Annotated in this window: 49 protein-coding genes and 1 pseudogene (1 of these 50 cut by a window edge); 31 read left to right on the plus strand and 19 right to left on the minus strand. The window is 66.0% G+C overall.

The features are described from left to right. Positions 1-95 precede the first annotated feature (95 nt). Positions 96-1,346: an IS256 family transposase gene (locus tag ACP159_RS05670; protein ID WP_425098683.1), complete on the plus strand. Its 1,251-nt coding sequence runs from the start codon at positions 96-98 to the stop codon at positions 1,344-1,346. Between the two features lie 33 nt (positions 1,347-1,379). On the opposite strand, the pseudogene ACP159_RS05675 reads toward ACP159_RS05670, so the two are convergent. After that, positions 1,380-1,730 (minus strand): annotated as a pseudogene (locus ACP159_RS05675) (transposase); the annotation flags it as partial. A gap of 606 nt (positions 1,731-2,336) precedes the next feature. Here ACP159_RS05675 and ACP159_RS05680 point away from each other — a divergent pair. The 5 genes from ACP159_RS05680 to ACP159_RS05700 all read left to right on the plus strand — a co-directional run bounded on the left by ACP159_RS05680 (position 2,337) and on the right by ACP159_RS05700 (position 9,416). Beyond that, positions 2,337-6,236, plus strand: coding sequence for a chemotaxis protein CheB (locus tag ACP159_RS05680; protein ID WP_425098684.1), 3,900 nt, complete (start codon positions 2,337-2,339; stop codon positions 6,234-6,236). 33 nt (positions 6,237-6,269) lie between these two features. Then, a complete protein-coding gene (locus ACP159_RS05685) occupies positions 6,270-6,638 on the plus strand; it encodes a response regulator (RefSeq protein ID WP_425098685.1) in 369 nt (122 codons plus the stop codon). 180 nt (positions 6,639-6,818) lie between these two features. Further along, positions 6,819-7,511, plus strand: a complete 693-nt coding sequence (locus ACP159_RS05690) for a nitroreductase family protein (RefSeq protein ID WP_425098686.1) — start codon at positions 6,819-6,821, stop codon at positions 7,509-7,511. A gap of 8 nt (positions 7,512-7,519) precedes the next feature. Next, complete coding sequence (locus ACP159_RS05695) at positions 7,520-8,860, plus strand: glycosyltransferase family 2 protein (protein ID WP_425098687.1); 1,341 nt, start codon at positions 7,520-7,522, stop codon at positions 8,858-8,860. Between the two features lies 1 nt (position 8,861). After that, positions 8,862-9,416 (plus strand): dTDP-4-dehydrorhamnose 3,5-epimerase family protein, encoded by a 555-nt coding sequence (locus ACP159_RS05700; protein WP_425098688.1) that lies wholly within the window; start codon positions 8,862-8,864, stop codon positions 9,414-9,416. A 3-nt stretch (positions 9,417-9,419) separates the two neighbouring features. Here ACP159_RS05700 and ACP159_RS05705 read toward each other — a convergent pair whose 3' ends face one another. Continuing rightward, positions 9,420-10,331 (minus strand): LysR family transcriptional regulator, encoded by a 912-nt coding sequence (locus ACP159_RS05705; RefSeq protein WP_425098689.1) that lies wholly within the window; start codon positions 10,329-10,331, stop codon positions 9,420-9,422. Positions 10,332-10,443: 112 nt separating this feature from the next. On the opposite strand from ACP159_RS05705, the gene ACP159_RS05710 reads away from it, so the two are divergent. The 3 genes from ACP159_RS05710 to ACP159_RS05720 all read left to right on the plus strand — a co-directional run bounded on the left by ACP159_RS05710 (position 10,444) and on the right by ACP159_RS05720 (position 13,237). Next, positions 10,444-11,634 (plus strand): cytochrome P450, encoded by a 1,191-nt coding sequence (locus tag ACP159_RS05710; RefSeq protein ID WP_425098690.1) that lies wholly within the window; start codon positions 10,444-10,446, stop codon positions 11,632-11,634. 34 nt (positions 11,635-11,668) lie between these two features. After that, positions 11,669-12,706 carry a TRAP transporter substrate-binding protein gene (locus ACP159_RS05715; protein ID WP_425098691.1) on the plus strand — a complete coding sequence of 346 codons (1,038 nt, stop codon included), beginning with the start codon at positions 11,669-11,671 and terminating at the stop codon, positions 12,704-12,706. Between the two features lie 66 nt (positions 12,707-12,772). Further along, the gene (locus ACP159_RS05720; RefSeq protein WP_425098692.1) at positions 12,773-13,237 is read left to right on the plus strand and encodes a DUF3237 domain-containing protein; all 465 of its coding nucleotides are present in this window, start codon (positions 12,773-12,775) and stop codon (positions 13,235-13,237) included. A 114-nt stretch (positions 13,238-13,351) separates the two neighbouring features. Here the strand turns inward: ACP159_RS05720 and ACP159_RS05725 are convergent, their stop codons facing one another. The 8 genes from ACP159_RS05725 to ACP159_RS05760 form a co-directional block, all read right to left on the minus strand. After that, entirely contained in the window at positions 13,352-15,643 is a 2,292-nt protein-coding gene (locus ACP159_RS05725) for an Orn/Lys/Arg decarboxylase N-terminal domain-containing protein (protein ID WP_425098693.1), read from the minus strand. A gap of 156 nt (positions 15,644-15,799) precedes the next feature. Next, on the minus strand, positions 15,800-16,513 hold the full coding sequence (locus ACP159_RS05730) for a FadR/GntR family transcriptional regulator (protein ID WP_425098694.1): 714 nt from the start codon (positions 16,511-16,513) through the stop codon (positions 15,800-15,802). A gap of 1 nt (position 16,514) precedes the next feature. Next, positions 16,515-17,555: a DUF475 domain-containing protein gene (locus ACP159_RS05735; RefSeq protein ID WP_425098695.1), complete on the minus strand. Its 1,041-nt coding sequence runs from the start codon at positions 17,553-17,555 to the stop codon at positions 16,515-16,517. Between the two features lie 5 nt (positions 17,556-17,560). Next, complete coding sequence (locus tag ACP159_RS05740; RefSeq protein WP_425098696.1) at positions 17,561-18,520, minus strand: 2-hydroxyacid dehydrogenase; 960 nt, start codon at positions 18,518-18,520, stop codon at positions 17,561-17,563. Continuing rightward, the gene (locus ACP159_RS05745; RefSeq protein ID WP_425098697.1) at positions 18,520-20,145 is read right to left on the minus strand and encodes an ABC transporter ATP-binding protein; all 1,626 of its coding nucleotides are present in this window, start codon (positions 20,143-20,145) and stop codon (positions 18,520-18,522) included. Before ACP159_RS05745 ends, ACP159_RS05740 begins: the two co-directional genes overlap by 1 nt. Then, positions 20,142-21,065, minus strand: a complete 924-nt coding sequence (locus tag ACP159_RS05750; RefSeq protein ID WP_425098698.1) for an ABC transporter permease — start codon at positions 21,063-21,065, stop codon at positions 20,142-20,144. Before ACP159_RS05750 ends, ACP159_RS05745 begins: the two co-directional genes overlap by 4 nt. A gap of 3 nt (positions 21,066-21,068) precedes the next feature. Further along, positions 21,069-21,983 (minus strand): ABC transporter permease, encoded by a 915-nt coding sequence (locus tag ACP159_RS05755; protein WP_425098699.1) that lies wholly within the window; start codon positions 21,981-21,983, stop codon positions 21,069-21,071. 57 nt (positions 21,984-22,040) lie between these two features. Further along, complete coding sequence (locus ACP159_RS05760; RefSeq protein ID WP_425098700.1) at positions 22,041-23,540, minus strand: ABC transporter substrate-binding protein; 1,500 nt, start codon at positions 23,538-23,540, stop codon at positions 22,041-22,043. Between the two features lie 195 nt (positions 23,541-23,735). On the opposite strand from ACP159_RS05760, the gene ACP159_RS05765 reads away from it, so the two are divergent. After that, positions 23,736-24,644, plus strand: a complete 909-nt coding sequence (locus tag ACP159_RS05765) for a LysR family transcriptional regulator (RefSeq protein ID WP_425098701.1) — start codon at positions 23,736-23,738, stop codon at positions 24,642-24,644. An 11-nt stretch (positions 24,645-24,655) separates the two neighbouring features. Here the strand turns inward: ACP159_RS05765 and ACP159_RS05770 are convergent, their stop codons facing one another. Further along, positions 24,656-25,549 (minus strand): DMT family transporter, encoded by an 894-nt coding sequence (locus ACP159_RS05770; RefSeq protein ID WP_425098702.1) that lies wholly within the window; start codon positions 25,547-25,549, stop codon positions 24,656-24,658. Between the two features lie 253 nt (positions 25,550-25,802). Between ACP159_RS05770 and ACP159_RS05775 the strand changes: the two genes are divergently transcribed. From ACP159_RS05775 to ACP159_RS05790, 4 genes are read left to right on the plus strand one after another with little or no spacing between them, the layout of a single operon-like run. After that, the gene (locus ACP159_RS05775; RefSeq protein WP_425098703.1) at positions 25,803-26,951 is read left to right on the plus strand and encodes a sialidase family protein; all 1,149 of its coding nucleotides are present in this window, start codon (positions 25,803-25,805) and stop codon (positions 26,949-26,951) included. Further along, the gene (gene pdxA, locus ACP159_RS05780; RefSeq protein WP_425098704.1) at positions 26,948-27,892 is read left to right on the plus strand and encodes a 4-hydroxythreonine-4-phosphate dehydrogenase PdxA; all 945 of its coding nucleotides are present in this window, start codon (positions 26,948-26,950) and stop codon (positions 27,890-27,892) included. Before ACP159_RS05775 ends, pdxA begins: the two co-directional genes overlap by 4 nt. Beyond that, entirely contained in the window at positions 27,889-28,794 is a 906-nt protein-coding gene (locus tag ACP159_RS05785) for a dihydrodipicolinate synthase family protein (protein ID WP_425098705.1), read from the plus strand. The genes pdxA and ACP159_RS05785 overlap by 4 nt, the downstream gene beginning before the upstream one ends. A 1-nt stretch (position 28,795) precedes the next feature. Continuing rightward, entirely contained in the window at positions 28,796-29,917 is a 1,122-nt protein-coding gene (locus ACP159_RS05790) for an iron-containing alcohol dehydrogenase (protein WP_425098706.1), read from the plus strand. A gap of 4 nt (positions 29,918-29,921) precedes the next feature. On the opposite strand, the gene ACP159_RS05795 is transcribed toward ACP159_RS05790, so the two are convergent. The 4 genes from ACP159_RS05795 to ACP159_RS05810 all read right to left on the minus strand — a co-directional run bounded on the left by ACP159_RS05795 (position 29,922) and on the right by ACP159_RS05810 (position 33,314). After that, entirely contained in the window at positions 29,922-30,641 is a 720-nt protein-coding gene (locus tag ACP159_RS05795; protein ID WP_425098707.1) for a FadR/GntR family transcriptional regulator, read from the minus strand. Further along, on the minus strand, positions 30,638-31,663 hold the full coding sequence (locus ACP159_RS05800) for a four-carbon acid sugar kinase family protein (protein ID WP_425098708.1): 1,026 nt from the start codon (positions 31,661-31,663) through the stop codon (positions 30,638-30,640). The genes ACP159_RS05795 and ACP159_RS05800 overlap by 4 nt, the downstream gene beginning before the upstream one ends. Further along, complete coding sequence (locus ACP159_RS05805; protein ID WP_425098709.1) at positions 31,663-32,406, minus strand: SDR family NAD(P)-dependent oxidoreductase; 744 nt, start codon at positions 32,404-32,406, stop codon at positions 31,663-31,665. The genes ACP159_RS05800 and ACP159_RS05805 overlap by 1 nt, the downstream gene beginning before the upstream one ends. 578 nt (positions 32,407-32,984) lie before the next feature. After that, the gene (locus ACP159_RS05810) at positions 32,985-33,314 is read right to left on the minus strand and encodes a hypothetical protein (protein ID WP_425098710.1); all 330 of its coding nucleotides are present in this window, start codon (positions 33,312-33,314) and stop codon (positions 32,985-32,987) included. Positions 33,315-33,361: 47 nt separating this feature from the next. Here ACP159_RS05810 and ACP159_RS05815 point away from each other — a divergent pair, with 47 nt between their 5' ends. After that, positions 33,362-33,616 carry a hypothetical protein gene (locus ACP159_RS05815; RefSeq protein ID WP_425098711.1) on the plus strand — a complete coding sequence of 85 codons (255 nt, stop codon included), beginning with the start codon at positions 33,362-33,364 and terminating at the stop codon, positions 33,614-33,616. A gap of 29 nt (positions 33,617-33,645) precedes the next feature. Here ACP159_RS05815 and ACP159_RS05820 read toward each other — a convergent pair whose 3' ends face one another. Next, a complete protein-coding gene (locus ACP159_RS05820) occupies positions 33,646-33,816 on the minus strand; it encodes a hypothetical protein (RefSeq protein WP_425098712.1) in 171 nt (56 codons plus the stop codon). Between the two features lie 159 nt (positions 33,817-33,975). Here ACP159_RS05820 and ACP159_RS05825 point away from each other — a divergent pair, with 159 nt between their 5' ends. Next, the gene (locus ACP159_RS05825) at positions 33,976-35,202 is read left to right on the plus strand and encodes a flavin monoamine oxidase family protein (RefSeq protein WP_425098713.1); all 1,227 of its coding nucleotides are present in this window, start codon (positions 33,976-33,978) and stop codon (positions 35,200-35,202) included. Positions 35,203-35,305: 103 nt separating this feature from the next. Here the strand turns inward: ACP159_RS05825 and ACP159_RS05830 are convergent, their stop codons facing one another. Both ACP159_RS05830 and ACP159_RS05835 read right to left on the minus strand, forming a co-directional pair. Continuing rightward, positions 35,306-35,737 (minus strand): glyoxalase superfamily protein, encoded by a 432-nt coding sequence (locus ACP159_RS05830; RefSeq protein WP_425098714.1) that lies wholly within the window; start codon positions 35,735-35,737, stop codon positions 35,306-35,308. Continuing rightward, positions 35,734-37,125 (minus strand): MATE family efflux transporter, encoded by a 1,392-nt coding sequence (locus ACP159_RS05835; protein ID WP_425098715.1) that lies wholly within the window; start codon positions 37,123-37,125, stop codon positions 35,734-35,736. The genes ACP159_RS05830 and ACP159_RS05835 overlap by 4 nt, the downstream gene beginning before the upstream one ends. A gap of 507 nt (positions 37,126-37,632) precedes the next feature. Here ACP159_RS05835 and ACP159_RS05840 point away from each other — a divergent pair. The 15 genes from ACP159_RS05840 to cobA all read left to right on the plus strand — a co-directional run bounded on the left by ACP159_RS05840 (position 37,633) and on the right by cobA (position 56,218). Beyond that, a complete protein-coding gene (locus ACP159_RS05840; RefSeq protein WP_425098716.1) occupies positions 37,633-38,814 on the plus strand; it encodes a 3-hydroxybenzoate 6-monooxygenase in 1,182 nt (393 codons plus the stop codon). Positions 38,815-38,887: 73 nt separating this feature from the next. Then, entirely contained in the window at positions 38,888-39,583 is a 696-nt protein-coding gene (locus ACP159_RS05845; protein ID WP_425098717.1) for a fumarylacetoacetate hydrolase family protein, read from the plus strand. A gap of 22 nt (positions 39,584-39,605) precedes the next feature. Then, entirely contained in the window at positions 39,606-40,676 is a 1,071-nt protein-coding gene (locus ACP159_RS05850; protein ID WP_425098718.1) for a cupin domain-containing protein, read from the plus strand. Continuing rightward, positions 40,673-41,215 carry a maleylpyruvate isomerase N-terminal domain-containing protein gene (locus tag ACP159_RS05855; protein ID WP_425098719.1) on the plus strand — a complete coding sequence of 181 codons (543 nt, stop codon included), beginning with the start codon at positions 40,673-40,675 and terminating at the stop codon, positions 41,213-41,215. The genes ACP159_RS05850 and ACP159_RS05855 overlap by 4 nt, the downstream gene beginning before the upstream one ends. Positions 41,216-41,339: 124 nt before the next feature. Beyond that, positions 41,340-41,924, plus strand: a complete 585-nt coding sequence (locus ACP159_RS05860; RefSeq protein WP_425098720.1) for an ANTAR domain-containing response regulator — start codon at positions 41,340-41,342, stop codon at positions 41,922-41,924. Further along, the gene (locus ACP159_RS05865) at positions 41,921-43,096 is read left to right on the plus strand and encodes a CmpA/NrtA family ABC transporter substrate-binding protein (protein WP_425098721.1); all 1,176 of its coding nucleotides are present in this window, start codon (positions 41,921-41,923) and stop codon (positions 43,094-43,096) included. The genes ACP159_RS05860 and ACP159_RS05865 overlap by 4 nt, the downstream gene beginning before the upstream one ends. Positions 43,097-43,376: 280 nt before the next feature. Beyond that, entirely contained in the window at positions 43,377-44,744 is a 1,368-nt protein-coding gene (locus ACP159_RS05870; protein WP_425098722.1) for a CmpA/NrtA family ABC transporter substrate-binding protein, read from the plus strand. A gap of 334 nt (positions 44,745-45,078) precedes the next feature. After that, a complete protein-coding gene (locus ACP159_RS05875) occupies positions 45,079-46,161 on the plus strand; it encodes an ABC transporter permease (protein WP_425098723.1) in 1,083 nt (360 codons plus the stop codon). Positions 46,162-46,183: 22 nt separating this feature from the next. Continuing rightward, positions 46,184-47,890: an ABC transporter ATP-binding protein gene (locus ACP159_RS05880; RefSeq protein WP_425098724.1), complete on the plus strand. Its 1,707-nt coding sequence runs from the start codon at positions 46,184-46,186 to the stop codon at positions 47,888-47,890. A 57-nt stretch (positions 47,891-47,947) separates the two neighbouring features. Further along, positions 47,948-48,901, plus strand: coding sequence for a GAF domain-containing protein (locus tag ACP159_RS05885; protein ID WP_425098725.1), 954 nt, complete (start codon positions 47,948-47,950; stop codon positions 48,899-48,901). Between the two features lie 22 nt (positions 48,902-48,923). Further along, positions 48,924-51,365, plus strand: coding sequence for a nitrite reductase large subunit NirB (nirB, locus tag ACP159_RS05890; protein ID WP_425098726.1), 2,442 nt, complete (start codon positions 48,924-48,926; stop codon positions 51,363-51,365). A 58-nt stretch (positions 51,366-51,423) separates the two neighbouring features. Beyond that, a complete protein-coding gene (gene nirD / locus ACP159_RS05895; RefSeq protein ID WP_425098727.1) occupies positions 51,424-51,756 on the plus strand; it encodes a nitrite reductase small subunit NirD in 333 nt (110 codons plus the stop codon). Next, positions 51,756-54,371 carry a molybdopterin-dependent oxidoreductase gene (locus ACP159_RS05900; protein ID WP_425098728.1) on the plus strand — a complete coding sequence of 872 codons (2,616 nt, stop codon included), beginning with the start codon at positions 51,756-51,758 and terminating at the stop codon, positions 54,369-54,371. The genes nirD and ACP159_RS05900 overlap by 1 nt, the downstream gene beginning before the upstream one ends. Further along, positions 54,368-55,321 carry a glycosyl transferase family protein gene (locus tag ACP159_RS05905; protein WP_425098729.1) on the plus strand — a complete coding sequence of 318 codons (954 nt, stop codon included), beginning with the start codon at positions 54,368-54,370 and terminating at the stop codon, positions 55,319-55,321. The genes ACP159_RS05900 and ACP159_RS05905 overlap by 4 nt, the downstream gene beginning before the upstream one ends. A gap of 18 nt (positions 55,322-55,339) precedes the next feature. Beyond that, entirely contained in the window at positions 55,340-56,218 is an 879-nt protein-coding gene (cobA, locus tag ACP159_RS05910; RefSeq protein WP_425098730.1) for a uroporphyrinogen-III C-methyltransferase, read from the plus strand. A gap of 9 nt (positions 56,219-56,227) precedes the next feature. Here the strand turns inward: cobA and ACP159_RS05915 are convergent, their stop codons facing one another. Then, positions 56,228-56,635, minus strand: the 3' portion of a protein-coding gene (locus tag ACP159_RS05915) for an ABC transporter ATP-binding protein (protein ID WP_425098731.1). Its footprint extends 639 nt past the window's final position; the window shows 408 of its 1,047 coding nt (coding positions 640-1,047); its start codon lies off the right edge, out of view; its stop codon occupies positions 56,228-56,230.

Below are 56,635 nucleotides of genomic sequence, written 5' to 3' on the forward strand. Positions count from 1 at the left end.
GAGTAACGCGCGAAAGTTGGTGATGCCCTAAGGGGCGGCATATCATGGCGGTGTTCAGACGCCGTCAATTCTCAGCCGAGAAAGGGATATGCCACATGTCAGAGACTACCATCGCCACGCTGCCCGATCCATCGGGCTTTTCGCCGGATCCATTGACGGACCTCATACGCCAAGGCGCGCGCAAGCTGATCGAGCAGGCGGTCGAGGCAGAACTGGCCACGCTTCTCGCCACCTTCGCCGAGGACAGGTTGGCAGACGGCCGTGCCAGGCTGGTCCGGCACGGACATCTGCCGGAGCGCGAGATCCTGACCGGGATCGGGCCGGTCGCTGTGAGGGTGCCGCGTGTCCGTGACCGCAAGCCTGGCGAGGGCAAGGTTACCTTCACGCCCAGCATCCTGCCGCGCTACCTGCGCAAGGCCAAGTCGGTCGAGGAACTGCTGCCCTGGCTCTACCTCAAAGGGGTTTCCACCGGCGATTTCGGTGAGGCGCTGGCCGCTTTGCTTGGGCCGGACGCCAAGGGCCTGTCGGCCAAGACCGTCACTCGCCTGAAAGCCGACTGGTGGTCCGAATACGAGGCTTGGGAAAAGCGCGATCTCGGACCCCGGAGGTTCCTCTACATCTGGGCCGACGGCGTCTACTTCAAACCGCGCATGGCCGAGGAAAAGCAATGCGTCCTGGTCATCGTCGGGGCGGATGAATACGGCCGCAAGGAACTGCTGGCCATGACCGACGGCTTCCGCGAAAGCACCCAGAGCTGGCGCGAGGTGCTGCTCGACCTCAAGCGCCGTGGCCTGAACCAAGACCCGAAGCTCGCGATCGGCGACGGTGCCCTCGGCTTCTGGACGGCCCTGCGCGAAGTCTTCCCCACGACGCAGGAGCAGCGTTGCTGGTTGCACAAGACCATGAACGTGCTGAATGCGTTGCCGAAGTCGGTGCAGCCGAAGGCCAAGGCTCACCTGCACGACATCTGGCAGGCCGAAACCCGGGCCGCCGCGACGGCCGCCTTCGACTTTTTTGTCGATGCCTATGGCGTGAAATGGGACAAGGCGGTGGCCAAGCTGGTCAAGGACCAGGACGCGCTGCTGACCTTCTACGACTACCCGGCCGAGCACTGGAAACATATCCGCACCTCGAACCCAATCGAGAGTACTTTCGCCACCGTCAGACACCGGACGAAACGTACCAAGGGCTGCCTCAGCAGGAAGACCGGATTGGCCATGGCATTCAGGCTGATGATGGCCGCGCAGAAGAAATGGCGGAAGCTCGACGGCCGGAACCGCCTGCCTGAGGTCATCAGCGGGGTTGAGTTCCGCGATGGCATCCGCCACCTTCAAGCCGCCGCCTGATCAAGCGTCACCAACTTTCGCGCATATTTCGTCCATCGCCGTCACGGGGTCATCGGCGGGCCGGGTCGGGATGCCTTGAACATAGACCTCCCTGATGACCGCCGTCAGCGCCTTCTGGGGCCTGCGCCGGGGCTCCGGGACGCCGGAAACGTCGCTGCCCTGCCTGAGCCTGGGGATCCGCGGATCGACCGTCCCGGCTCGCGGTTCCCGATCGCGGTCGCAATGGCCGTTACGCTGCACCCGACGCGCGGAGTCCTTCTCGCCGTGGGCCGCGCCCGTCATGGAGCCCACCTCCAGCTCCATCAGGCGCCCGGCGACCAACCCTGTCATCTCGCGCGGCAGATCGGCATCGGGGGGCTGCTCGACTAAGTCGCGCAGGCTCATTTATTCGTTGGTCATCGGTGGACAATTCGGTCCTGGGTTGGCGCAAGCAAGCAGACCCTGATCGAACACCCTGGTGACCACCTCAGCCAGACCCTGCACCACGCTCAGGGGCAACACCGTCACATCCGGGGAATTGGCTTGCCAATCTGGTCTCGCCCTGTTCACCGCAGTCGTGTCTCCCGCCGCCCCCGACAGCATCATCACAGAGCGGCGGCTTTACCGGGCAGCCTGCGGTGCCTGGACGAGCCTCTGCGTCGGTCCATCCGGCTGGGGCAAATTCCCCGGTTCAGGCAAAACGTCGTCCGGTGATCGGAGCGGGCCCGATACGTCCGGATTTCTCGTGACCCGTTGCGTCACCCACGGTTCGCGCCGCGCATTTGCCTTGACGGGCTGGGCGGCCAATTCACAGGACTGGCTTTCTGGGCGTGCGCGAAAGATGTTTCGACAATTCGGTTGCATGGACAGGAATGACGGTTGATCCGGCAAGGTACATCATGCAGCCTGCAAGGCAGGGTTTGGCTGTCGAACCTGGTCCAGACCTGGACGGCGGGATTGTCAGGGGGCACAGATCGTCCAGCCGTAATGCGTGGAACGGGGCCGCGACCGATGAACACACAGATCATAGGTGTGGGTGCTTCCGCCGGCGGATTGGAAGCCTTGCGGGCGTTGGTTGCGGCCATCCCGAAGACGTCGGGCTTTGCCTATGTCATCGTGCAGCATCTGTCGCCGGATCATCCCTCGCTCATGGACCGCCTGCTTCAGGAAGTGAGCAAGATCCCCGTTGCGGTGCTGAAGGCCGGCGACAGGATCGAGCCTGACAGGATCTACGTCAGCCCGCCGGCGGTCACCGTCGGTATCAGGGACGGCCTCTTTGTGACCGAGCGTTACGAGCGCGATGGCCAGTTGCACATGCCCATCAACGCGTTCTTCAAGTCGCTCGCCGAGTATGCCGGGCCGGATGCCTTCGGTGTCGTGCTGTCCGGGACCGGGACGGATGGCACCACCGGCATTCGCATCATCAAGACCCATGGCGGCATCGTCGCGGCACAGGCCAGCGCCACGGCGCGTTTTGCCGGTATGCCCGACAGCGCGATCGCCACCGGGCTGACGGATTTCGTCCTGCCTCCGGGGCAGATCCCGCAGCAGCTCCAGGACATCGCGGAGTTTCGTCGCAAGACGGGGCAGTCCCGCACTGCCGATGACATCGTCGGCGAAATCGAGAAGCACCTGCCGACGATCGTTGCGTTTCTGGTGGAGCGCGATCTGAACGATTTCTCCGGCTACAAGCCGGGCACCCTGGCGCGGCGCATTCACCGCAGGATGCAGCTGCGCAGGGTCAAGGACATCGGGGCCTACGTCGATATGCTTCACACGGAGGCAGACGAGCCGCGGCTGCTGGTGCAGGACTTCCTGATTGGGGTCACGCATTTCTTTAGGGATCCGGAGGTCTTCAAGTCGATTGGCGAGACGGTGATGCCGGCGATCATTGGCAACGCCGAGACCGCCATTCGGGTCTGGGTACCGGGATGTTCGACCGGCGAGGAGGTCTACACGCTCGCCATGCTCCTGAAGGAGGCTTTGCGGCGGGCCGGAAAATCCCATGTCATCCAGGTGTTCGGCACGGACATCGACATCGACGCCCTCGTCCGGGCCCGGTCGGGACGCTATCCGCGCAGTGCGCTGGAAAACGTCGACCCTTCCCTGATCGAGCGCTACTTCATCCAGAAGAACGACGAGCTTGTCGTCATTCCACAGCTGCGAGAGGCCTGTGTCTTTGCCCCGCACAACCTGATGACCGATCCGCCATATTCGCGGATCGACCTGATTTCCTGCCGCAACTTGTTGATATACCTGACCTCGGAGGCGCAGTCCGCGATCCTGCCGCGGCTGCATTACGCGCTGTCGCCCGGGGGGTTCCTGCTGCTCGGCCCCTCCGAGACAACCGCCTTCGGTGCCAACCACTTCACGACATTCGACCGCCAGCACAGGATCTTCCGCCGCAATGACCGCGTGCCGAGCAGCTTTGCTTCGGCGGGAATCCGCATGGGGGCGTTCAGCGCGGCGCATCTGAGCGCGATGGGGCAGGTGGCGCCTGCCTGGGTCGCGTCGCCCGGCGTGGCTGCCGCGAGCACCGAGGCTCTCGTCGAGCAGGCGTTTCTCGAGAGGTTCGCCGATCCTTTCTTCGCGGTCAGCGGTGATGGCGAGATTGTCTACCTGTCCGATGGCATCGGACGGTTCGTCCGTCCCGCAAAAGGCGCGCTCAATGCCACGATGAACCGGCTGTTGATGCCGGATCTGCGCCTTGCGACGCAAACGCTGATTGGCCAGGTACAGGAAACCGGCGCCACGGCGCAAATCAAGGGTGTGTCCCTGAAGGTCAATGACCAGATCGAATACGTCGACATCCAGGCCGCGCCGGTGGCCGGCGCCGACACAGGGCTTATCCTGGTCGTCCTGAAGCCGGTCCAGGTCAGCGGCGAGGCCACGGCCGTCAGCATCTCGGAGGCGGACTCGCGCGAGATCGAGACGGCGTGGCGGCGCATGCGCGCGCTGGAGGCGAACTATGCCCGGTCCGAACAGGAGTTGAAGAGCGCCAACGAAGAGCTGCTGTCGATGAACGAGGAATTGCAGAGCTCCAACGAGGAACTCGACACGTCGCGCGAGGAACTGCAGTCGATCAACGAGGAACTCGAAACCATCAACGGCGAGTTGGTTCACGCCAACAACTCGCTGTCGCAGTCGCTGAACGACCTGCGCAACCTGTTCGAAAATGCCAATCTCGCGATCCTTTTCCTCGACCGGGCGCACGGCGTGCGCCTGTTCACGCCGGAGACCGAACAGCTGTTCAGCATCAAGGAGCGCGACATCGGCCGGCCCATTTCGGACCTCGTGACGTCGCTCGACTATCCCGGGCTTCTGGACGACATCCGCACCGTCACAACCTCGCTGGAGCCGCTTGTGCGCGAGGCGCGGCAGCCCAGAACGTCGCGGATCTTCGAAGTGCGGATGCGTCCGTACAGATCGCTGGATGACCGCCTCGACGGTTGCGTCATCACCTTCGTGGACATCACCACGACGCGCAAGCTGCTCGCCCAGCAGGAGCGGGCCGGGGAAACCATCAAGAAACAGCTGGCGGAGCTGAGCGCGCTCTACCAGCAATCCCCCGTCGGCCTGTGCCTGTTCGACACGGAGCTTCGCTATACGCGGGTCAACCAGAGTCTCGCGGACCTGAACGGATTGCCGGCGCGGGATCACATCGGCCACCGGATCGAGGAAATCCTGCCGAAGCATATGGCGCGGGAACAATCCGACCTGCTGCACGAGGTCCTGACCACCGGGGTTCGTCTGTCGGTCATGTATGAAGGGCGTGTGCCGGGGCGGGGGGAGGATACCGTGAACCTCCAGATCGACCATTTCCCGGTGAAGGTGGACGGTGTGATCGTCGGCGTCGCCACGGGCGTGCAGGATCACTCCGTTGAGGTACAGCTGCGCAAGGAGAAGGAGCGCGCGCTGGCCGCGATCGAGGACAGCGAAGCGCGGTTCCGCGGACTGGTGGAAGACGCGGATTTCACCGTCGGTATCCATGTTGGCCGCGAAGCCCGCTGTATCTATGCCAACAAGTCGTTTCGGGAATGGCAGGGCGATCTCGACCCCATCGGGCTGACGCTGGCCGAACGGACCTACGGGCTCGATTGCAGCGAGGTTCAATCGCTGTTCAATGCGTGTTGGGAGACCGGGCAGAACCAGCAGGCCCGTTTCCTGCCGGCCCGCACGCCCAACGCCGACGGGTCCGTCAATCTCAGGTATTTTACCGGCCAGGCGCTGCCGTACCGCGATCAGAACGGCAAGATGATCGGCATCATCGCTACCGGGATCGAGGTGACGGAGGAAAAGGTGCTGCGCGACCGGCAGGAAATCATGCTGTCGGAGCTGCGTCACCGAGTGATGAACCTGCTTGCGGTCGTGCAGGCTGTTGCGGTGTTCTGCGCCGAAAGCGCGGTGGACAAGGACGACCTGTTGGACAAGCTGCAGGAGCGGCTCGAAGCCATCGCCCGCGCCAACGAATTTCTCTCCTCCAACACCGGCGGCGGCCGGCACCTGAGCGAGCTTGTCGCGCTCGAACTCGATCAGCTGGAGGCGTCAACCCGTGCCCGGTTCAGCCTGCACGGCGACGATCCGGAGCTGGACAACCGCAGCGCCTCGGCGCTTTCGCTCGCGTTGCACGAGCTGACGAACAATGCGCTGAAATATGGCGCCTTCTCCGGGAAGGCCGGGACGGTCAGCGTCGCGTGCACGCACGACCGGAAGAAGCAGCAGATCACGCTGGTCTGGTCCGAGGACGCGGGCAGGAGCACCCCGCTTGCCAAACCGGAAAAGACGGGTTTCGGAACTGTGTTGCTGATGGAACTGGTTCCACACCAATTTGGAACAAAAGCCGATATGGAGTACCGTAAAGAGGGAATCCGGTATACCCTTGCCATGAGCGTCCTGCTCCATGGAGAGTAAACCGTGGAATCTGTCTCATCTGAAACAAAGGTCATGATCGTCGAGGATGAGTATCTTTACGCCTGCATGCTTGCCCGGGTGGTCGCCAGTGCGGGCTATGACGTCGTGGGCCCGTTCAGCGATTGTGACAGCGCCTGTGCGGCGCTTGCACCCGCGGACCATGGAATCCGGGCCGCGACGCTGGATGTGACGCTGGACGGCGGGGTATCCTGCCATGACGTTGCGGAGGAATTGCGCAGGCAGGACATTCCCTTCCTGTTTCTCACCGGTGGCGGCATAACCGACGCACGCACCCGGGAGCTCGCCGAAACCGTGCCGGTCCTGTCGAAACCGCTCCGGTTGCAACGAATCCTCTCCGAGATCAACGACCTGCTGCAGTCAAAGCCCCAAACCGACCCGTAGGCACCGGGCGCTTTCGGGACATCTGCCGGCATCCCCGACAGAAGGTTCGCGCGGTCCCCGTTGTGACTGTTGCAAGACTCCTTCCGGCCCCAGCACCGCCGCGTGGCGCATTGCATCGCGCCCGGGACCGGGCAAGTATCGGGACCGAAGCACCCGGACACCCATTTAGGAGATCGTGCCATGTACAAGAAAGGCGAGGTTTCCTATGAGCCACTGCCGCTGCCGGACCGCGTGCAGCAGCCGGACGACGCGGCCCTGGCGGCGGTGCAAGCCTTTCGCGACTACATGCGCAAGCGGCATTCGGTGCGCGACTACTCGGATCGCCCGGTGCCGCGCGAGATCATCACGGCCTGCATCGAGGCTGCCGCAACGGCTCCCTCCGGTGCCAACCACCAACCCTGGCATTTCTCGGCGATTGCCGACCCGGACATGAAGGCGCAGATCAGGGCTGCCGCAGAGGAGGAAGAGAAGGACTTCTACGCGGGCGGGGCCGGGGACGAATGGCTGGCGGCGCTGGAGCCGATCGGGACCGGCGTGTCGAAACCGCACCTGACCACGGCCCCCTGGCTGATCGTCGTCTTCGCGCAGCGTTACGGCGTGACCGAGGACGGGGAGCGCTACAAGAATTATTACGTGCCGGAAAGCGTCGGGATCGCGACTGGCATGCTCATCACGGCTATCCATCAGGCCGGTCTGGTCTGCCTCGAACATACGCCGAACCCTATGAAATTCCTGCCCGCTCTCTGCGGGCGGCCGAGCCACGAGAAGGCGGTGATGATCCTGCCCGTGGGCTGGCCTTCGGACAACGCCACGGTCCCGGCGGTGGCGAAGCGCAAGAAGCCGCTGGACGCGGTGATGACGGTCTTCGACTGACGCAGGCCATGCCCCGGTTCCTGATCCTTTGCCCGACGTTCAACCACGCGGACGCCCTGTTCATGTCGACTGCCAGCGTGCGGGCGCAGGAGGAGCAGGATTGGGAGATGGTCATCATCGGCGACGGTGCGCCGCCCCGCACGGACCGGATCGTGGCGGAGATCTGCGCGCAGGACCGCCGCATCACCTACCGCCCGCACCCCAAGGGGCCGCGCTACGGCGAGACCTACCGTGATGCGGTGATCCGGGAGAGCGGAGCGGACATCGTCTGTCACCTTTCGGACGATGATCTCTGGGCACCGAACCACCTGACGGTGATGGGGCGCTTGCTGGAGCAGGCGGACTGGGGCTGTCAGGCGGCGCTGCGGCTGATGGCCGATGGCCGTTTCCTGTGGATGCCGGTCAATCAGGGCCTGCCCGCGATGCGGGCGCAGACGGCGGCGGGCGTGGCGGTCTCGACCGGGATCAATTATGTCGCCTATCGGCGGGCGGCCTACCTCGCGCTGCCGGAGGGCTGGACCGATGCGCCCTGGGAGGCCGGTCCCTCGGATCAGTTCATGTGGGCGAAGTTCATGCGCCGCGACGGCCTGCGCATCGCTTCAACCGCCGGGAGCAGCGCGCTGAAGCTGCCGAGCCACACGCCCGAACGCTTTGCCGCGACGCCGGAGTACCGGGCGACGGAGCTTGGCCCCTGGCTGGCGCGGATCGGGGCGCCAGGCCTGCTCGACGCGCTGCGGCGCGAGTCGCCGGTGCAGGTGCGGCTGGCTCGTCTCATGGCGCTGTGTCACGCGGGCCGGGCAGAGACCTTTGCCGGGGCGCTGGCGGCCTGCGGCATGGTGGAGGCGGAGAGCGTCGACGTGGCGCTGGACGGTGCCCCTATGGCGCTGCCGCTGACGGTGGAACAGAGACAGGAGACGACACGCGCCTGGCTCTGCCTGCGGGTGCTGGTGGAGCAGGCGCTGCCGTTCAGTGCGCTGCTGGAGGGGATGGGGCCGGAAATGGCGGCATGGAACCGCGCGTTGCACCTTCTGGCGCAGGAGCAGCCCGAGGCGGCGCAACAGGGGGCCGAACGTCTGGCGGCGCATCGGCCCGCGCTGGAAGTCAGGGCATTGGCGCTGCGATTGACCCTGTTCGCGCGGGCCGGAGAGGGAGAGGCGGCGGCGGCGCTGCTGGCTTCTCTTCCGGAAGCAAAACGGGAGCACCCGGACATCCGGAGGGCGGCAGCGATGATGACGAAACTGGCAGACGAGCGGGCCGGGGCGCAGCCATGGCTATCTCCACCGCCGGACAGGCTTGCGCGGATGCGAAAGCTCTTCCATAGATTTGGCATGTTTTCAAAGCGGTATTGACGTGTCGGACACAGCTTCCCTCCTCGAACAGACCATTGCCGCCGCCCGCGCCGATCAGCGCACCGTCACCGACGAGGGCGTGCCGTTGCGGACCGTGCCGGAGGGCGTGTCGTTCCGCGAGTCGCGGCGTCACGTCGATGACCGGGGGGCGGTGACGGAGATGTTCGACACGCGCTGGAACTGGCATCCCGATCCGGTCGAGTTCGTCTATGTCTTCACTATCCGCCCCGGCGTCGTGAAGGGCTGGGGGCTGCACCAGCGGCACGAGGACCGGTACTTCCTGCTCCGAGGCGAGGTGGAACTCGTGCTCTACGACGTGCGCCCGGAGAGCGCGACCAGCGGGCAGGTGTCGAAGATCATCCTGAGCGCCGATCAGCCGCGGCTGGTCAACATCCCGCGCAATGTCTGGCATGCGGACCACAACATCGGTGACACCGAGGCCATGGTGGTGAATTTCCCGACCATCCAATATGACCACGCCGCCCCGGACAAGCTGCGCCTGCCACTCGATACCGACCTTATTCCCTACAGTTTCGGCGCGGCGAAAGGCTGGTAGCCTTCACCCGTCCCGGCGCGCCGCGCTGCCCGCCGCCGCCGCGATGGTAGCGCGCAGCCACTGGTGCGGGGCGGAGGTGTGGGTGCGGGCGGTCCAGAACATGTCGATCGGGATCGACGCCGGGAAGGGGCAGGGCACGGTGATCATGGTTTCGCGGAAGGCGTCGGCGATGCGGGTAGGCACGGTCGCGATCATGTCGGTCTGCAGCAGGATGGCATCGAGGTTCGCCGGGCTTGGCACCTCCATGACGGTATTGGGCGCGTAGCCCTCGCTCTCCATCACGGTCAGGAAGCGGGAGCGGAAATTGCCGCCATAGTTCACGATCACCTGTGGCGCATTCACATAGGTCTCGACGCTCATCGGGGCGCGGGCCAGCGGGTTGGCGGGGTCCATGATGCAGACGTATTCCTCGGTGAACAGGGCACGTTTGTAATAGCCCGCGTCCTCGATCTGGATCGGCCCGATCAGGATGTCGCTCTCCGAGCGCGTCAGCTGGCGTTTGCCGAGCACCGTAGAGGAGATGATCTTGACCGTGATCCCCGGCGCCTCGCGGCGCAGCACGCGCATGACCTCCGGGATGATGGTGACGCGCTCGTAGTAATTGCAGCTGATCCGCACATCGAGCGCGGCGGTGCGCGGATCGAAGGCCTGCGGCGCCGCCAGTTCCTCGAAGCGGTCGAGCAGGGCGCCCGCCTGCAGCACGATGTCCGAGCAGCGCGGGGTGGGCACGATGCCCTGGCCCTGCCGCACGAACAGCGGATCGCCGAAGACGCCGCGCAGGCGGGTGAGCGTGTAGCTGACGGTGGACTGCGCCACGCCCATGGCCTCGGCGCTGCGTGAGACGCTGCCGTGGGCATGCACGAGACAGAGCGTGCGCAGGGCGGAGAAGTCGAGGGTCATCAGGTCGGTGGGCATGGGGCCAGCTTATCGGTATTTTCGATGAATGGTATCAAAGCCATCGGATTGCTCAATGTAAAGCCTCTGGCTAGGCTGTTCGCCAGCCTTGGAGGAGGCTTCGGGAGGAAACATGACCAGCACGACCCTGACGGACGTCCCCGTGGACGAGACGATCACGATTGCCCAGCTGACGGACGATCCCTATCGAATCTACCGCCGCCTGCGCGCAGAGACGCCGGTGGTCCGGGTGCCGAGCATCAAGCGCATCATGCTGACGAAGGCGGCGGACACGCGGCGAGTCAAGGAAGATTGGGAGTTGTTCAGCTCCGACGATCCCCGCACCCCGATGACGCGGGCGTTTCAGGCGCATACGCTGATGCGCAAGGACGGCGAGGCGCACAAGCGCGAGCGCAATGCCATGGCGCCGGCGTTTGCCCCGAAGAACATCACTGGCTGCTGGCAGGACATCTACACGAAGGTGGCGGAGGAGTATGTCGCGCGGCTGCCGCGGGGGGAGACGGTGGACCTGTTCACCGGGCTGGCCGCGCCCTACGCGGCGCGGTGCCTGACGCATCTCCTGGGCATTCCGGAGGCGACGGACGAGGAAATGATGCGCTGGTCGCAGATCCTCATCGACGGCGCGGGCAACTTCGGCAACGTGCCGGAACTCTACGAGCGTTCGGACAAGGCCAACGCCGAGATGAACGTGCTCTTTGACCGCTGCGTGGAGCGGGTGAAGGCGGAGCCGGACGCCTCGGCGCTCTCCGCCATGGTCAACGCGGAAGAGCCGATCGAGACCTCGCAGATCTACTCCAACATCAAGATCGCCATCGGCGGCGGCATCAACGAGCCGCGCGACGCCTTCCTGACGATCCTCTATGGCCTGTACACCAACCCCGATCAACTCGAGGCCTGCGTGAAGGACGCGATGTGGGGCGCGGCCTTCGAGGAGGGCGTCCGCTGGGTCGCGCCGATTCAGGCAAGCTCGCGGCTGGTCATGCAGGATACAGAGATTCGCGGCCTGCCGATTGCCAAGGGCGAGGTGGTGATGACCGTGCAGGCCTCCGCCTGCCGCGACGAGGAGCTGTACGAGGACGGGGAGAGCTTCAACATCTTCCGCCCGAAGGCCCCGCATCAGGCCTTCGGCAACGGGCCGCATTTCTGCCAGGGCACGCATATCGCGCGGCGGATGCTGGCGCAGATCCTGCTGCCGATGCTCTTCGACCGTTTCCCGAACATGACCCTGCCGGACCCGTCGGCGGTGGTGTTCAAGGGCTTCGGTTTCCGGGGGCCGCTGAGCCTTCCGATGACACTCAACTGACTTTGATTGCGCGAACTCAAGGGGAGGAGACCTTATGAAAAGACGCAACATGTTGAAGACCGCGGCGGCCGCCGCGCTGCTTCTCGGCTCGACCGCGACCATGGCGTTGGCGCAGGAGGTGACGCTGAAGCTGCACCAGTTCCTGCCGCCGCCCGCCACCGTGCCGGCGCATATCCTCAAGCCCTGGGCGGAGCGGGTGACCGCCGCCACCGGTGGCAAGCTGGAAATCCAGCACTTCGACGCCATGGCGCTGGGCGGCACGCCGCCGGAGCTGATGGACCAGGCCATCGACGGCGTCGCGGACATCATCATGACCGTGGTGGGTTATACACCGGGCCGCTTCCCGAGCACCGAGGTGTTCGAACTGCCGTTCATGATGACCGATCCCATCGCCACCTCGAAAGCTTTCCAGGAGCTGGTGGAGACCGACCTGCAGCAGGGCGAATTCTCGGAGGTCAAGGTTCTGGGCGCCTGGGTGCATGGCCCGGGCCTGATCCACAGCCGGAACGGCGTGCATAACCTCGAAGAGATGAAGGGCCTGAAGGTCCGCGGCCCGACCCGGATCATCTCCGACATGCTCTCCGAACTCGGCGCAGAGCCCATCGGCATGCCGCTTCCGGCGATCCCCGAGGCGCTGTCCAAGGGGGTGGTCGACGCGACCGTGATTCCCTGGGAGGTCACACCCTCCATCCGCCTGTCGGAACTGGTCACCCATCACACCGAGTTCTCCGGCGACGAGTCGCTCTACACCGCGACCATCATCATGGTGATGAACAAGGAGAAGTACGAAAGCCTGCCCGAGGACATCCGCGCCGCCATCGACGCGGAATCCGGCCAGAAGCTTTCGGAATTCGCCGCGCAGGTGATGTACGACTATGACAAGCCAGGCCGCGACATCGCGGAGAAGGCAGGCAACGAGATCGTGCAACTGCCGCCGGAGGAGGTCGCCCGCTTCAAGGAGGCGGCGCAGCCGGTCATTGCGCGCTGGGTTGCCGACATGGACGCCAAGGGTATCGACGGCGCGGCGCTGATCGAGAAGGCCAAGGGCCTGATCAAGAAGCACGGCGGCTGACGGACCGGCGAGACATCGGGCGGCGGGGCCGGGTGGTCCCGCCGTCTGCTTTTCAAGGACTGAACCATGGACATCCCCGTTCCCCGGCTGGAGCACAGCTTTACCCTGCGCGTGGACCTCGGGCCGCCCATCGAAATGGGACAGGGCCGGGCCGGCAAGCGCAGGATCATCCCCATCGTCGGCGGCGCGGCGCTGGGGCCGGACCTGATCGGCGCGGTGCTGAACCTCGGCGCGGACTGGCAGACGATTCTTGCCGACGGCGCGGCGCATCTCGACACGCGCTATGCGCTGCAGACGGAGGACGGCGCGGTGATCGAGATCGTCAACGTCGGCGCGCGCCATGGCCCGCCAGAGGTGATCGCCCGGCTGGCGAAAGGCGAGGACGTCGACCCGTCCAGCTACTACATGCGCACGGCGGCGCGACTGGAGACCGGCGACACCCGGTACGGCTGGGTCAATCACACGATCTTCGTCTGCGCCGGCATCCGCCGCGCCTCGGCGGTGGAAATCGCCTATTACAAGGTTATGTGAGCGCCGGGGCGCTCTGGCGCACGCCCCGTCCAAAGTCCAAGCAGGGTTTCTCCCCCACACAGGGTTTCTCCCCCACCCTGGCCCTCCCCTGAAGGGGAGGGAACGGCGCTCCGTCTATTCCGCCACGCAATCCGCAAAGTGCCGCACCACGCCGTCCTCGCCGATCTCGGTCACGAGGCCATGGATGTCGGTCTCGAACCCCGGGCACTCGCGGGCGAATTCGCGGTTGAATCGCAGGTAGTCGACGATCTTCGAGTTGAAGACCTCGCCCGGGATCAGAAGCGGGATGCCCGGCGGGTATGGCGTCACGAGGCTGGTGGTGATGCGGCCTTCGAGATCGTCGATGGCCACGCGTTCGGTGCGGCGGCGGGCGATCTGCGAAAAAGCCTCTGTGGGTGTCATCGCCGGGTGGTGGTCGGAGAGGTAGATCTCCGTGGTCAGCCGCGCCACGTCGTACTTGGCATAGAGCTTGTGTACGTGCTGGCACAGGTCCTTCAGTCCCATCTTCTCGTAGCGCGGCTGGGCGGCGCAGAACTCGGGCATGACCCGCCAAAGCGGCTGGTTCTTGTCGAAATCGTCCTTGAACTGCTGCAGCGCCGCCAGAAGCGTGTTCCAGCGCCCCTTGGTGATGCCGATGGTGAACATGATGAAGAAGCTGTAAAGCCCCGTCTTTTCCACCACCACGCCATGTTCGCTGAGGTATTTCGAGACGATGGAGGCGGGAATGCCTCTGTCGTCGAAATGCCCGTCGATGTCGAGACCGGGCGTGATGATCGTCGCCTTGATCGGGTCGAGCATGTTGAAATCGCGGGCCATGTCCCCGAAGCCATGCCAGCTGTCCTTGCCGCCGGTTTCGACGCCCTCGCTGTCGGTGCGCTTGAGCTGCCAGTCCTTGGCCCGGCCCATGCCGTCCTCGTTCTCGTCGAAGTCCTCGGGTCCCCAGACACGGAACCACCAGTCATCGCCGAAGTCCTTCTGCACCTTCTTCATGGCGCGGCGGAATTCCAGGCTCTCGACGATGCTTTCCTCGACCAGCGCGGTGCCGCCCGGCGGCTCCATCATTGCCGCCGCCACATCGCAGGAGGCGATGATCGAATACTGCGGCGAGGTCGATGTGTGCATCAGGTAGGCTTCGTTGAACAGGTGCCGGTCGAGCTTGGTCTCCTCGGCGTCCTGTACGAGGACATGGCTGGCCTGCGAGATCCCGGCGAGCAGCTTGTGGACCGACTGGGTGGCATAGGTCACGGATTTCTTCGTCCGCCCCCGCTTCCGTCCCATCGCATGGTACTGGCCATAAAACGAGTGGAAGGCCGCGTGCGGAAGCCAGGCCTCGTCGAAATGCAGGTTCTCCACATAGCCGTCGAGCAGGCTCTTAATGACTTCGGTGTTGTAGAGCACGCCGTCATAGGTGGATTGGGTCAGGGTCAGAACGCGTGGTTTCACCGCCTCCGGATCGTAGCCTTCGAGCAGCGGGTTGGCGGCGATCTTCGCCTTGATCGCCTCCGGCTCGAATTCGCTGCGCTGGATCGGGCCGATGATGCCCCAGTGGTTGCGGGTCGGTTTCAGGAACACCGGGATCGCGCCGCACATGATGATCGAATGCAGGATCGACTTGTGACAATTTCGGTCCACAACGACCACGTCGCCGGGGGCAACCGTATGGTGCCAGACCATCTTGTTTGAGGTCGACGTGCCGTTGGTGACGAAAAAGCAATGGTCGGCGTTGAAGATCCGCGCCGCGTTCTTCTCGCTCTCGCCGATGGCGCCGTTGTGGTCGAGAAGCTGACCCAGTTCCTCCACCGCGTTGCAGACGTCGGCGCGGAGCATGTTTTCACCGTAGAACTGGTGATACATCTGTCCGATGGGCGATTTCAGAAAGGCGACGCCGCCGGAATGGCCCGGACAGTGCCACGAATAGGAGCCGTCCTCGGCATAGTCGAGCAGCGCCTTGAAGAACGGCGGCTGGATGTATTCAAGGTAGGACTTCGCCTCGCGGATGATGTGCTTGGCCACGAACTCGGGCGTGTCCTCGAACATGTGGATGAAGCCGTGCAGCTCGCGCAGGATGTCGTTGGGCAGGTGCCGCGAGGTGCGGGTCTCGCCGTGCAGGAAGATCGGCACATCGGCATTCTTCCAGCGCAGCTCCTCGATGAAGCTTCGCAGGTTCAGCACCGCCGGGTCGAGGTCCGGGCCGGGGCTGAATTCCTCGTCGTCGATCGACAGCACGAAGGCGGAGGCGCGGCTCTGCTGCTGGGCGAACTGGCTCAGGTCACCGTAGCTGGTGACGCCCAGCACCTCGAACCCTTCCTTTTCAATGGCTTCGGCCAGGGCACGGATGCCGAGGCCGGAGGTGTTCTCGGAGCGGAAGTCCTCGTCGATGATGACGATGGGGAAGCGGAATTTCATCGGCCAATCCTGTCGGCGTAGCGGAAGGGAGACCCATGTTGTTCAAGGATCGGAGGCGCCGTCAAGGGGCGGTGGCCGGTCTCCGCCGGGGCGTTCGCCCGTCCTCCGCGCAGGGCCGGTGGCGCCGACGCATCCCTCGTCGGGATGTGCGGGGTGTCACCCCATGCCCCGGATCAGAGCGATGGCCCGGCCGAGGTGCGCCCGCATGGCGTCGCGGGCGGCTGCCGGCTCCTGCGCCGCGATGGCGCGGGTGATGGCGGCGTGTTCGGCGATGGAAGCGGTCAGGTTTCCGTCGCTCTTGAGGTTCCGTCCCGGCAGGGTGATCCGCATCCGCGGGATCAGCAGCGGACCGAGGTATTCGAGCAGTTCGCGGATGTAAGGATTGCCCGAGGCCATGGCGACGGCGCGGTGAAAGACGTAATCGGCCTGCGCGATTCCGTCCTTCTCGGCGGCCGCGGCCTCGAAGGCGGCGGCGGCGGTCCGGATCTCCTCCAGCATGGCCGCGTCCCGCCGCTCGGCGGCGATCCCGGCGGCCAGCACCTCCACCCCCATCCGCAACTCCAGGACCGCGATGATATCCTCGCGGGTGGCGGGCGTATCCGGCAGTTCGAACCGCCCGGCGGGGCCGGGGGTGGCGACGATGAAACCGCCGTCCGGGCTTTCGGCGATGGTGCCGGAGGTGACCAGCGCATCGAGCGCCCGGTCGATCACGGTGATGCTGGTCACATGTTCCCGCGCCAGAGTCTCGACCGGGGGCAGGGCGTCCCCTGGGGACAGCGCTCCGGCGTGGATCTTCTCGGTGACGGCGCGGACCACCTCGTCGGTGAGTTTGTGCATCCAGAGCGCGCGGCGCGAGATCGGTGTCACCATGTCAGCCCCGCGCCTCCCGCCGGTTGTGCCGGATCGACGACCAGAGCGCGAGGCCGATCAGCACCGCGCCGATGAGGCCGGTCAGTACTTCGGGCACATGAAGCAGGGATTGGACATACATGATGAAGGACAGCACGAGGATCGAGTAGAAGGCTCCGTGTTCGAGATAGCGGAACTCCGCCAGCGTGCCCTTTTCCACCAGCATGATGGTCATGGAGCGCACGTAGAAGGCACCGATGCCGAGACCGATCGCGATGAGAAAGAGGTTTTGCGTCAGGGCGAAGGCTCCGATCACCCCGTCGAAGCTGAAGGAGGCGTCCAGCACTTCGAGATAGAGGAACGCGCCGAAGCCGCCGGAGGCTGCGAGGTTGCGGGTGTCTTCCGCCTTGTCCAGCAGTTGCCCCAGCAGCTCCACGCCGACGAAGGTGACGAGACCGCAGACGGCGGCAAAGAGGAAATCGTCGCTCTGGTGATCCGGCAGGGCGGCGGTGAAAACAAGGGCCAGGATCAGCACCGCGGCGATTTCCATGCCCCGCACCGAGCCGCAGGCACGCAGCCGGGTTTCCACCGTGCGGACCCAGTCGATCTCCTTCTCCTGGTCGATGAAATAGCTCAGCGCCACCAGCATCAGGAAGGTCCCGCCAAAGGCGGCAATCGACGTGTGCGCCTCGTGCATGACCTGGGCGTATTGCTCGGGTCGGACGGCGGCCAGTTTGAGCGCCTGCCATGGGCTGATCTCGCCTGCGATGGAGACCACGGCGAGCGGGAAGACGATGCGCATGCCGAAGACGGCGATCAGGATGCCCCAGGTCAGGAAGCGCTGCCGCCAGACCGGGGTCATGTCCTTGAGCTTGTTGGCATTCACGATGGCATTGTCGAAGCTGAGCGAGATTTCCAGCACCGCGAGCACCGCGCCGATTGCAAGGAAGCTCAGCGCCCCGGCAAGGGTGCCGGTGGTGGCATGGCCAAGCCAGAACGACAGGATGAGGCCGAGGACCGTGAAGGTCAGAGGCCAGCGGAAGTAGGCGAGGGTTGTGGTCATGCGGATCAGGTGCCTTCCGGCAGGGTGTAGACCGGCGTCAGCAGCGGCCTGCCCGCGAAATGGGCGGCGAGGTTGTCGACCATCAGTTGGGCCATGGCGTCGCGGGTTTCGATGGTGCCGCTGGCGTGGTGGGGGTAGAGGGTGAGGTTGGGCGCGGCGACAAGCGCCGGGTCGGGGTTCGGCTCGCCCCGGAACACATCGAGCCCGGCGCTGCCGAGGGTGCCGTTTTCCAGCGCGGCGATGAGGGCGGTCTCGTCCACCACGCTGCCCCTTGCGACGTTGATCAAGGTGCCCTGCGGCCCGAGCGCGGCCAGAACGGCGGCGTCGATCAGGCCTTCGGTCTCCGGTCCGCCCGGCACCACCACCACGAGCACGTCGGACCATGCCGCAAGGCTCTCGGCGCTGTCGTGGAAGGTGTAGTGCACGGGTTTGGGCTTGCGGCCGGTGTAGCCGATCTCCATGCCGAGCACTTCGAGACGGTCGGCAATCGCCTGTCCGATGGAGCCGAGGCCGACGATCCCGGCCTTCTTGCCGCGAATGGCGGAGGTGAGGGGATACATGCCCTTGCGCCCCCAGTCGCCGGTCCTGACGTAGGCATGTCCGGCGATCAGGTGGCGGCGGCAGGCCAGCACCAGCATGAGGGCGCAATCCGCCACGTCATCGCGCAGCGCGACGGAGGTATTCGTCAGCGCGATCCCCCGCGCCTTCAGCGCCGCGTCGTCGATGCTCTCGAACCCGGCGGAGGAGCAGGAGACCAGCCCGAGGTTCGGCATATGGGCGAGATGGGCCGCGCCGAGTTCCGCATGGCCATTGGTGGAAATGGCGGTGATCTTCGCGCCGTGTTCGGCGAGAAAGGCCATCTTGTCTTCCGCTTCGTCGTACCGGTGCAAGGTATAGAGCGCCTCGAGCTGGGCCATGGCTTTGGGCCGCGTCGGGTACATAAGCAGGACGTCGGGTTTCGTCATCAGGCGGCTCCCAATAATTCGAGACGGACCCGGCGGCGCTCGGCCTGAATTTCCGGATCGGGGTGCAGCGAGGCTGCCATGAGGTTGCGGGTGTACTCTTCCTGCGGGTCGTCGAAGATCTGCGCCACGGGGCCCTGTTCGACGATGCGACCGCCCTGCATGACCACGACACGGTGCGCGAAGTCGCGGACAAGCGGCAGGTCGTGGGCAATGAAGAGGTAGGAGAGGCCAAGCTCGCGCTGGAGATTGTCCAGAAGGGTGATGACCTGCGCCTGAATCGACACGTCGAGGGCGGAGACCGCCTCGTCGCAGATGATCAGCTTCGGTTCGAGGGCAAGGGCGCGGGCGATGGCGATGCGCTGGCGCTGGCCGCCTGAGAACTGGTGCGGATAGCGGTACATATGTTCAGCGCCAAGGCCGACATGTTCGAGCAGGTCGCGCACGCGGGCCTTCCAGCGGTCCTTCGGCAGGATTTCCGGATGGATGACAAAGGCCTCCGCGATGATGTCATAGACCGACATGCGCGGATTGAGCGATTGCGTCGGGTCCTGAAACACCATCTGGATGTCACGGCGCAGCTTGAACAACTCGCCCGGCGCCATGGTGACGAGGTCGCGCCCGTGATAAAGCGCTTCGCCGCTTGTCGGTTCCTCAAGGCGCAGCAGGCACTTGGCCAGCGTGGACTTGCCCGAGCCGCTCTCGCCGACGATGGCGACGGTCTCGCCGGGCAGGACCGTCAGCGTTGCGTCGTTCAGCGCGGTGAAGGCGCCGTATTCCTTGCGCAGCGCGTTGACTTCGAGGATCGGTTTGATGCCGGTGTCCAAGGGGGCCATCATCTCGCCGGTTCCGGGCACGGCGGCAATGAGTTTCGCCGTGTAGGGATGCTTCGGGCGGCGGTAGACCTCTGCCGCGCTGCCGGTCTCGACGATTTCGCCGGAGTTCATCACCACGACGCGGTCGGCCACTTCGGCCACGACGCCAAGGTCATGGGTGATCAGCAAAAGGCCCATGCCGGTCTCTTGCTGCAACTCTTCGAGCAGGGAGAGCACCTGCGCCTGAACGGTGACGTCGAGCGCCGTTGTCGGCTCGTCGGCGATCAGGATGTCGGGTTTGAGCGCAAGGGCCATGGCGATCATCAGACGCTGGCGCTGGCCGCCTGAAAACTGGTGGGGATAGGCGTCGATCTTGGTCTCGTACTCGGGGATCCCCACGCGCTTGAGCAGGTCCAGCGTCCGGGCGCGGGCCTGATCCTTCGGCGTGCCGTGGGTGGTCATCATCTCGGCGATCTGGAAGCCGACGGTGTAGACCGGGTTGAGATGGCTCAGCGGGTCCTGAAAGATCATCGCGATGCGCTTGCCGTTCAGCTCGCGGCGCTGGTCTGCGCTCAACTTGAGCAGGTCGCGGTTTTCGAACAGGATTTCCCCGGACGTGATCTCCCCCGGCGGCATGTCGATCAGGTTCATGATGGCGGAGGCGGAGACCGACTTGCCCGAACCGGACTCGCCGAGGATGGCGAGGGTTTCGCCCCGGTCCAGATGCCAGCTGACATTTCGGACCGCGTGGACGGTGCCCTGCGCCGTGTGGAAATCGACGGAGAGGTTGCGGACTTCGAGCAGGGGACTCATGGCTTCTTCCTCGCGATTTCCAGCCGCCAGCGCTGCACCGGATCAAGCGCCGTGCGCATCCAGTTGGAGAGCAGGTTCAGGCTGAGCGTGGTCAGGATGATGGCGAGGCCGGGCCAGAACGAGAGCCACCACGCGGTGGTCAGATACGGGCGGCCCTGGGAGACCATCAGGCCCCACGTGATTTCCGGCGGCTGGATGCCGATGCCGAGGAAGGAGAGCGAGCTTTCCGCCAGCATGACGAAGGCGAAGTCGAGCGTGGCGATGGTGATGAGCGTCGGGGCAACCACGGGCAGGATGTGGCGGAAGATGATGCGTCTGGTGGAGGCGCCCATGACCTTTGCCGCCTGCACGAACATGCGTTCGCGGATTTCCAGCACCTCGGCGCGGGCGGTGCGCAGGTAGACCGGGATGCGGGTGATCGCGAGCACGATGATCAGGTTCCCGACGGCGGGTTCCAGCATGTAGAGCACGATCACGGCGAGCAGCAGCGACGGGAAGGACATGATCACGTCGGCCAGACGCATGATGATCAGGCTGGCGGTTTTCGAGGTGTAGCCGGCGATCAGCCCGAGCGTGGTGCCGATGATGAGCGAGGCGGCCACGGCCCCGGCGGCGACCATGATGGTGTTCTGCGCGGCAACGATGATGCGGGCGAGCAGGGGGCGGCCAAGGGCGTCGCCGCCGAGCCAGAACACCCAGCCGCGCGACCAGTCGAACGGTGGCGCGTTGCGGCCGCGCAGATTCTGCTTGGTCGCGATGTCGTCGAGCAGGGTCGGGCCGAAGAGGGCGCAGAACAGCACGATCAGGAGGAAGAGCGCAGCGCAGAGCGCGAGTTTGTCGCGCCACAGCATGCGGGCCATGGAGACCAGCGGGTGCGGCGCGTCGGCCATCACGGGGGCGTCGGTGTCGGTCAGGGCCATGGATCAGTACCGGATGCGCGGGTCGAGCACCGCGTAGAGGATGTCGATGAGGATGTTCATCACGAAAATCGCCAGCGCAGTGACGAAAATCGCGGCGAGGACGACGGTGAAATCCCGTTGCAGGATGGAGTCGATCATCAGCTTCCCGACGCCGGGAAAGCCGAAGATCGTCTCGACGATCACCGCGCCATTGAGCAGCCCCGCCGCCTGGTCGCCGATCACGGTGATGACGGGCAGGAGCGCGTTGCGCAGGGCATGGACGAAGATGATCGGACGGTTTCGGACCCCCTTGGCGCGGGCGGTCTTGATATATGCGGCGCTGAGCGTGGAAATCATCGAGCCGCGCACGACCTGAAGGATCAGGCCGAAGGGGCGGATGAACAGAACCGCGATGGGCAGGATCCAATGCGCCACGGTGCCGGTGCCGGAGGTCGGCACCCAGCCGAGATAGACCGAGAACACGACGATGGCGACGATGGCGATCCAGAAGTCCGGGGCGCTGGCGCCGATCAGCGAGAAGAAGGTGGCGACGCGGTCGAAGATCCCGCCGACATGGAAAGCGGCGAGCGAGCCGACGACAATGGCGCAGACGGTCACAAGTGTCATGGTGATGAAGGCAAGCCACAGCGTCCATTCGAAACCGCGCAGCACCGCGTCGATGGCGGGCTCGGCGCGGCGGATGGACATGCCGAAGTCGAGCTGGACGAGGTCCGTCACGTATTTGCCGAACTGGATCAGGATGTGCTGGTCGAGACCGTGGATGGCTCGGAACTGGTCGCGGGCCTCCTGCGTGGCGTTCTCGGGCAAGTAGAGATCGGTGGGATCGCCGGTCAGCCGCGACAGGAAGAACACCAGGATGATGAGCCCCACGAGAGAGATGGCGCTGGTGACGGCGCGCTTGCCGAGGAAAGACTTCATGGTCGGCCCCTGTCCTGCGTCCCGGGGGCAGCGGCGCCGCCCCCGGGGAGTTTGCGGTTACTTGAACTCGATCTGCGAGAGCTGCAGCTCGGAGTTCGTCTTGATGCTCGGGGTGAAGTCGAGACGGCTGTTCACGCGGCTGAAGCCCACCATGTGGAACAGCAGCACGTCGGCGACCAGCGTGTTGTTGATGTAGTCGAAGGTGGCCGACCACTTTGCCTCGCGCTCCGCGCCGGTGGTGGCGGTCGCATCGGCGATCATGCCGTCAAGCGTCTCGTCGCAGACGCCGGACTGCAGGCCCTCGCAAGCGTACTTGAAGTACATCGAGAAGACCGGGTCGCCGTTGGCGTTGTCATGCTGGGCCATGACGATCTCCGGCGGACGGTTCTCGGCGAAGGGCTTGGAGTAGTGCTCCAGCCATTCGGCAACCTCGACCATCTGCAGCTTCATGTTGAAGCCCGCCTCCTGCCACATCGCCAGCAGCGCCTCGTTGGTTTCCTGCACGTTGGCGAAGTTGTTGATCCGGCCGATCAGCGTGATCTCCGCATCGGTGTCGACGCCGTCCGCCTTGGCGGCTGCGAGCAGTTCCTTGGCCTTGTCGAGGTCGTAGGGGTAGGGCTTGATGTCCTTGTTGTAGCCAAGAGTCGACGGCGGGGTCATGCCGGTCGCCAGCAGCGTGCCATTGGCGAGGATCGTGCCGATGAAGGCCTCGCGGTCCACCGCGTAGTTCAGCGCCTGACGAACCCGGACGTCGCTCAGCGGCGCGGTGGCGTTGTCGAGACGCATGTAGACGGTTTCGGAGTTCGGGTAGCTGAAGTCCATCGCCGGATCGGTGGCATCCTGCAGCGCGATCTGCGGCGCAATGTCCGCCTCGCCCGCCGCAACCATGGCGGCGCGCACGGCGCTGTCGGAGCGGAAGACATAGGTTGCTGCGGTCACTGTCGGCGTCTCGCCCCAGTAGCCATCGCGGGCGGAGAGCTTGATGTGCTGGCCGCGGGCATATTCGTCCCAGGTGTAGGGGCCGGTGCCGACCGGCGTGTCGACATAGGCCTCCATCGAGGTCTCCGCCGGCACCACGGTGACGGTGGACATCAGCAGCGGCAGGATCGGCTGCGCCGGGTCCGCGGTGATGTCGATGGTCGTGTCGTCCACCACGGCGGTGGTCAGGGTGATGCCGCCGAAGTACTTCGCGCCGATCTCGCAGGAGATCTTGTCCGACTTGATGCGCGCCAGCGAATGCGCCACGTCATCGGCGCCGAGCGCGGTGCCGTCGGAGAAGGTCACGCCCTCGCGCAGCGTGAAGCGCCAGGTGCCGCCCCCCATGTCTTCCCAGCTGGTCGCCAGGCGCGGCTGCAGGCCGGTCTCCGGATCGAGCTCCGTGATGGTCTCCGCGATGTTCTGCAGCACCACGCGGCCGACGTTGGAGCGCGAGGCTTCGCAGGGATCGACGATGTCGAGCTCTTCCGAGAGCACGACGGTTACCTCCTCGGCGAGCGCCTGTGATGCAAATGTCGTTACCATGAGGGCCGCGGCAATGCGGCCGAATGTGTAGGTCATTGTGGTTCCTCCCTGGTCCCCGTTTGCGGCAGTCTCCTCGCAGCCTGCCGCGCGATCCGATGCGCACCTCCCGTGCGCACCGCATTACGGTGAAAGTAACGCCTGCGAGACGTCCGTAAATTTCAATCTTGATTTGCTGCGATACAGGATTTGTATGATGCTCGTCCGTGGAGTCCCGCCGGCGCAGGAGTGGACATGCTCAAGACCCCGTTCGAATTGTACCAGCTGCGCTGCTTCATCGCTGTCGCCGAAGACCTGAATTTCACCCGGGCCGCTGCTCGGCTGAACATGACCCAGCCGCCCCTGAGCCGTCAGATCAGGCTGCTTGAGGAGGCGCTCGGCCTGGCGCTTCTGGAGCGCACGAACCGCACGGTGCGGCTGACCGCGGCGGGCGTCAGCCTGCTCGCCAGCGCAACGGACCTGCTGCAACGGGCCGAGCACGCGGTGCTCAAGGCGCAGCAGGCGGCGCGGGGCGAGGCCGGGGCGGTCCGCATGGGGTTCGTGCCATCCGCCGCGCTGGAATTCGTGCCGCGCATGGTGGAGGCGCTGGCCCGGGACCTGCCGGACGTGCACTTCCGACCGACGGAGATGATGAGCTACGAAATCATCGAGGCGCTGCGGGCGGGGGAACTGGACTTCGGGCTGACCCGCTCGCCGGGCCGCAACGGGGCCACGGAGTCCATCCGCCTGATCAGAGAGCCGCTGGTGCTGGCGCTGCCCGCGGACCATCCGCTGGCCAGGGCGGAACAGGTCACGCTGTCCGATCTCGATGGCCGCGCCATGATCGGATACTCGACCGAACGGGGCGGCTTCCTGCGGGCCGTTCATGACGCGTTGTTTTCCGCCATCGGCATAGCGCCGACGGTGGCGCATGAGGTCAGCCAGACCCAGACCATGCTGGCGCTGGTCAATCAGGGGTTGGGAGTGGCGCTGGTGCCGCGCTCGGCGCAGGCCCAGCAGATGGCCAACCTGACCTATCGCGAGATCGACATTCCGTCCCGGTTCGGCTCGGAGCTCTACCTGTGTTTCACCCCGCGGCGCGACTCCGCGATGCACCGCCGGGTGCAGGAGGTCATCCTCGCCGCCTTCGAAGGCCACGGCTGAGCGCAGGTCCGTCATGGCGCGGTCACCGTCCGGGTGCGGGCGCTGCGGGCCATGAGCAGGGTGGCGGCAAAAATGACCACGCCGCCGATCCAGGTCGTGACCGGCACCGCCTGCCCGAACACCAGCCAGGCCGCGCCCGCGACCATCGGCAGGCGCAGGAAGTCGAGCGGGGCGATCAGCGTTGCCTCCGCGAGGCTGAAGGCATGGGTGACGAAGGCCATGCTGAGCGCGCCAAGTGCACCCTGGATGGCGAGCAGGAGCCACTCGAAGGGCGTCGGGGCGGTCCAGAACCAGATCAGCGGGATCGCGGCCAGCGGTACGGTGACGATGAGGTTCCACGCGACCAGCGTTTCGGTGGAATCGCGGGCGGACATGGGCTTGAGGATCAGCTGGATCACCGCAGTCAGCAGTGCACCGAGGATGGCGTAGAGCAGGCCCTCCGGGATGCCGGTCTGCCCGGGCCGCAGGACGATCATCACTCCGGCGAAGCCGACAACAACGGCGATGATCCTGAGCAGCCGGGGCTTTTCCCCGAGCAACAGCCAGGACCCCAGCGTCACGAAGATCGGCGCGGTAAAGGCGATGGCGGTGACATCGGCCAGCGGCGCGAGGGCGAAGGCAAAGAAGTAGGCCACCAGCGCGGCCAGCTTGAGCGCGGCCCGCAGGACATGGCGGAAGCGGTAGCTGGAGGTCAGGATGCCCTTGCGTGTCACCATCCAGGGCAGCACCAGCAGCAGGCCGAAGAGGGCGCGGGCGAAGCCGATGGTGAAAGGGTGAACCTGCGGCGAGAGTTGGCGGACGATGACCGCATCGACCGCCTGGAACAGCGCGACGATCACCATGAGACCCACCGCGAGCGCGGCGCGGCGGTCCTTGTCTGGGGTCTGTCGAGGTATCGCGGTCATCCACGCCTGCTTTCAAGGGTCTGCCGCCCGTTGCGGCCTCCGGGAAAAAAGACAGGCGACGGGTTCAAATGTCAAATTCTATTTTTCACAAGGCGTCTCGGGATGTGGGTTTCATGTTTAATGTGTTATAAAACAGTGATTTATGTTGAGACATTTTGGAGGTATCAAGGGGTATCTTGGAAATTTCAACTTGACAACTTTTGTAAAGACGCGGCTCTTGAGGCGGACTGTGACGCGCTTTGGACGAATGGATATGGCTGGCTTGATGACCCCTGACGAGATTTCCGACCGCATGGACGGGGTGCTCCGGCAAACGGCGCCCGGGCGCAGCGAGGCGCTGCTTCCGGCGCAGACGATCCAGAATCACGCGGCCTTTTTCTCCCGTGGTTCCGATGGCTTGCACTGCCTTTGGTTCGGTGGCTCGCTCGAAGGCAAATCGGATATCTCCATCTGGCGGTCTACGCTCGGTCCCGGCGGCTGGGGTGCCGCGCTGCGGTTGACCGACGATCCGGAGCGGTCGGAACAGAATCCCGTGCAATTCGACGCCCCGAACGGGCAGCGGCTGATTCTCCACACCGCACAGCCCGGCGGCAATCAGGATGACTGCGTCGTCCGGATGCGGACCGAAGGGCAGGCTCCGGTCGATCTGCCCTTGCCGAAGGGGACCTTCATTCGCGGGGCCGTCACCGTCCGCAGTGACGGCGCCTGGCTCTTGCCGCTGTTCCGCTGTGTCTCCCGTCCCGGCGAGCGCTGGACCGGAAGCCATGACACCGCGGCTCTGGCGATCAGCAGCGATCAGGGGAAGACATGGCGCGAGATCGAGGTGCCCGGCTCCATCGGCTGTGTGCACATGACGCTGGTGCCGCTCGGGCCCGACCATTACGCCGCCTTCTTCCGCCGCAGGCAGGCGGATTACGTCTATCGCACGGAAAGCACGGACGGCGGTGAAAGCTGGTCCGTGCCGGAGGCGACGGATGTGCCGAACAACAACTCTTCCATTTGCGTCATTGCCTTGCAGGACGGACGGATCGCGATGATCTGCAACCCGGTCAATGCCGCGATGCATCCCGGCGCGCGGCGCGAAGGCTTGTATGACGAACTGGAGGTAGACGACGACCGACCGCAGGCGCAGGGCGGTTGCAACCCGATCTGGGGCGTGCCGCGGGCTCCCGTCGCGCTCTGCTTTTCGGCGGATGGAGGTAAGACCTTCCCGCGGCGGATCACCGTCGAGGACGGACCCGGCACTTGTCTCACGAACAACAGCATCGACGGCAAGAACTTCGAGATGTCCTATCCGTCGATCAGCGAGGGGGAGGACGGCGCGCTCGACCTCGCCTATACCTACCACCGCCGCGCCATCAAGCATGTGCGGCTGACACGCGACTGGCTGGAGGCCCAATGATCGGCATCACCATCGGCGACCCGGCAGGGGTCGGCCCGGAAATCACGCTCAAGGCGGTCTCCGCCATGGACGCCGCCGAGCGGGCGCAGACGCGCATCTATGGCTGTCTGAAGACGCTTGAGGCGGCGCAGGTGGCGGTCGGCACGGCCTTGAAGCTCGGGGAAGACGTCGCGGTGACGGATATTCCCGTCGAAGGAGGCCCGCTGCCCTTCGGCAAGGAGGACAGCCGCGCCGGCGATGCCGCCTTCCGCAACATGGAGGCCGCCGTTGCAGACGCCATGGCGGGCAGGATCGGCTGCATCGTGACCGCGCCCTTGAACAAGGCGTCCCTCAATGCTGCCGGGCACCACTATGACGGCCACACGGGGATGCTGGCGCATCTCACGGGCACGCCGAAAGCCTGGATGATCCTCGCCTCCGAGCGGCTCAAGGTGATCCACAACTCGACGCATGTCTCGCTCCGCGACGCCATCACCCGGGCGACGCCGGAGTCGCTGCTCAAGACCATCCGCACCGGGAACGATCACCTCAAGCGCCTCGGCTACCCCGCGCCGCGCATTGCCGTGGCCGGGATCAACCCGCATTGCGGAGAGGGTGGCCTCTTTGGAACCGAAGACGACACGCAGGTCGCCCCGGCGATCCGCATGGCGCGGGAGGAGGGCATCGACGTCACCGGCCCGGTGCCCGCCGACACCGTCTTCCACCGCGCCTACAACGGCGCCTTCGATCTCGTCGTCGCGCAGTATCACGATCAGGGACATATCCCGGTCAAGCTCGTCGCCTTCGACACGGCGGTGAATGTCTCGCTCGGCCTGCCGATCGACCGGACCTCCGTCGACCACGGTACCGCCTTCGACATTGCCGGAAAGGGCATCGCCGACGCGGGCAACATGCATCACGCCATCGCCTATGCGCGCAACCTCGTGAAGGGGAAACAATGACCTTTGCCATTCAGGGCGTGCACTGCGCCGCCGCAACGCCCGTGACCGCCGAAGGGCGTCCGAACCTCGCGCTCTTCACCGCCCATTGCAAGGCGCTGCTGGATGAGGGCTGCCACGGCATCGCCATGCTCGGCACCACAGGCGAAGCCAACAGCTTCGGCCTGCATGACCGCAAGGCTTTGCTGGAAGCGGCGGTCGAGGGCGGCGTTCCGGCGAACACGCTGCTGCCCGGCACCTCCGCGCCGTCGGTGGCCGATACCCTTGAGCTGACCAAACATGCGGTTGAGGCCGGGGCCAAGGGCGTCGTGCTGCTGCCGCCCTATTACTACAAGGGTGTGAGCGAGGAAGGGCTGTATCGCTTCTATTCGCGCGTGGTCGAGGGCGTTGCGGACGCGCGGCTGCGCGTCGTTTTCTATCATATCCCGCAGGTCACGCAGATTCCGATCCCGCATGACCTGATCGAACGGCTGATGACCGCCTATCCCGGTACCTTCTGCGCCATCAAGGACAGCTCCGGCGACTTGAGCAACATGAAAGCCATGGTCGAGCGCTTCCCGGATCTCGCGGTCCTTTCGGGGGCCGATCCCCTGATGCTGCCCTTGCTGCGCATGGGTGGGGCAGGCTGCATCACGGCGACGTCGAACCTGCGGTCGGACGCGCTGCGGGTGGTCTGGGACGGCTGGCAGGACGCGGCGAAGGCCGGGGAAGTCGAGGCGGCACAGGACCGGATCAACGACTGGCGCACGCTGACGAACAAGTTCGTGCAACTGCCGACGGTGAAGACCATGCTGGCGCGCTCGCGCGGGGACTTGGGATGGCTGAACCTGATGCCGCCGCTGGTCGAATTGACGCAGGCGGAGCAGCAGGCGGTCTGGTCCGAGATGGAACGGCTGGGAGGCTGAGATGGATATTTCGCGCGCAATCACGCTGCATCTGCCGAAGCGGATCGAGATCGGCACAGGCTCGGCGGCCAAGGTCGGGGAGTGGGTCGGGGAGGGCCAGCGCGTGCTGGTCATCGCCCAGCCCGTCACTGTGCCGATGGTCGAAAGCCTGGGGATTTCCGGTGCGGTGAAGGTCTTCGACGGCGTCGCGCCGGAGCCGAAGGATACGGACCTCGACGCCGCTCTGGAAGCGGCCCGGGAGCACAAGCCGGACGTGGTCATCGGCCTCGGTGGCGGCTCGGTGATGGACATTGCCAAGCTCGTGGCCGTGCTCTGGAACGGCACGCAAAGCCTTGAGGACGTGGCCGGGCCGAACCGGGTGGCCGGGAAGGCGTCAAGGCTGGCACAGATCGCCACCACCGCCGGAACCGGCTCCGAAGGCGGCATCCGCGCACTGGTGACGAATACGAAGACCAATGCCAAGACGGCGGTCGAAAGCCCCTACATGCTGGCGGACCTCGCGGTGCTCGATCCCGAGTTGACCATGAGCGTGCCCTCCGCTGTCACCGCCGCAACCGGCGTCGATGCGCTGGCACATTGCGTCGAGGCATTCACCAACGTGAAGGCGCATCCGCTGATCGACGGTTACGCCCGGATGGGCATGACGCTGGCGGGGCAATACCTGCGCCGCGCGGTCGAGGATGGCGCTGACGCGGAAGCACGGGCCGGGATGCTGCTGGCGTCCTTCTACGGCGGGCTGTGCCTCGGGCCGGTGAACACGGCGGCGGGCCACGCCATCGCCTATCCTCTGGGAACCCATGCCGGCATGCCGCATGGCATCTCCAACGCGCTGATCTTCCCGCATGTGCTGGCCTTCAACGCGCCGGTCGCGGAGGCGAAGACGGCAGAGATCCTGGCCGCGCTGAAGCTCCCGGTTTCTGCCGATCAGGGCAATGTTCTGGACGCCGCGCACGGCTTTTGCGCCAGCCTCGGCATCGCCATGCAGTTGCGCGACCACGGTATTGCGGAGGCGTCCTTGCGCGGCTGGGCCGAGGAGGCGCATGGTATCCGGCGGCTGATGGACAACAACCCGCGCGACATGAGCGTCGACGACGTGGAGGCGATCTACCGGGCTGCGTTCTGACAGGTCAGCTCTCGCTGGGCCTGCGCCCGTCGAACAGCCGGTCCCGCGAGCCGCGCAGATGCGCGTGCATCAGGTCACGGGCTTCGGCGGCGCGGCCATTCCGAATGGCGTCGAAGATGGCGCGGTGCTCGGCGTAGACTTCCGCGAGGCCATCGGTGGAGGTCTTCAAAGCCTGCCCGTGGAACTGCATCCCGACAGCGATGTGGTCCTTGAGCGCCTCCATGGCGGTGGCGAAATACTGGTTCTCGCTGGCCCGCGCCACACCGAGGTGAAAGGCGAAATCCGCGTCCTCGCGGTGTTTCTGCCGCGCTGTCGCATCGCGCATCTGGTTCAGCGCCGCCTCGATGGGCGCGAGGCTGCGTGGCGTGTGGCGCTCGGCGGCGGCGCGGGCAGCCTCCGACTCGAGCGTGATGCGAAACTCGTAGCAGCGCAGCAGATCCGTGATGCTCTCGACCGCGCTGAACCCGAGCGGCTCCTTGAGCCCGGTGTTGCGCACGAAACTCCCCGCGCCGCGCCGTGAATAGACGAGGTCCTGATCGCGGAGCCGTTTCAGCGCCTCGCGGATCACCGGGCGCGAGACCTGGAACTCGGCGGCGAGGTCGTGCTCCGTCGGCAGGCGCTCGCCCTCGGCATAGGCGCCGGACTTGATCGCGCGGAACATGCGGTCGAAGACCGTATCGGCGAGGCTGCGGCGACCGGCGGGGTGGGCGTCCTGATCCATCATGCCCGGGACCTCGGCGCGGCGGCGTTCGTCTGAACCAGTTGCATCAAGCAGTCCCTTTCCCCGAATCCGCCGGATTTCGTCACGATCACCCGACCGTTTGCCGTTGCCACCGGCAGGCCGGGCAGGACTTCGCCCGATAGGGTCAGCAAGGTCAATCCCATGGCGTCGAAAAGCGCCTCCGCCGTTGCGCCGCCGGTGCACAGAACCCCGCGTGCGGGCACGATCCAGGGCAGTGCGCCCTCCGCTAGGTGGCGGGCGACCTCTTGCGCGGGGCGCTCGGGGCCAGGAGTGGACTGGACCAGCGTGAGGCGCGGCGTGTCCTGCGGCGCGGGGACATCGCCGGAGGGGGCCTCGACATGCCGCAGATCGGGGCAGGCAGCCTTCAACGCCGAGACCTGGCCGAGGGTGATGGCATCGGTGGAGCCGACGATCATGACCGCAGGGGCCGGGAGTGTCGCCGCCAGAGCCTGCGGCACGAGACCTATACGACGCGCCAGCGCGGCGGCGAGTCCCCGCGAACCGACAAGCGTGGCGTGCGGATCCGCTTGCGACAGCGCGTGATCCATCTCCTCCGCCGTTTCCACGTCCGGGATCGTCGCGCGGTGCGCCTCGGGTCCGAGGCGGTCCCGGACCGCGATGGGCTTGGCCACGCCGAACCCGTGAACCGCGCCCCCCCGCACCACGCGTCCGAACTCGGGCAGGGCCGGGGCGACCAGAAGCGGGCCGGGCAGAGGTGCCAGTTCGGCGGCGAGGTTGCCCTTGAGCCGGGAATCCACCTTCTTGAACAGCGCGACCCCGGCGGGCAGGGCGGAGAGAACCGCGTGAACCCGGCCCGCCGCCTCCTGTGGCGGGATGTCCCGCGAGCGGGTGGAGACCGAGAGCACGCTTGCCCCGGCCGGGCAGTCGGTCACCGCCTCCGGCTTCGTCGCAACCGCCACGCCGCCCGGAATGCCCGCGAAGGGTGCCGCCGCGTCCAGTGCTCCGGTCAGGTCGTCGGCAATGATGACAATCAGCAGCGGCATCAGTTCATGTACGTCCCGCCGTTGGCGTTGATGGTCTCGCCCGTGATGAAGGCCGACATATCCGACACGAGGAAGAGCACGATGTCGGCGATGTTCCGGGGCGTGCCGAGACGCCCCAGAGGCATGCGGCCGAGGGTGGCCGCGCGATAATCGGCGCTCCACTGCCCGGTCATGTCGCTCTCGACCGGGCCGGGACACACCGCGTTGACACGAATGCCGTGCGGGGCCATCTCCTGCGCGAGGTGCATGGTCAGGTAGTTCACCGCCGCCTTCGACGCGCCATAGGCGGGTGCGGCGTTGCGGTGCGGCGTCTTGGCGGTGGTCGAACTGACATTGACGATGACACCGGCCCGCGCGGCGATCATCCCGGGCAGCATCGCGCGGCAGAAATGCAGGGTGCCGTTCAGGTTCACGTCCATGACCCGGGACCAGTCCGCAAGCGTCATGTCCAGCGTCGAGGACCGCGTGTTCATTCCCGCATTGTTGACGAGAATGTCGGGGTGCCGTCCCAATGCCAGAGCCGCGGCGAGGGCGGCGTCGGCGGTGGCGGGATCGGCCACGTCCCCGGGGACAACTGCCACCTCGCGGCCCATCTTGCGGATATCATCGGCGCAGTCATTTAACATATTTTCATCCCGGCCTTGCAGGATGAGGTTAGCGCCGGATGCCGCCAGAATCGTCGATATTTCCTTTCCTATCCCACGAGTTGCGCCAGTTACGATGGCCCATTTTCCCGTCAGCATCCGTGCCCTCGCGATATTTGTATTTAAGTTGTTATAATCTGTCTGTCACAAGATGCCAGACAAATCGGCTCAATCCCCGGCGATGCCGGGAAGCCGCTATCAGAGAGTGGGATCGCAAGGGAGGGAGGATGCTTTGCCGATCTGCGCGACGACAAGGAATGCAGGCTGCGCGGCGTGTTTCCTGACCGGCCCCGGCCCGCAACCTCCTGCGTCCTCTGACTGGCGACAACCTCGAAATCGCGCGGGCCGAGGCCAGGTTCTCCGGTGTTCCGGTGCGAATGCCATCTGACCAGGTGAACGCCACGGATCGCAGAGTGCCTTGGTCGCAGCTTCGTCTGTGAACTCCGTCAGCGACGCGCCGATGTCGGTGCCGCCGACGTATCCCCCTCCGCCATGAAGCTCAGCCGACCGGCTGCCCGCTGCGTTTCATGGACGCGCAAGGCGGTGGTCACCGGTATCAACCGGGTGTGGCAGAGGTCAACGTCGGCACCGGCCAATCCCTTGACAAAGGCGAAGAAAATGCTCCCCGGTATCCACGTCGATCTCCGTCACGCAGATACAGGCGCCGAAGGGCTCGGTCATGTTCGGCGGGTCATGGTTGTTGACCGACCCAAGTCTCGACGCCCCCCCGGAACAGGCTGATTGCCGGAAGCAAAGACGATTTCCTTCATCGTCATGAACCGCTCCGGCGTGCCTCTGACCACGAAGCGGTCGACCTCCGCGCTTTGCCGCCAACGCACCGGCGTCTGACACGGTTGTCTCTGCACGGATGCCTGCAGCGCCATGGCATCAGCCGCCAACCAGACGTCGAGGGCGACAAGCCGAAGATTGCAGCCGGAAAGGCAAATGCCCCAGTGCACCGTTTGTACGGCGGAGCGTTCAGGCGCTATCCCTTCGGGTTTTTCCATGTCGGCAGGGCCGAGATGTTTACGGGTAGGGCAAAATCCGCCTGTTCGTGGCCATCGACTGCCCCTCCCGGGTCGACTGTGTCGACCTGCATGAAAGGGCGGGCAAGATGGTCGCCGCCCAGATCCTGCACACTCTCATCGCGGCAATGCCTTGCACCATCCACGCGATGCTGACGGATAGCGCTATCCAGTTCTCCAATCGCAAGCGGCACAGAACGGCGTTCGAACACATCTTTGGCCGCGTCTGCCGCGAGACCGAGGGCAATAGAGAAGCTGGGCAATGCGTGCCAGCCCGGCCATGAGCACCGCGATCATCGCCGACGCTGCGTGGTCAGCGAGTCTTGGCAGAACAGCGCAGCGCGGAAACGGCCACCAGCAGCTTGCGCCGGATCACAATCAGACCGGACGCGCCGCGCAGCAGGGACAGGCCGCTGAACCCGGCGAAAAGCGCCACCGCGAAGGCGGCGGTAGCCATGGTTGGATCGCGGAAGAAGTCGAGCATCGCGGTCTTTCCTCGGTCTGCGGGGCGAGCCTTCCACGGAAGGCGGGAGGCGCAATTTCCCGCACAGGCCGATGCGTGCCTGCCTGCGCTCCATGCTGGAATCGTTGTGCTGCAGCCTGCGTCTTGCCATGCTGGCCCTGCAAGCGGGAGGGTGCAAGCATGGCGGATACGGACGTGGTGATCGTCGGGGCCGGGGCGGCGGGGCTGGCGGCGGCCAGGGTGCTGCGGGCGGCGGGGCGCAGCGTGCAGGTTCTGGAGGCAATGGACCGGATCGGCGGGCGGGCCTGGACCCGGAGCACGGATTTCGGCGTGCCGTTCGACATCGGCTGTGCCTGGCTGCATGCGGGCGACCGCAACCCGTTCATGGCGGATGCGGAGCGGCTCGGCTGGACGCTCAAACATCACGACATGGGGCTCGACCACCTCTATTTCGGCAGTCGCAAGGCCAGCGCGGAGGAGCTTGCGGAGGTGTCCGGCGCGGATGTGCAGATGCATGACGCCCTGGCGGCACGGACCCCGGATGACCGGCTTTCTTCTTTGCTGGCGCAGGGCGGCGCGATGCGGGCAAGCGCGACCTACGCCGGACCGATGGACTTCGGCAAGGACGCGGACGAGATATCGGCCGCGGATTTCGCGGCGGCGGCGGATCTCTATCCGGATTACTTCACCCGCGAGGGCTTCGGTGCGCTGATCGCGGCCTGGGGCGGCGATGTGCCTGTTGCGCTGAACACCGCGGTGACGCGGATCGACTGGTCCGGCCCGGGCGTTTCGGTGGAGACGACGCGCGGCACGGTGCGGGGCAGGGCGGCAATCGTCACCGTCTCGACCGGCGTTCTGGCCCTCGAGGACATCCGCTTCACCCCCGCCCTGCCGCCCGCGCATGTCGAAGCGGCGTTTGACCTGCCCATGGGCCTGTTGACCAAGATCCCCGTGGAAATCCAGGGCGACAGGTTCGGCCTTTCCCCCTTCGACGATCTGCTGATCGAGCGCCACGCGCAGCATGATCTCTATTTCCTGTGCTTCCCCTTCGATCTGCCGCTGATGGTCGGCTTTGTCGGCGGGGATTTCGCCTGGGAGATCGAGGCGGCAGGACAGGAAGCGGCGGTGGATTTCGTGACGGACCGGCTCGAGGACATCTTCGGCTCGGACGTGCGCAAGCGGGTCGGACGCAGCCTGATGACCAACTGGGGTGGGGAACGGCGGACGCGCGGGGCCTATGCCTCCGCTCGCCCCGGCCGCTCGGGAGCGCGGGCGACCCTGGCCGAGCCGGTGGGCGAGCGGATCTGGTTCGCGGGCGAGGCGTTGGCGGGATCGCTGATGCAGACAGCCGGTGGCGCGCGCCTGTCCGGCGAGGCCGTGGCGCGCGACGTTCTTGCGATGCTGTGACCTGCAGCGTTTCTGGTTTGACCTGAACCATCGAGCGGCACGCATCTCCCGGAAATACAAAGTATGGTAGGGTATGCGTGCCTCAGGTTTGACCGGAAACGTTTCAGGCCGGCGCTTTCGCCACCGTCAGTTGCGGCTCTCCGTCGGAGGTGCGGCGCTGGCTGCGCCCGTCCGCATTCACCGTGCCCCGGATGCGGCGGCGCAGGTTCGAGAAACTCTCGAAACGGACGGTATCAACCGGTTGATCGAGGGCGATCTCCACCTGCCTGTGACCCGCCGGTCCGGAGAGACCCACGATCTTGCCGCTATAGGCCTGCCCGAGGTAACGCCCGGTGACCCGATCCCCGAGGGCAAGACCGGGTGTATCCGTCTGCCGGTCGAGCCGCGCCGACAACGTGTTCCAGTCCCGCGCACCGTGTTGCCGGGCCACGAGTTCGAGGGCCTGCGCATGGCTGACAGGCGTGCCCGCGGCCTGCAAGGCCTGCCGCAGCGCCTTGGCCTGCGCTTTCGCGGCGTCGATGGTGAGGGTCGTCATGTTGCTTCCTCTGTACGTGTCGCGACTACGGGCGCAATGTCAGCGATCCGGCGCAGCATCGCGAGGGCGATCACCAGCATGATGCCATCCGCCACGGGAAAGGCGAACCAGAGGCCGTCCTTTCCTCCGGTCAGGGTCATCAGCACGAGCAGGACCGGGGTCAGCAGCCAGGGCTTGACCAGCGTCAGGAGTGCGGTGCGAAGGGGGTGGCCCATCGCCTGGAAATAGAGCGCCAGAACGAGGATCGGCCCGGAGAGCCAGTACAGCGCCGTCATCGGGCGCAGGATTGCGGCGACGGCGGTGACGATGGCCGGATCGTCCGAGAACAGCGCACCGAAGGCCGCGCCGGCGAATTGTCCCGCCAACGCCACCAGGATGCACCATCCGAAGGCCGTTCCGATGGCCAGACGCAGCGCGGCCTGCGCCCGGTCCATCCGGTCTGCCCCGGCGTTGATGCCGGTGATGCTCTGGGTCGTCAGGGCAATCGCCATCTGCGGCAGGAAAGCCAGTCCGAGGATACGCGTCACCACACCATAGGCGGCGACAAGGCTGGCCTGCTCCGTTGCGGTGCCGAGGAGCAGCAGAACGGTGCTCGCCACCAGCGCCATGCCGACAAAACTCAGGCACAGCGGCAGGCCGAGGGCGAGCATCTGCGGCCAGCCTTTCAGCCAGCTTGCCTGCCGGAGTGCGCTCAGGGGCAGCAGGTCGCCGTCCCGGGCGCGGACGCCAATCAGCAGCGCGAGGCCGAGTGTTTGCGCCGCGACCGTGCCGAGCGCGGAGCCTGCCACACCGAGGCCGAGCGGCACGATGGCGATGTAATTTGCGCCGATGTTGAGCAGGTTCACGAGGACGGACAGTCCGGCGACAAGACCGGCGCGGCCCTCGCTGCGCAGGGCGTCGGCGTGCAGACCGAGGGCGAACTGCGCCGGCGTGCCGAGGATCAGGACCAGCAGGTATTCCTCCGCCAGCCCGGTCACCGCGTCATTTCCGGCGGACAGGACTGCCAGCACGGCGGGACCGGCGAACAGGGCAGCGACGATCAGCGCAAGGCTGATGGCCAGCGCCAGCCCATGTGCCCCGGCGAAGCTGGCGCCCGCCGCCTGCCGCTGCCCGGCGCCGAGCCTTCGTGCAAGCAGGCTGGCCATGCCGCCACCGACCAGCACGCTGAGCGCGGTCAGAAGCATGACGACGGGAAAGGCGAGACTGACCGCCGCCAGCGCCTCAGCCCCGACGAGCCGACCGACGAAGATGCCGTCGATGGCGGTCATCAGGCCGCCCATGGACAGGACGACGGCCATGGGCAGGACGGTGGAGACGAACAGCGGCCCGATGGGGCGGGTCAGAAAACGAGGGGTGCGGGGTGAGTCCGGGACAGGTCCGACAGACATCGTTCAATCCTCCAAAGAGGCATTTCGGATCGGGAGGGTGCCTGCATTGCCCACCTGCGAAATGCTTCGAGGGTGAGATGTCGTCTGTCATCCGGGCTTCACCGTGACCGAGGTCCGCAGGCGGCAGGTGCCCGGCACCTTGCGCGCTTGCTACGCCGAAAGCGGTTGGAAGGCAACAGCAGAGAAACGGGGCGGGGTGACGCGCCGGGCGGATGCCTTGGGCAACAACGAAAAGACGCGAGCCACTGGCTCCGGAAAATTGATGTGAATACTAATCTTTTCGATTGACGGACCGGGCCAGTCCCGGTTATTGGTACGTATACATATCAAATTGCGACTGAACCGGAACGCTTTGGGAGGAGCTTCGGGGCGCGTGTCGGAACAGCCGGTTGGCGGTCGATACGGGTCCGGGGTGCTCTTGTTTCGCCGAAAACAGCGGCCCCTTTCGCACGGCAAGGTCCGACATCATGCGCCGCCCCTGGCCCGCGCCCTGAACAGGAGACCGTCATGTCCGACCTTCCCGTAATCATCGCCGGTGGCGGTATCGGCGGCCTTGCGGCCGCCTGCGGCCTCGCCCGCAAGGGTTTGAGATCCATCGTCGTCGAGCAGGCGCCGCAGCTGGGCGAGATCGGCGCGGGCATCCAGATCGGGCCGAACGCTTTCCACTGCTTCGACTATCTCGGTGTGGGTGACGAGGCGCGCGCGGTCGCGGTCTACATCGACGCGCTGCGCCTCATGGATGCGCAGACCGCGGAGGACATCACCCATATCCCGCTGGACCAGCCGTTCCGGGACTTCTATGGCAACCCCTATGCGGTGGTGCACCGGGCGGACCTGCATGGCGTGCTGCTCAAATACGCCGAGGCGAGCCCGCTCATCGACATCCGCACCAACCACGTGGTGACGGGCTATGAGCAGGACGGCACCAGCGCGACGCTGCTGCTCAAGGACCGCGAGCCGATCAAGGGGCGGTTCCTGATCGGGGCGGAAGGGCTGCGTTCGCCGATCCGGGCGCAGTTGGTGGGCGACGGCGAGCCGCGCATCTCCGGCCACACCACCTATCGCTCGGTGATCCCGACCGAACAGATGCCCGAGGACCTGCGCTGGAACGCGGCGACGCTCTGGGCCGGGCCGAAGTGCCATATCGTGCACTATCCGCTGAAAGGCGGGAAGGTGTACAACCTTGTGGTGACTTACCACCGCGATGTGCAGGAGGCGATTGCGGGACGGCCCGTCAGCAAGGAAGAGGTCGCGCAGGGCTTCGAACACATCCACCCCAAGGCGCGGCAGATCATCGAGCACGGCGACAACTGGAAGCTCTGGGTGCTCTGCGACCGCGATCCGATCTCGAACTGGGTCGACGGGCGCGTGGCGCTGCTCGGGGATGCGGCGCATCCGATGCTGCAATACTTCGCGCAAGGGGCCTGCATGGCGATGGAGGACGCGGTGGCGCTGGCCCATTGCGCGGACTCTTCCGATGACGACGAAACCCTGCTCCAGCGTTACCAGGACATGCGCCGGGTGCGGACCGCGCGGGTGCAGATGAACTCGCGCCTGATCGGCGAGTACATCTATCACCCGGACGACGCGAAGGCGGCGGTGCGCAACAGCGTGATGAAGGGCATGAGCCCGCAGGATTGGTACACCCAGCTGAACTGGCTCTACGGATCGAACGGGATCGAAGGCTGACCCGTCGATTTGGGGTATTTGAACCAAGAAGAAACAGCAGGTCGCGCGCCTGCCGGACGTAAGGACGACTGAAATGGCCCTTGTCTTTGACGCACAGCCGATGCCGACCGTGGCGGTGGCGGACAGTGAAGACCGCATTCCGGTGCGGCGGATTTTCTGCATCGGGCGCAACTATGCCGCCCATGCGCGGGAAATGGGCAAGGACCCGGACCGCGATCCGCCGTTCTTCTTCCTGAAGCCCGCTGATGCGGTGGTGATGGATGGCGCAACGATCCCCTATCCGCCGCAGACGGAAAATTTCCACTACGAGGCGGAACTGGTGGCGGTGATCGGCACGGGTGGCGTGAACATCCCTGAGGAACAAGCGCTTGATCATGTCTGGGGTTATGCGGTCGGCAATGACCTGACGCGGCGTGACCTGCAATTGAAGGCGCGCGAGCAGGGGCGGCCCTGGGACCTTGGCAAAGGCTTCGACCGCTCCGCGCCGATTGCGCCCGTGCATCCGGTCTCGAAGGTGGGACACCCGTCGACAGGCGCGATCACGTTGACGGTGAACGGGGAGGTGAAGCAGGATGCGGACCTGAGCGAGCTGATCTGGTCCGTGCCCGAGATGATCTCCATCCTGTCGCACTCGATGGAGTTGAAGGCGGGCGACCTCATCATGACCGGCACGCCGGCGGGCGTCGGGCCGTTGCAGCCGGGCGATGTCTGCGTCGTCAGCATCGAAGGGCTGGGCACCTGCACCACAACCATCGGGCCGAAAGCCTGAACCGCAATCCGGGGAGGATGACATGGACAACGCGATGCAACCCGAGGACACGCCGGAGCTGCGGGCGCTCTACAAGGGGTTCGAGGACAATCACCTGAACCCGCTCTGGACGCAGACCGGCGACCTGATGCCGGTGCATCCGAAGCCGAAGGCCGTTCCCTATGTCTGGAAATGGGCGGACCTGCTGCCGCTCGCGGAGCGCTCAGGCGATCTGGTGCCGGTGGGGCGCGGCGGGGAGCGGCGGGCGATCGGTCTGGCCAACCCCGGCCTTGGCGGGCGGGCGTACATCACGCCGACGCTGTGGTGCGCGATCCAGTACCTTTGCCCCGGCGAGAACGCCCCGGAGCACCGCCATTCGCAGAACGCCTTCCGTTTCGTTGTCGAGGGAGAGGGGGTCTGGACCGTGGTGAACGGCGATCCGGTGCGCATGTCGCGGGGCGATCTTCTGCTGACGCCGGGCTGGAACTTCCACGGCCACCACAATGTGGCGACGGAGCCGATGGCCTGGATCGACGGTCTGGACATTCCCTTCTCGCAGCAGATGGACGTTGGCTTCTTCGAGTTCGGGGCGGAGCGGGTGACCGACAACGCCACGCCGAATTATTCCCAGGGTGAGCGGCTCTGGTGTCATCCCGGTTTGCGGCCTCTGAGCCAGTTGCAGGACACCGTGTCCTCGCCCATCGGCGCCTATCGCTGGGAGCATACGGACAACGCGCTGACGCAGCAGCTTCTGCTTGAGGACGAGGGAAACCCCGCGACGGTGGCGCTCGGCCACGCCGCCATCCGTTACACCAACCCGACCACTGGCGGCGACGTCATGCCGACGATCCGCTGCGAGTTCCACCGTCTGCGGGCCGGGACCGAGACGGCGGCGCGGCAGGAAGTCGGCTCCTCGGTGTTCCAGGTCTTCGAAGGCACGGGCGCGGTGGTGCTCGGCGGCGAGACGCGCAAGCTGGACAAGGGCGACATCTTCGTGGTGCCCAGCTGGGTGTCGTGGTCGCTGCAGGCCGAAACGCAGTTCGACCTGTTCCGGTTCTCCGACGCGCCGATCATGGAGCGGCTGAACTTCATGCGCACGCAGGTTGCGGGATGAGCGAGGACGCCGCCCGTGCGGCGCTCCGGGCGCGGCAGGGCGCGGGGGCGCGGTACGACGCGGACACCGCCCCGCATGACGACCTGCTGCTCGCCAGGCGCGGTACGGCGTATTTCGCGCGGCGTCTGACCATGCTGAGCGACGCGGCGCTTGACGAGGCGTCGCTCTTGCCGGGGATCGGCCGCCGCCACCTGATTGCCCAGATCAGCTATCAGGCGCGGGAACTGGCTTTGGCGCTGAAGGCCCTGCGCGCACCACTGGTGCCGGAAGAGGCCGAGTGGCGGCCGGACGTCGCGCTGGCCGCCACGCTTCCCGCGCGGGCGCTGAGGCACCTGTTCGACCATGCGGTGAAGCATCTCGATGTCGAATGGCGCGACTTGCCCGGGGCGGCCTGGGATCGGGACGTGCGGCTGCTGAGCGGCGAAAGCCTCTCTGCCCGGGAGACGGCCCGGCGCCGTGCGCAGACCGTCTGGCAGGCGGCCATCGACCTTGGAAACGGCGGGCGGGTCGCGGATATGCCCGACGCCCTGCGCGGCTGATCCGGGGGCACCCGGTGCGCGTGCGTTCCCGGAGTGCCCGAAAAAGAGGCGAAGTGGCGCAGCTTGCCTCGATCCGGATCGTTTCCGATTGCCTTGATGCTGCAAGTGCAGCATCCCTTGGGCTGTGAGCGACAGTCTTTCCATAATCGTGGTCGAAGCGGACCCGGACCGTGCGACCCAGATCGTCGACAGCCTCAAGGCCGCCGGCGATTTCGAGATCCGCATCATTGCCGAACCCACGGCGTTGGCCCGTCGCATCCGCGAGGTTCAGCCGGATGTTGTCCTGATCGACATAGAGAACCCCTCGCGGGACATGCTCGAAGGGCTGGCGCTGGCCTCCGGGCCGATGGAACGGCCCGTGGCGATGTTCGTGGACCGCTCGGACGTGGGCCTCTCGACCGCCGCCATCGAGGCCGGTGTGTCGGCCTATGTCGTGGACGGGTTGCGCCCGGATCGAGTCAAGCCGATCCTCGATGCTGCCATCGCCCGCTTTCGGATGTTCCAGCGCATGCGCAAGGAACTCGACGAGACCAAGCGGGCGCTGGAGGAGCGCAAGGTCATCGACCGTGCCAAGGGCATGATCATGAAGGCGCGGGGTGTCGGTGAGGACGAGGCCTATGCCATCCTGCGCAAGGCGGCGATGGACCAGGGCAAACGCGTCGCCGAGGTGGCGCAGGCGCTGGTGACGGCGGCGGGGTTGCTGGGATGAAGGAAACCCTGCTTTCTGTCGGCTTCATGCCCCTGACGGATGCCGCGCCGCTGATCGTGGCGCAGGAGATGGGCTTTGCTGAGGAAGAGGGCATCGCGCTCGACCTGCGCCGGGCTCCGAGCTGGTCAAGCCTGCGCGACATGTTGAGTTTCGGGCAGGTCGACGCGGCCCACATGCTTTCGCCTGTTCCCATCGCGACAGCGCTCGGTTTTGGCGGCGCAGGGGCACCGTTGTCGGCGGTGTCGGTGCTGTCGGTCAACGGCAACGTCATTGGCGTCAGCCGGGCGCTGGAGGAGAAACTCCGTGCGGCCGGGCATGACTTCGACTTCGCCGACGCCGAAAAGGCAGGGCGCGCGCTGATCGGCGTGGCGCAGGGCAAGCTGCGGATCGGCGTGCCGTTCCCCTTCTCCATGCACGCGGAATTGGTGTTCTACTGGCTTGCCGCGCTGGGCTACGCGGTGCCGGATGGCGTCGCGGTGCGCACCGTGCCGCCGCCCCTGATGGCCGAGGCCATTGCGGAAGGCGAGATCGACGCCTTTTGCGTCGGTGAACCCTGGGGGACGAAGACGGTAGAGAACAACGTCGGGGCGCTGCTGCTGCCCGGCAATGCAATCTGGAACTTCGCGCCGGAGAAGGTGCTTGCGGTGCGGGCCGACTGGGCGCAGACCGAGACCTCGCTCACGGACCGGCTGATCCGCGCGGTCTGGCGGGCCGGGCGCTGGCTCGCCGACCCGGCATCGCGGATGCTTGCCACGGAGATGCTGGCCCGCAAACACTACCTCGACCTGGCACCGGACCTGCTGGAACGATCGCTCTCCGGCCGGCTGGTGATTTCGGCGCGGGGCGAAGATCGGGAGGTGCCGGGCTTCGTCGACTTCCACGCCGGGGCGGCGGGCTTTCCGTGGCGCAGCCAGGCGGAGTGGATCGGGCGGCAGCTGGCGACGCGGATCGGCAAGGACCCGGACGCGGCGGCCCGGCTGGCGCGCGGTGTGTACCGCAGCGATGTCTATCGCCGGGCGCTCGAGGAGACCGCCGCCGACCTGCCCGGTGCGTCGTCGAAGGTCGAAGGCTCCCTGTCCGCGCCGACGCCGGTTTCCTCGTCGGGCGGCGGTCTGATTCTCCAGAAGGACTCGTTCTTCGACGGGCGCATTTTTGAGCCGCAGGGCGATTGACGCCTCATTAATATGCAGTCGCAGCAGGGATCATGCTGCATTGCCGCAAAAAATCTGCATCTGGGAAGAATTATTTTGCCGCCGCCCGCCCGGGCAGGGCATAACGATTGCATCGGACGCAACGACGCGACCCGATCCGAATTCTCCCTAAGACAGGGATCCCAGAGCAAAGCCGCTCGACCCGCCGTCCTTCTCCTCCCGGACGGTGCGTGTCGGCGGCTTTTTTGTTTTTCCACTCCGGCTCACCCGGACCAATCGACCCACGAAAGGGACTTCCCTCATGAAGCGACTTCTCCTGAGCCTTGCCGCGACTACGGCGCTTGTCAGCCCGGCGCTGGCCGAGATGCTGGAGCTTGAAAAAGACGAGTTGAAATTCGGCTTCATCAAGCTGACCGACATGGCGCCGCTGGCCGTGGCCTACGAGCAGGGATACTTCCTCGACGAAGGTCTCTTCGTGACGCTGGAGGCGCAGGCGAACTGGAAGGTCCTCCTTGACGGCGTCATCGGCGGCCAGCTCGACGGGGCCCACATGCTCGCAGGCCAGCCGCTCGCGGCGACCATCGGCTTCGGCACCGAAGCGCATATCATCACCCCCTTCTCGATGGACCTGAACGGCAACGGCATCACCGTGTCGAACGAGGTCTGGGAGGCGATGCTGCCGAACATCCCGAAGATGGACGATGGCCGCCCGCAGCACCCGATCAGCGCAGAAGCGCTGGCGCCGGTGGTGGCGCAGTACAAGGCCGAGGGCAAGCCGTTCAACATGGGCATGGTCTTCCCGGTCTCGACCCACAACTACGAGTTGCGCTACTGGCTGGCCGCCGGTGGCCTGCACCCGGGCTACTACTCGCCGGACAACGTGACGGGCCAGATCGGCGCGGATGTCTTCCTCTCCGTGACCCCGCCGCCGCAGATGCCGGCGACGCTGGAAGCCGGGACCATCTATGGCTACTGCGTGGGTGAGCCGTGGAACCAGCAGGCGGTGTTCAAGGGCATCGGCGTGCCGGTCATCACCGACTACGAGCTTTGGAAGAACAACCCCGAGAAGGTCTTCGGCATCACGGCGGAATTCGCCGAGCAGTATCCGAACACCACCAAGGCGGTTGTGAAGGCGCTGATCCGCGCCGCCATCTGGCTCGACGAGAACGACAACGCCAACCGCATGGAAGCGGTGAACATTCTCTCCAAGCCCGAGTATGTCGGCGCCGACGCGGAAGTCATCGCCAACTCCATGACCGGAACCTTCGAATACGAGAAGGGCGACACGCGCGAGGTTCCCGACTTCAACGTCTTCTTCCGCTACAACGCGACCTATCCCTATTACTCCGACGCGGTCTGGTACCTGACCCAGATGCGCCGCTGGGGGCAGATCGCCGAGGCCAAAGATGATGCATGGTACGACGAAACTGCCAAAAAAGTGTACCGTCCGGACATTTACCTCGAAGCGGCCCGCCTTCTGGTGGACGAGGGCCTTGCCAATGAGGCGGACTTCCCCTGGGATAGCGATGGTTACAAGGAAGCAACCCCGGCGAGCGATATCATCGACGGGATCCCCTACGACGGCAAGGCCCCCAACGCCTACCTCGAAAGCCTGCCGATCGGCCTGAAAGGCGCGCAGATCGTCGAAGGTACGGAGGTTAAGGGGTGAGGACCGGTTCGTCCGCAGGACGATGGACCTTCCAGTGGAAGGTCCAAGGTCCGAACGGGCGGAGCCCCGGCCAGCACCGCACCGCCTGAAAGGCGGTGGACCTTCCGGTGGAAGGTCCGGGTGCCGAACGGGCGGAGCCCCGGGGTCTGAGGACCCCGCCTACCACAGGGGCGCCTCAGCCCCACCCAAACCCTCCCCTCCCGGGGAGGGCTTTCCCCGCGGGCCTCGAACGCCGCACCCCGCAAGACCGTAAAGCCAAGGCCTGTCCGACCGTGCTCCCTCCCCCGTGGGGAGGGCCGGGGTGGGGCCGCGTTGCACGAAGGACCCGAGCCAGATGACCACCGTCGATCCGAACTTCACCGCCGATGCCGACCGGGAAGCCCGGCGCGCCCGGCTCTTCACCCGCATCAACGCCGCCGACAAATGGTTCGGCGTGCTGGGCCTCGCCTGGGTCACGCCGATCCTGAGGGCCGCCGCCGGGGACAACCCTCGCGCGCAGATGAAGGAAATCTGGCGGCTGCTGATCGTGCCGGTCCTCGCGATCCTGGCCTTCCTGATGCTCTGGGGCACCATGGCGCCCAGGGTGCAGACCTCGCTAGGCGCGGTGCCCGGCCCGGCGCAGGTCTGGGAAGAGACGGTGAACCTGCACAACGACGCTCTGGCGAAGGCCACCAAGCAGGCGAAGTTCGAGCAGATGGTCGAGGCCCGCAACCAGAAGCTCATCGACGCGGGCCGCGCCGATGAGGTGAAGGTCGTCGCCTACACCGGCGCGCCGTCCTACTACCAGCAGATCTGGACTTCGATCAAAACCGTCTTCTTCGGCTTCCTGATCGCCACCGCCGTCGCCGTGCCGCTCGGCATCGCCGCCGGTCTCTCGCCCGCGGCCAACGCCGCCATCAACCCGCTGGTGCAGATATTCAAGCCGGTCTCGCCGCTGGCCTGGCTGCCGATCGTGACGATGATCGTCTCGGCGGTCTACGCCACCAACGACGGCTTCTTCTCCAAGTCCTTCCTGATCTCGGCCATCACCGTCACGCTCTGCTCGCTCTGGCCGACGCTCATCAACACCGCCCTTGGCGTCGCTTCCATCGACAAGGATCTGGTGAACGTCTCCAAGGTGCTCAAGATGAACACCTGGACGAAGATCACCAAACTTGTCCTGCCCTCCGCCCTGCCGCTGATCTTCACCGGCCTGCGTCTGTCGCTCGGTGTGGGCTGGATGGTGCTGATCGCCGCCGAGATGCTCGCCCAGAACCCCGGCCTCGGCAAGTTCGTCTGGGACGAGTTCCAGAACGGCTCCTCCTCGTCGCTGGCCAAGATCATGGTCGCGGTCTTCACCATCGGCATCATCGGCTTCCTTCTGGACCGCGTGATGTACGCCCTCCAGTCGCTCTTCACCTTCACGAACCAGCGCTGATTGCCCGGATAGGAGAAGTCCCATGAGCTTCCTCAAGTTCGATAACGTGTCCAAGTCCTTCGGCACCGGCACCCATGCCACGGAAGTCCTGAAGGGGATCAACCTCGATGTGCAGGAGGGCGAGTTCCTCGTGCTCCTGGGCTTCTCCGGCACCGGCAAGACGACGCTGATCAATCTGATGGCCGGTCTCGAGAAGCCGACTTCCGGCTCGGTGACGTTCAAGGGCAAGCCGATCGAAGGCCCCGGCCCGGAGCGCGGTGTGATCTTCCAGAACTACTCGCTGATGCCCTGGCTGACGGTCGAAGGAAACGTGAAGCTCGCCCTCGACAGCGTCTTCCCCTCCATGCCGAAGGCCGAGAAGGCCGAGACCGTGGCGAAATACGTCAAGATGGTGGGCCTCAGCCACGCCGCCAGCCGCCGTCCGGCGGAGCTCTCGGGCGGCATGCGCCAGCGGGTGAACGTCGCCCGGGCGCTTGCCATGTCGCCCGAATGCCTGCTGCTGGACGAGCCGCTCTCCGCGCTCGACGCGCTCACCCGCGCCAATCTTGCCGACGAGATCGAGCACATCTGGGAGCAGGACAAGAAGACCTGCGTCCTCATCACCAACGATGTGGACGAGGCCATCATCCTCGCGGACCGCATCATCGCGCTGAACCCGGACGGCACGCTCGGGCAGGAGTTCACCGTGACGATCCCGCGTCCGCGCGACCGCATGGAGATGAACTCCGACGAGACCTTCAAGAAGCTGCGGATGCAGGTGACGAATTACCTGATGGACGTCGGCATCGAGGGCCGCGTCGAGGGCTCCCGCATCCTGCCGTCGATCACGCCGATCCACTCGGTCCCGGCGGCGATCAAGGAAGCATCGGGCTCGACCCGGACCGACCGCTTCCTCGAATTCTCCCAGCTTCACAAGATCTACCCGACCCCGAAAGGCCCGCTCACCGTCGTCGAGGACTTCAACCTCAAGATGGACAAGGGCGAGTTCATCTCCCTCATCGGTCACTCCGGCTGTGGCAAGTCCACGGTTCTGACCATGGCGGCGGGGCTGAACGAGGTCTCCAAGGGCGTCATCAACCTCGACGGGCGCGGCGTCCTGGGCGCGGACCCGGAGCGGGCCGTGGTCTTCCAGTCGCCGAACCTCTTCCCGTGGCTGACGGCGCGGGAGAATTGCGCCATCGGCGTCGACAAGGTCTATCCCAAGGCGTCTCAGGCCGAGCGGCAGGACGTGGTGGAATACTACCTCGAGCGCGTCGGTCTCGGGGATGCCATGGACCGTTCGACGGCGGACATGTCCAACGGCATGAAGCAGCGCGTCGGCATCGCCCGCGCCTTCGCCCTCTCGCCCAAGCTGCTGCTGCTCGACGAGCCCTTCGGCATGCTCGACAGCCTGACGCGCTGGGAGCTTCAGGAAGTGCTCATGGAAGTCTGGTCCCGGACCAAGGTCACGGCGATCTGCGTGACGCATGACGTGGACGAGGCGATCCTGCTCGCGGACCGCGTCGTGATGATGACCAACGGCCCGCAGGCCACCATCGGCCGCATCGTCGACGTCGACCTGCCGCGCCCGCGCACCCGCAAGGCGCTGCTCGAGCACCCCGACTACTACCGCTACCGCCAGCAGGTTCTCGATTTCCTCGAGGAATACGAGCACGGCAGCACGTCCAAGCACGCCTCCGGCGCGACGCCCAAATCCAAGCCCGCCCCGAAGGCCATCGCGGCCGAATAGCTGCGCCGGTCCTGAGATCCGAAGGCGAAACAGACGCCAAGACAGGAGAAGTGCAAGATGGACGGACAACCGAAAACCGAAGTGGACACCTTCATCCAGGTCTCCGAAGTCTGGGTGCCGAAGGGCGATGTGCTGACCCTCGCGGGCGGTGACTACAACGGGCTTTCCGCCTTCGAGGAAGCCTCGCGGCAGACCTTCTTCACCAAGGGCATGGGCCTTCCGGGCAAGGCCTGGCACGAGGCGCGGCCGGTGGTGCTCAAGAGCTTCGACGGCTCCTACTTCAAGCGCATCGAGGCGGCGAAGGAGGCGGGGCTGACCTCCGCCGTCGCCATCCCGGTGTTCAACGGGGACGCGCTGCTCGCGGTGCTGGTCGTGCTCTGCGGCGATGATGCGCAGCGCGTCGGCGCCATCGAGGTCTGGAGCGAGGACACCGGCGGCAACCTGATGCTGGCCGAAGGCTACTACGGCGCGGCGGAGGAGTTCGAATTCGTCTCCCAGCACACGCATTTCCCGAAAGGGCAGGGGCTTCCTGGCGGCGTCTGGGCGGCGAATGCGCCGATCCTGATGCGCGACCTCGGGTCGGGCTACAAGTTCATCCGCGCCTCCGCGGCGGGCAAGGCGGGGCTGACCACGGGCCTCGGCTTGCCGGTCATGACGCCGGGCGAGAAGCCTTACATCCTGACGCTGCTCTCCGCCCTCGGCACGCCCATCGCGCGGCGCTTCGAGATCTGGGACGCCCGCCCCGAGACCGTCGGCAAGGACGGCGGCGCGATGCTGACGGACGGCATCTGTGCCCGCGAAGGCGCGCTCTGGCGCGATGACGGCAACGGCACCCGCGAGGAATCGCCGAGGGCGAAGCCGTGGAAGGGCATTCTGGGCCAGGTGCTCGGCAGCGGCCTGCCCGTGGTGATGCGCGGCAACGCCAGCCTGCCCGCAGGCTACACCAGCTTCGTCGGCCTGCCGATCTACGAGGATGGCGCGCTGGCGCACATCGTCGCCTGGTACAACTAGAATACTTGAGAGGACACAAACCATGAGCAAGAAGAAACTGGTGGTTGTCGGCGCAGGGATGGCCTCGGGCCGCGCGCTCGAACACCTCTTCGAAGCCGAGCCGGGACAGTGGGAGGTCACCCTCTTCAACGCCGAGCCGCGCGGCAACTACAACCGCATCATGCTCTCCCCGGTGCTGTCGGGCGAGAAGTCCTATGCCGAGATCGTCATCCATGACGACGCCTGGTACGAGGCGCACGGCGTGACCTGCCGCTTTGGCGAGAAGGTCATCGGCATCGACCGCGCGGCGAAACTCGTGAAGGGCGAGAAGGGCGACGTGGCCTACGACAAGCTGCTCATCGCCACCGGCTCCATGCCCTTCATCATCCCGATGCCCGGCCATGACCTCGACGGCGTCATCGCCTACCGCGACCTCGAAGACACGAACCGCATGATCGACGTGGCGGCCAGGCCCGGCGCGAAGGCTGTCGTGATCGGCGGCGGTCTCCTCGGTCTCGAAGCGGCGGCGGGCCTGCGCCTGCGCGGCATGGACGTGACAGTGGTGCACCTGATGGGCCACCTGATGGAGCGCCAGCTTGATGAAGCGGCGGGGTATCTCCTGCGCAAGGAACTGGTCAGCCGGGGCATCAACGTGCTGGTTTCCACCAATTCCAAGCAGATCCTCGGAGAGGATGGCAAGGTCCGCGCGCTGGAGCTGGAGAACGGCACCGAACTGCCCTGTGACCTCCTCGTCATGGCCGTCGGCATCCGTCCGAACACGGCCCTTGCGAAGGACGCCGGTCTCGCGGTCGGGCGCGGCATCCAGGTCGATGACGCCATGGTGACGTCCGACGCGGACGTGCTCTCCGTCGGCGAATGCATCGAGCACAACGGCGCGGTCTTCGGCCTCGTGGCGCCGCTCTACGATCAGGCCAAGGTCGTGGCGAAGACGCTGACCGGCGAGGAGGCCGCCTTCACGCCGAAGGAGCTTTCGACCAAGCTCAAGGTCACCGGCTGCGACCTCTTCTCCGCAGGCGACTTTGCCGAAGGCGAAGGCCGCGAGGACATCGTCTTCCGCGATCCGGCACGCGGTTTGTACAAGCGCCTCGTGATCGAGAACGACAGGCTGATCGGCGCGGTGCTCTACGGCGATACCGCCGATGGCAACTGGTTCTTCGGCCTTATCAAGGACGGCTCCGACATCTCGGAGATGCGCGAGACGCTGATCTTCGGCCCGTCCTACCAGGGAGGTGCCGCAGCGGACCCTCTCTCAGCCGTTGCAGCCTTGCCGGATGATTCGGAAATCTGCGGCTGCAACGGCGTTTGCAAGGGAACCATCGTTCAGGCGATCAACGGCGGCGCGACTGACATCCCGTCCCTGAGGGCGAAGACCAAGGCCTCCGCCTCCTGCGGCACCTGCACCGGCCTCGTCGAGCAGCTTCTCGAAGTGACCTTGGGCGACGCCTACGCCGCCCCCGCAGCGCAGCCGATCTGTGCCTGCTGCGATCTCACTCACGAGGACGTGCGCCTGCTCATCAAGACCAAGGAACTCAAGAGCCAACCCGCCGTCTGGCAGGAACTCGGCTGGAAGACCGTGAACGGCTGTCACGTCTGCCGCCCGGCGGTGAACTACTACCTGCTCGCCGACTGGCCGATCGAGTATCAGGACGACCCGCAGTCACGTTTCGTCAATGAGCGCAAGCACGCCAACATCCAGAAGGACGGTACCTTCTCCGTGGTCCCGCGCATGTGGGGCGGCATGACGACGCCTGCGGAGCTTCGCGCCATCGCGGATGCCGCCGAGAAGTACAAGGTTCCGACGGTGCACGTGACGGGTGGTCAAAGGATCGACCTTCTGGGGGTCAAGGGCGAGGACCTGCCGCATATCTGGGCGGACCTCAACGCCGCGGGCCTCGTCTCCGGCCATGCCTATTCCAAGGGTCTCAGAACGGTGAAGACCTGCGTCGGCAAGGAGCATTGCCGCTTCGGCACGCAGGATTCGTCCGGTCTGGGCATCAAGCTCGAGAAGAAGCTCTGGGGCAGCTGGACGCCGCACAAGGTCAAGCTCGCCGTCTCCGGCTGCCCGCGCAACTGCGCCGAAGCCACCTGCAAGGACATCGGCGTGATCTGCGTCGATAGCGGCTACCAGATCGGCGTTGCCGGGGCTGCGGGTATGGACGTCAAGGAAACCGAGCGTCTGGCGGATGTGGCGACGGAGGAGGAAGCCATCGAACTCGTGACCGCCTTCATGCAGCTCTACCGCGAGAACGCGAAGTACCTCGACCGCCCGTACAAATGGGTCGCCAAGGTCGGCCTCGACTGGGTCAAAAGCCAGGTCGTGGACAACATCGCGGAGCGCAAGCGGCTCAACGAGGCCTTCGAACTGAGCCAGACCGTCTATCGCAAGGACCCCTGGGCCGAAGGCGCGGCCAAGCCCGAGAGCTTCGCCCCGGTGGCCGACCTGACGCTTCAGGCGGCGGAATGAGAAACGGCGGTGCCGGGCCAGACCCGGCACCTGAACGCAGACCAAAGGAGTGAGCAACATGGCCTGGATCGACGTCGCAGACATCAACGACATCCCGCTGCCCGGCGCCCGCGTGGTGAAGACGCCGCTCGGCTGCATCGGGCTTTTCCGCACCGGCGAGGCGCAGCTCTATGCCGCCTCCAACACCTGCCCGCACAAGGGCGGCCCGCTCAGCGAGGGCATCGTGCATGGCACCAGCGTCACCTGCCCGCTGCACAACATGGTCTTCGACCTCAACACGGGTCAGTCGAAGGGCACCGATGAAGGCGCGATCCAGACCTTCCCGGTCCGGCTCGACGGCACCCGCGTGCTGCTCGACAGCGAGAGCATCAACGCCCGGAGTGCCGCGTAATGCTTGAGACACGCTCGACCTGTCCCTACTGCGGTGTTGGCTGCGGCGTCCTGCTGAAAGCGGACGGGCAGGGCGGACTGGAGGTCCGGGGCGACCCGGACCACCCTGCCAACTTCGGCCGCCTCTGCTCCAAGGGCTCGGCCCTTGGCGAGACCGTCGGCCTCGGCGAGCGCCTGCTGCGCCCCCGCGTCGGCGGCAAGGACTGCGATTGGGACACCGCGCTCGACATCGTCGCGGGCAAGTTCGGGCAGGCCATTCAGGAGCACGGCCCGGACAGCGCCGCCTTCTACGTCTCGGGACAGCTTCTCAACGAAGACTACTACATCGCCAACAAGCTCATGAAAGGCTTCATGGGCTCGGCGAATATCGACACCAATTCAAGGCTTTGCATGGCCTCCACCGTGGCGGGCCACAAGCGGGCCTTCGGCACCGACACTGTGCCCGGCACCTACGAGGATCTGGAAGAGGCAGACCTCATCGTCCTCGTCGGCTCGAACATGGCCTGGTGCCATCCGGTGCTGTTCCAGCGTGTTCTGGCGGCCCGCAAGGCGCGTGGCACCAAGCTCGTCGTCATCGACCCGCGCCGCACCGCCAGCTGTGACAGCGCCGACCTGCATCTGCCGCTGGAAGTCGGCAGCGACGTTGCCCTGTTCAACGGACTTCTGGCGCAGATCCACCGCCGGGGCCTCGTCGATGAGGCTTTCCTGCAGAACGTCGACGGGGCAAACGAAGCCTTCGCCGCCGCCTACGAGAGCCGCCTCGAACCGACGGGTCTGGACGAGGATCTCGTCCACCAATTCTACGATCTCTGGCTTGGCACGCAGAAGGTCGTCACCGTCTTCTCCCAAGGGGTGAACCAGTCCTCCTCCGGGTCCGACAAGGTCAATTCCATCCTCAACTGCCATCTCGCCACGGGCCGTATCGGCAAGCCCGGCCTCGGGCCCTTCTCCGTCACCGGCCAGCCCAACGCCATGGGCGGGCGCGAGGTCGGGGGGCTGGCGAACATGCTCGCCTGCCATCTCGACATCGAGAATGCCGAGCACCGCAGCGCCGTACGCGATTTCTGGACCGCCCCGACCATCCCCGCGAAGCCCGGCCTCAAGGCCGTGGACATGTTCAGGGCCGTGGGCGAGGGCAAGATCAAGGCGCTCTGGATCATCCATACGAACCCCGCCGTCTCCATGCCGGACGCCAGCGCGGTGCAGGAGGCCATCGCGGGCTGCGACTTCGTCGTCGTCTCCGACATCACCGCGCAGACCGATACGGCAAGGCTTGCCGACGTGATCCTGCCCGCAACCGCCTGGGCCGAGAAATCCGGCACCGTTACGAACTCGGACCGGACGATTTCGCGCCAGCGTTCGATCCTGCCCGCGCCCGGCGAGTGCCGGCCCGACTGGGACATCCTCTGCGCCGTGGGCCGCCGCATGGGCTGGCGCGAGGCTTTCGACTTCGAAACCCCGGCGGAGATCTTCCGCGAGTATGCCGCCCTCTCCGGCGTCGCCGCCAAATTCGGACGGGACTTCGACATCTCCGGCCTGATGCATCTCGATGACGCGGGCTTCGACGCGTTGGAGCCGACGCGCTGGCCGGTCAATGCCCGCCGTCAGGGCGGGCGCTTCTTCGGGGACGGCAAGTTCTTCCATGCCAATGGCAAGGCGAAGATGCTGCCGCTCAAGTACCGCGCTCCGGAGGCCCGCCGCGCCCCGCGCTTCCCCTTCGTGCTCAACACCGGCCGCCTGCGCGACCAGTGGCACACCATGACGCGCACCGCCTTGTCTCCCCGCCTCTCGGCGCATCTGGCCGAGCCCTTCCTCGAAATCCACCCCGAGGACGCGGCAGGGCAGGGCATCCGCGCGAACGATCTCGTCACCGTCCGCAGCCCGCAAGGCTCCGGCATCCTGCGCGTGCGCATCACCGATGCCGTCACGCGCGGGCAGGTCTTTGCGCCGATGCACTGGACCGGCGAGACCGCACCCTCCGCCCGGATCGACACCCTCGTCGCCGCCGTCACGGACCCGGTCTCCGGCCAGCCGGAAAGCAAGGCCTCCGTGGTGGCCGTCGAGCCGTTCAAGGCGAAGTGGTACGGCTTCGCGGTCAGCTCCAGACCCCTGAAGCCCGTCGCAGACTACTGGGCGCGTGCCCGGACAAGGGCTGGCTGGCGCATGGAAATGGCCGGGATGCGGGAGGTGACGGACTGGGAGGCGGAGGCGCGGGCACTGTTCTCTCTCCCCGAGGCGGATGTGCAATCCCTGATCGACGTCAAGCGCGGCTCCGCCCGCATCGCCTTCTTCGAGGAAGGTCGCCTTGTGGCCGCCCTCTTCGAAGCCCCCGAACCTGTCGCCGTGGTACGCGACTACCTCGCGCAATTGCCGGGCGAAGACCCCTCGGACGTCCTCGTCGGACGCCCTCCCGTCGGCCGTCCGGACCCCGGCCCGACGCTCTGCGCCTGCTTCGACGTGGGCGTGAACACGATCCTCACCGCCATCGAGACCGAAGGCCTGCTGAGTGTCGAAGCGGTGGGCGCGGCCTTGCGGGCAGGGACCAACTGTGGCTCCTGCAGACCCGAGATTGCCACGCTGCTGGAGCGTGTGCACCTGCGGGAGGCTGCCGAATGACACTGGCGGAGCATGTCCGGACCCTTGGACGCGGACCGGGGCGGTCGCGGTCGCTGACTTTCGAGGAAGCACAGGACGCCATGCGCCTGATGCTCGAAGGCGCGGCACCGGAGGCGGTCGGGGCGCTGCTCATGCTCCTTCGGATGAAGGGCGAGGAAGCGCAGGAAATCGCGGGCTTCACCGCCGGGGCGCAGGCTTTTTTGCCTGCCATGCCGCAGGTGGACCTCGACTGGCCGAGCTACGCCGCCGGGCGCACGCGCGGCCTGCCGTGGTTCCTGCTTTCTGCCCGTCTGGTGGCGCTCAGTGGCAAGCGCGTGCTGCTGCACGGCTGGAACGGCAAGGACGCGGCGGTGCGCGGCGGGCTTGCGGCTGCCGGGATCAAGGTTGCGAAGGACATCGCCGAGGCGGGCCTGCTCCTCGATCGCGAGGGCATCTCCTATCTTCCGATCGAAGCCTTTTATCCCCAGCTTTTCGCGCTTCTCGACCTGCGCGATACCTTCGGCCTGCGCTCCTGCATCAATACCGTCTGCCGGATGCTCAATCCGGCAAAGGCGCCTGCCAGCGTGCAGGGTGTCTTCCATCCGTCCTATCGCCTCTTGCAGGCGGACGCCGCGCATCTGCTTGGCTGGGAAGGGCTTTCCGTCATCAAGGGCGGCGGCGGCGAGTTCGAGCGCAATCCGGCGAAGGCCATCGAAGGCTTTGGCCTGCGCGGCGGCAGCCCTTGGGAAGAGACCTTGCCGATGCTGCGGGACGAGACCCGCCGGCTCGACGACGGCGCCCGCGACAGCGCGGCGCTGAGCGCCCTCTGGGACGGCACGCTGAAGGATGACTTCGCCGAAGCCATCGTCAAGGGCACCGCTGCCCTTGCCCTCTCTACCCTCGGCCAGCCGCTCAGCGATGCGCTGGCCGATGACCTCTGGACCGCGCGACACCGCGCCCGTGCTGCCTGACCCGGAAAGGCCAAGCCCATGAAAACCCTCGCCCCGATTGCGCCCGCCTCCCCGCTTTCCGGGACCATCACCCGCTTCGTCGCCGGTGTCGTATCGCGCCTGCCCAAGCGCGGCGTGAAGGCGGATGCGGAGCCGGTGCCGGGGCAGGGCCGGATCGTGCTGATCGGCGCGGGGCCGGGGGCGAAGGACCTGCTGACCCTGCGTGCGGTCGAGCGCATACGGGCGGCAGACGTGGTCTTCTACGACAGGCTCGTTGATGACGAGGTGCTGGCCTACGCCCGCCCCGGCGCTGAGCTGGTCTTCGTCGGCAAGCATGTGGGCAACCACTCCTGGCCGCAGGAGCGCATCAACGCCGTCATCGTCGCGGAGGCCCTGAAAGGCCGCACTGTCGTCCGGCTGAAGTCCGGCGATCCCGGCGTCTTCGGCCGCGCGGGCGAGGAAATCGCCGCCGCGAACGCGCACGCCATCCCGGTGGAGATCATCCCCGGAGTCACGGCGGTCTGCGCCGCCGCCGCCAGCATGGGCCAGAGCCTGACCGAGCGCGGCATCGCGGACATTCTCGTCCTCGCGACCGGTATGGCCAAGGCGGGTGACCCGCTCCCGGCCTCCGCCCGCATGTCCGGCCCGGGCACCACCACGGCCTTCTACATGTCGGTAGGGCAGGCGGAGCGCATCGCGCAGGCGCTGATGGCCCGAGGGCTGCCCGAAGATGCGCCGGTCTCCGTCGCCGTGGACGTCTCCAAGCCGAAGGAGCGGGCACTGCATGGCACGGTGAAGGGCCTTCCGGCGCTGATCAAGGAGAACGCCGTCAACGGCTGCGCCATCTTGCTGGTGACATGGCCGAAGACGGCGGATGCCCCCGCCGTCACCCGCGTTGCCAGCGCTGTCTCCGTGTAGCGCCGCTTCTTATACGCGCAGACCATCCTCCCCAAAGAACGACAGCCGGCTCTCGTCGAAGGCCAGCCCGACCCGGTTGCCCGGCCCGAGGTCCACATCGCCGCTCGACCGCTGCGTCAGCTTGCCCAAGCTGCCGCAGTCGATCACGAGATAGCTGTCCGCGCCAAGATATTCGACCACGTCGACCGTCCCGTCGCATTGACCCTGACCGGCTTCCACCAGCGCGATATGCTCCGGGCGGATGCCGAGATGCACCGCCGGGGCAGAGCCTCCAAAGCTGCCGCCGCGCCCACCGTCCAGAGTATAAGACGCGCCAGAGGTCGAACAGGGCAGGATGTTCATCTTCGGACTGCCGATGAACTGCGCCACGAAGAGGTTCGCGGGCCGCTCGTAGAGCTCGCGCGGCGTGCCGACCTG

This window comes from Tropicibacter sp. S64 (genome assembly GCF_049803835.1).
GTDB lineage: Bacteria > Pseudomonadota > Alphaproteobacteria > Rhodobacterales > Rhodobacteraceae > Pacificoceanicola.

What these genes read in the sequence shown, in the direction of transcription:
- ACP159_RS05680 (WP_425098684.1), top strand. Translation starts at nt 2,337, where the DNA reads ATGAACACACAGATCATAGGTGTGGGTGCTTCCGCCGGCGGATTGGAA.
- ACP159_RS05825 (WP_425098713.1), top strand. Translation starts at nt 33,976, where the DNA reads ATGGCGGATACGGACGTGGTGATCGTCGGGGCCGGGGCGGCGGGGCTG.
- ACP159_RS05770 (WP_425098702.1), bottom strand. Translation starts at nt 25,549, where the DNA reads ATGACCGCGATACCTCGACAGACCCCAGACAAGGACCGCCGCGCCGCG.
- ACP159_RS05850 (WP_425098718.1), top strand. Translation starts at nt 39,606, where the DNA reads ATGGACAACGCGATGCAACCCGAGGACACGCCGGAGCTGCGGGCGCTC.
- ACP159_RS05905 (WP_425098729.1), top strand. Translation starts at nt 54,368, where the DNA reads ATGACACTGGCGGAGCATGTCCGGACCCTTGGACGCGGACCGGGGCGG.
- ACP159_RS05865 (WP_425098721.1), top strand. Translation starts at nt 41,921, where the DNA reads ATGAAGGAAACCCTGCTTTCTGTCGGCTTCATGCCCCTGACGGATGCC.
- ACP159_RS05830 (WP_425098714.1), bottom strand. Translation starts at nt 35,737, where the DNA reads ATGACGACCCTCACCATCGACGCCGCGAAAGCGCAGGCCAAGGCGCTG.
- ACP159_RS05835 (WP_425098715.1), bottom strand. Translation starts at nt 37,125, where the DNA reads ATGTCTGTCGGACCTGTCCCGGACTCACCCCGCACCCCTCGTTTTCTG.
- ACP159_RS05765 (WP_425098701.1), top strand. Translation starts at nt 23,736, where the DNA reads ATGCTCAAGACCCCGTTCGAATTGTACCAGCTGCGCTGCTTCATCGCT.
- ACP159_RS05875 (WP_425098723.1), top strand. Translation starts at nt 45,079, where the DNA reads ATGACCACCGTCGATCCGAACTTCACCGCCGATGCCGACCGGGAAGCC.
- ACP159_RS05720 (WP_425098692.1), top strand. Translation starts at nt 12,773, where the DNA reads ATGGACATCCCCGTTCCCCGGCTGGAGCACAGCTTTACCCTGCGCGTG.
- ACP159_RS05715 (WP_425098691.1), top strand. Translation starts at nt 11,669, where the DNA reads ATGAAAAGACGCAACATGTTGAAGACCGCGGCGGCCGCCGCGCTGCTT.
- ACP159_RS05845 (WP_425098717.1), top strand. Translation starts at nt 38,888, where the DNA reads ATGGCCCTTGTCTTTGACGCACAGCCGATGCCGACCGTGGCGGTGGCG.
- ACP159_RS05725 (WP_425098693.1), bottom strand. Translation starts at nt 15,643, where the DNA reads ATGAAATTCCGCTTCCCCATCGTCATCATCGACGAGGACTTCCGCTCC.
- ACP159_RS05785 (WP_425098705.1), top strand. Translation starts at nt 27,889, where the DNA reads ATGACCTTTGCCATTCAGGGCGTGCACTGCGCCGCCGCAACGCCCGTG.
- ACP159_RS05795 (WP_425098707.1), bottom strand. Translation starts at nt 30,641, where the DNA reads ATGATGGATCAGGACGCCCACCCCGCCGGTCGCCGCAGCCTCGCCGAT.
- nirD (WP_425098727.1), top strand. Translation starts at nt 51,424, where the DNA reads ATGGCCTGGATCGACGTCGCAGACATCAACGACATCCCGCTGCCCGGC.
- ACP159_RS05735 (WP_425098695.1), bottom strand. Translation starts at nt 17,555, where the DNA reads ATGACCACAACCCTCGCCTACTTCCGCTGGCCTCTGACCTTCACGGTC.
- ACP159_RS05705 (WP_425098689.1), bottom strand. Translation starts at nt 10,331, where the DNA reads ATGCCCACCGACCTGATGACCCTCGACTTCTCCGCCCTGCGCACGCTC.
- ACP159_RS05685 (WP_425098685.1), top strand. Translation starts at nt 6,270, where the DNA reads ATGATCGTCGAGGATGAGTATCTTTACGCCTGCATGCTTGCCCGGGTG.
- ACP159_RS05790 (WP_425098706.1), top strand. Translation starts at nt 28,796, where the DNA reads ATGGATATTTCGCGCGCAATCACGCTGCATCTGCCGAAGCGGATCGAG.
- ACP159_RS05775 (WP_425098703.1), top strand. Translation starts at nt 25,803, where the DNA reads ATGGCTGGCTTGATGACCCCTGACGAGATTTCCGACCGCATGGACGGG.
- ACP159_RS05810 (WP_425098710.1), bottom strand. Translation starts at nt 33,314, where the DNA reads ATGGAAAAACCCGAAGGGATAGCGCCTGAACGCTCCGCCGTACAAACG.
- ACP159_RS05820 (WP_425098712.1), bottom strand. Translation starts at nt 33,816, where the DNA reads ATGCTCGACTTCTTCCGCGATCCAACCATGGCTACCGCCGCCTTCGCG.
- nirB (WP_425098726.1), top strand. Translation starts at nt 48,924, where the DNA reads ATGAGCAAGAAGAAACTGGTGGTTGTCGGCGCAGGGATGGCCTCGGGC.
- ACP159_RS05870 (WP_425098722.1), top strand. Translation starts at nt 43,377, where the DNA reads ATGAAGCGACTTCTCCTGAGCCTTGCCGCGACTACGGCGCTTGTCAGC.
- ACP159_RS05760 (WP_425098700.1), bottom strand. Translation starts at nt 23,540, where the DNA reads ATGACCTACACATTCGGCCGCATTGCCGCGGCCCTCATGGTAACGACA.
- pdxA (WP_425098704.1), top strand. Translation starts at nt 26,948, where the DNA reads ATGATCGGCATCACCATCGGCGACCCGGCAGGGGTCGGCCCGGAAATC.
- ACP159_RS05855 (WP_425098719.1), top strand. Translation starts at nt 40,673, where the DNA reads ATGAGCGAGGACGCCGCCCGTGCGGCGCTCCGGGCGCGGCAGGGCGCG.
- ACP159_RS05740 (WP_425098696.1), bottom strand. Translation starts at nt 18,520, where the DNA reads ATGACGAAACCCGACGTCCTGCTTATGTACCCGACGCGGCCCAAAGCC.
- ACP159_RS05750 (WP_425098698.1), bottom strand. Translation starts at nt 21,065, where the DNA reads ATGGCCCTGACCGACACCGACGCCCCCGTGATGGCCGACGCGCCGCAC.
- ACP159_RS05710 (WP_425098690.1), top strand. Translation starts at nt 10,444, where the DNA reads ATGACCAGCACGACCCTGACGGACGTCCCCGTGGACGAGACGATCACG.
- ACP159_RS05800 (WP_425098708.1), bottom strand. Translation starts at nt 31,663, where the DNA reads ATGCCGCTGCTGATTGTCATCATTGCCGACGACCTGACCGGAGCACTG.
- ACP159_RS05695 (WP_425098687.1), top strand. Translation starts at nt 7,520, where the DNA reads ATGCCCCGGTTCCTGATCCTTTGCCCGACGTTCAACCACGCGGACGCC.
- ACP159_RS05730 (WP_425098694.1), bottom strand. Translation starts at nt 16,513, where the DNA reads ATGGTGACACCGATCTCGCGCCGCGCGCTCTGGATGCACAAACTCACC.
- ACP159_RS05755 (WP_425098699.1), bottom strand. Translation starts at nt 21,983, where the DNA reads ATGAAGTCTTTCCTCGGCAAGCGCGCCGTCACCAGCGCCATCTCTCTC.
- cobA (WP_425098730.1), top strand. Translation starts at nt 55,340, where the DNA reads ATGAAAACCCTCGCCCCGATTGCGCCCGCCTCCCCGCTTTCCGGGACC.
- ACP159_RS05900 (WP_425098728.1), top strand. Translation starts at nt 51,756, where the DNA reads ATGCTTGAGACACGCTCGACCTGTCCCTACTGCGGTGTTGGCTGCGGC.
- ACP159_RS05840 (WP_425098716.1), top strand. Translation starts at nt 37,633, where the DNA reads ATGTCCGACCTTCCCGTAATCATCGCCGGTGGCGGTATCGGCGGCCTT.
- ACP159_RS05670 (WP_425098683.1), top strand. Translation starts at nt 96, where the DNA reads ATGTCAGAGACTACCATCGCCACGCTGCCCGATCCATCGGGCTTTTCG.
- ACP159_RS05880 (WP_425098724.1), top strand. Translation starts at nt 46,184, where the DNA reads ATGAGCTTCCTCAAGTTCGATAACGTGTCCAAGTCCTTCGGCACCGGC.
- ACP159_RS05745 (WP_425098697.1), bottom strand. Translation starts at nt 20,145, where the DNA reads ATGAGTCCCCTGCTCGAAGTCCGCAACCTCTCCGTCGATTTCCACACG.
- ACP159_RS05690 (WP_425098686.1), top strand. Translation starts at nt 6,819, where the DNA reads ATGTACAAGAAAGGCGAGGTTTCCTATGAGCCACTGCCGCTGCCGGAC.
- ACP159_RS05805 (WP_425098709.1), bottom strand. Translation starts at nt 32,406, where the DNA reads ATGCTGACGGGAAAATGGGCCATCGTAACTGGCGCAACTCGTGGGATA.
- ACP159_RS05885 (WP_425098725.1), top strand. Translation starts at nt 47,948, where the DNA reads ATGGACGGACAACCGAAAACCGAAGTGGACACCTTCATCCAGGTCTCC.